Source organism: Pantoea sp. EKM103V, assembly GCF_011800365.1.
Lineage (GTDB): Bacteria > Pseudomonadota > Gammaproteobacteria > Enterobacterales > Enterobacteriaceae > Pantoea > Pantoea anthophila.
Map to the genome: position 1 here is coordinate 56,456 of NZ_JAALFQ010000004.1, position 57,671 is coordinate 114,126.

Annotated in this window: 51 protein-coding genes and 2 tRNA genes (2 of these 53 running past the window's edge); 20 read left to right on the forward strand and 33 right to left on the reverse strand. The window is 57.6% G+C overall.

Going from position 1 to position 57,671, the window contains the following annotated elements; translation table 11 throughout:
- The 3 genes in view from HFD97_RS11100 to HFD97_RS11110 are tightly spaced (at most 31 nt apart) and all read right to left on the reverse strand, a layout consistent with a single transcriptional unit that may run on beyond the window.
- On the reverse strand, window positions 1–46 hold the 5' end (the start) of the coding sequence (locus HFD97_RS11100) for a cytochrome c (RefSeq protein WP_167431964.1). 1,217 nt of this gene lie to the left of the window's left edge; only the first 46 of its 1,263 coding nucleotides appear in the window; its start codon is at window positions 44–46; the stop codon falls past the left edge of the window.
- Window positions 47–50: 4 nt separating this feature from the next.
- Window positions 51–1,820, reverse strand: a complete 1,770-nt coding sequence (locus tag HFD97_RS11105) for a GMC family oxidoreductase (RefSeq protein WP_167431963.1) — start codon at window positions 1,818–1,820, stop codon at window positions 51–53.
- Between the two features lie 31 nt (window positions 1,821–1,851).
- A complete protein-coding gene (locus HFD97_RS11110; protein ID WP_167431962.1) occupies window positions 1,852–2,580 on the reverse strand; it encodes a gluconate 2-dehydrogenase subunit 3 family protein in 729 nt (242 codons plus the stop codon).
- A gap of 692 nt (window positions 2,581–3,272) precedes the next feature.
- Here HFD97_RS11110 and HFD97_RS11115 point away from each other — a divergent pair.
- Entirely contained in the window at window positions 3,273–4,844 is a 1,572-nt protein-coding gene (locus HFD97_RS11115) for an ABC transporter substrate-binding protein (RefSeq protein ID WP_167431961.1), read from the forward strand.
- 159 nt (window positions 4,845–5,003) lie between these two features.
- Window positions 5,004–6,506: a helicase HerA-like C-terminal domain-containing protein gene (locus HFD97_RS11120; RefSeq protein ID WP_167431960.1), complete on the forward strand. Its 1,503-nt coding sequence runs from the start codon at window positions 5,004–5,006 to the stop codon at window positions 6,504–6,506.
- 32 nt (window positions 6,507–6,538) lie between these two features.
- Here HFD97_RS11120 and HFD97_RS11125 read toward each other — a convergent pair whose 3' ends face one another.
- Entirely contained in the window at window positions 6,539–7,033 is a 495-nt protein-coding gene (locus HFD97_RS11125; RefSeq protein WP_167431959.1) for a hypothetical protein, read from the reverse strand.
- Between the two features lie 248 nt (window positions 7,034–7,281).
- Between HFD97_RS11125 and HFD97_RS11130 the strand changes: the two genes are divergently transcribed.
- Window positions 7,282–8,580 (forward strand): DUF445 domain-containing protein, encoded by a 1,299-nt coding sequence (locus HFD97_RS11130; protein ID WP_167431958.1) that lies wholly within the window; start codon window positions 7,282–7,284, stop codon window positions 8,578–8,580.
- A gap of 94 nt (window positions 8,581–8,674) precedes the next feature.
- Here HFD97_RS11130 and lptG read toward each other — a convergent pair whose 3' ends face one another.
- Together lptG and lptF are read right to left on the reverse strand one after the other, a co-directional pair.
- Window positions 8,675–9,751: an LPS export ABC transporter permease LptG gene (lptG, locus tag HFD97_RS11135; protein ID WP_009092354.1), complete on the reverse strand. Its 1,077-nt coding sequence runs from the start codon at window positions 9,749–9,751 to the stop codon at window positions 8,675–8,677.
- A complete protein-coding gene (gene lptF / locus HFD97_RS11140; RefSeq protein ID WP_058957610.1) occupies window positions 9,751–10,851 on the reverse strand; it encodes an LPS export ABC transporter permease LptF in 1,101 nt (366 codons plus the stop codon). The genes lptG and lptF overlap by 1 nt, the downstream gene beginning before the upstream one ends.
- 268 nt (window positions 10,852–11,119) lie before the next feature.
- Between lptF and pepA the strand changes: the two genes are divergently transcribed.
- From pepA to HFD97_RS11155, 3 genes are all read left to right on the forward strand, one after another.
- Window positions 11,120–12,631: a leucyl aminopeptidase gene (gene pepA / locus HFD97_RS11145; RefSeq protein WP_167431957.1), complete on the forward strand. Its 1,512-nt coding sequence runs from the start codon at window positions 11,120–11,122 to the stop codon at window positions 12,629–12,631.
- Between the two features lie 65 nt (window positions 12,632–12,696).
- Window positions 12,697–13,155, forward strand: coding sequence for a DNA polymerase III subunit chi (locus tag HFD97_RS11150; RefSeq protein WP_009092358.1), 459 nt, complete (start codon window positions 12,697–12,699; stop codon window positions 13,153–13,155).
- 5 nt (window positions 13,156–13,160) lie between these two features.
- Entirely contained in the window at window positions 13,161–16,016 is a 2,856-nt protein-coding gene (locus HFD97_RS11155) for a valine--tRNA ligase (RefSeq protein WP_046101111.1), read from the forward strand.
- A 269-nt stretch (window positions 16,017–16,285) separates the two neighbouring features.
- Here HFD97_RS11155 and HFD97_RS22375 read toward each other — a convergent pair whose 3' ends face one another.
- A complete protein-coding gene (locus tag HFD97_RS22375) occupies window positions 16,286–16,789 on the reverse strand; it encodes a hypothetical protein (protein ID WP_244319800.1) in 504 nt (167 codons plus the stop codon).
- Window positions 16,790–17,113: 324 nt separating this feature from the next.
- Here HFD97_RS22375 and HFD97_RS11165 point away from each other — a divergent pair, with 324 nt between their 5' ends.
- The gene (locus HFD97_RS11165; protein ID WP_046101110.1) at window positions 17,114–17,614 is read left to right on the forward strand and encodes a GNAT family N-acetyltransferase; all 501 of its coding nucleotides are present in this window, start codon (window positions 17,114–17,116) and stop codon (window positions 17,612–17,614) included.
- On the opposite strand, the gene HFD97_RS11170 is transcribed toward HFD97_RS11165, so the two are convergent.
- From HFD97_RS11170 to rraB, 4 genes are all read right to left on the reverse strand, one after another.
- A complete protein-coding gene (locus tag HFD97_RS11170; RefSeq protein WP_167431956.1) occupies window positions 17,609–18,397 on the reverse strand; it encodes a histidine phosphatase family protein in 789 nt (262 codons plus the stop codon). The two genes, HFD97_RS11165 and HFD97_RS11170, sit on opposite strands and share 6 nt — an antisense overlap.
- A 13-nt stretch (window positions 18,398–18,410) precedes the next feature.
- Complete coding sequence (locus tag HFD97_RS11175; RefSeq protein ID WP_167431955.1) at window positions 18,411–19,730, reverse strand: hypothetical protein; 1,320 nt, start codon at window positions 19,728–19,730, stop codon at window positions 18,411–18,413.
- Between the two features lie 361 nt (window positions 19,731–20,091).
- The gene (locus HFD97_RS11180) at window positions 20,092–20,853 is read right to left on the reverse strand and encodes a tRNA-(ms[2]io[6]A)-hydroxylase (RefSeq protein WP_009092364.1); all 762 of its coding nucleotides are present in this window, start codon (window positions 20,851–20,853) and stop codon (window positions 20,092–20,094) included.
- 56 nt (window positions 20,854–20,909) lie between these two features.
- Entirely contained in the window at window positions 20,910–21,326 is a 417-nt protein-coding gene (rraB, locus tag HFD97_RS11185) for a ribonuclease E inhibitor RraB (RefSeq protein WP_009092365.1), read from the reverse strand.
- Between the two features lie 162 nt (window positions 21,327–21,488).
- On the opposite strand from rraB, the gene argF reads away from it, so the two are divergent.
- From argF to ridA, 4 genes are all read left to right on the forward strand, one after another.
- Entirely contained in the window at window positions 21,489–22,496 is a 1,008-nt protein-coding gene (gene argF, locus HFD97_RS11190) for an ornithine carbamoyltransferase (RefSeq protein ID WP_046101107.1), read from the forward strand.
- A 284-nt stretch (window positions 22,497–22,780) separates the two neighbouring features.
- Entirely contained in the window at window positions 22,781–23,716 is a 936-nt protein-coding gene (pyrB, locus tag HFD97_RS11195; protein WP_009092369.1) for an aspartate carbamoyltransferase, read from the forward strand.
- Window positions 23,717–23,728: 12 nt separating this feature from the next.
- Window positions 23,729–24,193, forward strand: coding sequence for an aspartate carbamoyltransferase regulatory subunit (gene pyrI / locus HFD97_RS11200; protein WP_009092371.1), 465 nt, complete (start codon window positions 23,729–23,731; stop codon window positions 24,191–24,193).
- Window positions 24,194–24,265: 72 nt separating this feature from the next.
- Window positions 24,266–24,652, forward strand: a complete 387-nt coding sequence (gene ridA, locus HFD97_RS11205; protein ID WP_058957616.1) for a 2-iminobutanoate/2-iminopropanoate deaminase — start codon at window positions 24,266–24,268, stop codon at window positions 24,650–24,652.
- Window positions 24,653–24,705: 53 nt separating this feature from the next.
- On the opposite strand, the gene lplT is transcribed toward ridA, so the two are convergent.
- The 4 genes from lplT to HFD97_RS11225 form a co-directional block, all read right to left on the reverse strand.
- Window positions 24,706–25,896, reverse strand: a complete 1,191-nt coding sequence (gene lplT, locus HFD97_RS11210) for a lysophospholipid transporter LplT (RefSeq protein ID WP_167431954.1) — start codon at window positions 25,894–25,896, stop codon at window positions 24,706–24,708.
- Complete coding sequence (aas, locus tag HFD97_RS11215) at window positions 25,893–28,043, reverse strand: bifunctional acyl-ACP--phospholipid O-acyltransferase/long-chain-fatty-acid--ACP ligase (protein WP_167431953.1); 2,151 nt, start codon at window positions 28,041–28,043, stop codon at window positions 25,893–25,895. The genes lplT and aas overlap by 4 nt, the downstream gene beginning before the upstream one ends.
- A 374-nt stretch (window positions 28,044–28,417) precedes the next feature.
- Complete coding sequence (locus HFD97_RS11220; protein WP_009092384.1) at window positions 28,418–30,157, reverse strand: penicillin-binding transpeptidase domain-containing protein; 1,740 nt, start codon at window positions 30,155–30,157, stop codon at window positions 28,418–28,420.
- 277 nt (window positions 30,158–30,434) lie between these two features.
- Complete coding sequence (locus HFD97_RS11225; RefSeq protein WP_167431952.1) at window positions 30,435–32,708, reverse strand: molybdopterin guanine dinucleotide-containing S/N-oxide reductase; 2,274 nt, start codon at window positions 32,706–32,708, stop codon at window positions 30,435–30,437.
- A gap of 190 nt (window positions 32,709–32,898) precedes the next feature.
- On the opposite strand from HFD97_RS11225, the gene galR reads away from it, so the two are divergent.
- From galR to nrdG, 3 genes are all read left to right on the forward strand, one after another.
- Window positions 32,899–33,900 carry an HTH-type transcriptional regulator GalR gene (gene galR / locus HFD97_RS11230; RefSeq protein WP_009092386.1) on the forward strand — a complete coding sequence of 334 codons (1,002 nt, stop codon included), beginning with the start codon at window positions 32,899–32,901 and terminating at the stop codon, window positions 33,898–33,900.
- A gap of 211 nt (window positions 33,901–34,111) precedes the next feature.
- Window positions 34,112–36,250, forward strand: a complete 2,139-nt coding sequence (gene nrdD / locus HFD97_RS11235; RefSeq protein ID WP_167431951.1) for an anaerobic ribonucleoside-triphosphate reductase — start codon at window positions 34,112–34,114, stop codon at window positions 36,248–36,250.
- Complete coding sequence (nrdG, locus tag HFD97_RS11240; RefSeq protein ID WP_167431950.1) at window positions 36,247–36,714, forward strand: anaerobic ribonucleoside-triphosphate reductase-activating protein; 468 nt, start codon at window positions 36,247–36,249, stop codon at window positions 36,712–36,714. Before nrdD ends, nrdG begins: the two co-directional genes overlap by 4 nt.
- Here nrdG and HFD97_RS11245 read toward each other — a convergent pair.
- Entirely contained in the window at window positions 36,706–37,341 is a 636-nt protein-coding gene (locus HFD97_RS11245) for an NAD(P)H-binding protein (protein ID WP_167431949.1), read from the reverse strand. The genes nrdG and HFD97_RS11245 overlap by 9 nt on opposite strands.
- A gap of 146 nt (window positions 37,342–37,487) precedes the next feature.
- On the opposite strand from HFD97_RS11245, the gene HFD97_RS11250 reads away from it, so the two are divergent.
- Window positions 37,488–38,009 (forward strand): type 1 glutamine amidotransferase domain-containing protein, encoded by a 522-nt coding sequence (locus tag HFD97_RS11250; protein WP_009092391.1) that lies wholly within the window; start codon window positions 37,488–37,490, stop codon window positions 38,007–38,009.
- A 33-nt stretch (window positions 38,010–38,042) separates the two neighbouring features.
- Here the strand turns inward: HFD97_RS11250 and HFD97_RS11255 are convergent, their stop codons facing one another.
- Window positions 38,043–38,471 (reverse strand): YhbP family protein, encoded by a 429-nt coding sequence (locus HFD97_RS11255; RefSeq protein ID WP_167431948.1) that lies wholly within the window; start codon window positions 38,469–38,471, stop codon window positions 38,043–38,045.
- A gap of 76 nt (window positions 38,472–38,547) precedes the next feature.
- Between HFD97_RS11255 and HFD97_RS11260 the strand changes: the two genes are divergently transcribed.
- Window positions 38,548–38,841 (forward strand): GIY-YIG nuclease family protein, encoded by a 294-nt coding sequence (locus HFD97_RS11260; protein WP_167431947.1) that lies wholly within the window; start codon window positions 38,548–38,550, stop codon window positions 38,839–38,841.
- Here HFD97_RS11260 and HFD97_RS11265 read toward each other — a convergent pair.
- The gene (locus HFD97_RS11265) at window positions 38,825–39,331 is read right to left on the reverse strand and encodes a GNAT family N-acetyltransferase (RefSeq protein ID WP_167431946.1); all 507 of its coding nucleotides are present in this window, start codon (window positions 39,329–39,331) and stop codon (window positions 38,825–38,827) included. The two genes, HFD97_RS11260 and HFD97_RS11265, sit on opposite strands and share 17 nt — an antisense overlap.
- Window positions 39,325–39,849 carry an SCP2 domain-containing protein gene (locus HFD97_RS11270; RefSeq protein WP_167431945.1) on the reverse strand — a complete coding sequence of 175 codons (525 nt, stop codon included), beginning with the start codon at window positions 39,847–39,849 and terminating at the stop codon, window positions 39,325–39,327. The genes HFD97_RS11265 and HFD97_RS11270 overlap by 7 nt, the downstream gene beginning before the upstream one ends.
- Before the next feature lie 206 nt (window positions 39,850–40,055).
- Here HFD97_RS11270 and HFD97_RS11275 point away from each other — a divergent pair, with 206 nt between their 5' ends.
- The 3 genes from HFD97_RS11275 (at window position 40,056) to HFD97_RS11285 (ending at window position 43,065) form a co-directional block, all read left to right on the forward strand.
- Window positions 40,056–41,051 (forward strand): peptidase U32 family protein, encoded by a 996-nt coding sequence (locus tag HFD97_RS11275; RefSeq protein ID WP_167431944.1) that lies wholly within the window; start codon window positions 40,056–40,058, stop codon window positions 41,049–41,051.
- A gap of 9 nt (window positions 41,052–41,060) precedes the next feature.
- A complete protein-coding gene (locus tag HFD97_RS11280) occupies window positions 41,061–41,939 on the forward strand; it encodes a U32 family peptidase (protein WP_167432002.1) in 879 nt (292 codons plus the stop codon).
- Window positions 41,940–42,054: 115 nt separating this feature from the next.
- Window positions 42,055–43,065, forward strand: coding sequence for a luciferase-like monooxygenase (locus tag HFD97_RS11285; RefSeq protein ID WP_046101092.1), 1,011 nt, complete (start codon window positions 42,055–42,057; stop codon window positions 43,063–43,065).
- Here HFD97_RS11285 and HFD97_RS11290 read toward each other — a convergent pair whose 3' ends face one another.
- Window positions 43,066–43,986, reverse strand: coding sequence for an AraC family transcriptional regulator (locus HFD97_RS11290; RefSeq protein WP_185155355.1), 921 nt, complete (start codon window positions 43,984–43,986; stop codon window positions 43,066–43,068).
- A 173-nt stretch (window positions 43,987–44,159) separates the two neighbouring features.
- On the opposite strand from HFD97_RS11290, the gene HFD97_RS11295 reads away from it, so the two are divergent.
- Window positions 44,160–44,906 carry an SDR family NAD(P)-dependent oxidoreductase gene (locus HFD97_RS11295; protein WP_111207625.1) on the forward strand — a complete coding sequence of 249 codons (747 nt, stop codon included), beginning with the start codon at window positions 44,160–44,162 and terminating at the stop codon, window positions 44,904–44,906.
- 55 nt (window positions 44,907–44,961) lie between these two features.
- Here HFD97_RS11295 and HFD97_RS11300 read toward each other — a convergent pair whose 3' ends face one another.
- From HFD97_RS11300 to secG, 13 genes are all read right to left on the reverse strand, one after another.
- On the reverse strand, window positions 44,962–46,854 hold the full coding sequence (locus HFD97_RS11300) for a DEAD/DEAH family ATP-dependent RNA helicase (protein WP_009092402.1): 1,893 nt from the start codon (window positions 46,852–46,854) through the stop codon (window positions 44,962–44,964).
- Window positions 46,855–46,870: 16 nt separating this feature from the next.
- Entirely contained in the window at window positions 46,871–46,927 is a 57-nt protein-coding gene (gene yrbN, locus HFD97_RS22485; protein ID WP_098053093.1) for a protein YrbN, read from the reverse strand.
- Window positions 46,928–47,032: 105 nt separating this feature from the next.
- Window positions 47,033–47,917, reverse strand: coding sequence for a lipoprotein NlpI (gene nlpI, locus HFD97_RS11310; protein WP_009092404.1), 885 nt, complete (start codon window positions 47,915–47,917; stop codon window positions 47,033–47,035).
- A gap of 129 nt (window positions 47,918–48,046) precedes the next feature.
- Window positions 48,047–50,182, reverse strand: a complete 2,136-nt coding sequence (gene pnp / locus HFD97_RS11315; protein ID WP_058957631.1) for a polyribonucleotide nucleotidyltransferase — start codon at window positions 50,180–50,182, stop codon at window positions 48,047–48,049.
- Between the two features lie 310 nt (window positions 50,183–50,492).
- Complete coding sequence (gene rpsO / locus HFD97_RS11320; RefSeq protein ID WP_003851063.1) at window positions 50,493–50,762, reverse strand: 30S ribosomal protein S15; 270 nt, start codon at window positions 50,760–50,762, stop codon at window positions 50,493–50,495.
- A gap of 132 nt (window positions 50,763–50,894) precedes the next feature.
- Window positions 50,895–51,839 carry a tRNA pseudouridine(55) synthase TruB gene (gene truB / locus HFD97_RS11325; RefSeq protein WP_167431943.1) on the reverse strand — a complete coding sequence of 315 codons (945 nt, stop codon included), beginning with the start codon at window positions 51,837–51,839 and terminating at the stop codon, window positions 50,895–50,897.
- Window positions 51,839–52,246: a 30S ribosome-binding factor RbfA gene (rbfA, locus tag HFD97_RS11330; RefSeq protein ID WP_167432001.1), complete on the reverse strand. Its 408-nt coding sequence runs from the start codon at window positions 52,244–52,246 to the stop codon at window positions 51,839–51,841. The genes truB and rbfA overlap by 1 nt, the downstream gene beginning before the upstream one ends.
- Before the next feature lie 65 nt (window positions 52,247–52,311).
- The gene (gene infB, locus HFD97_RS11335) at window positions 52,312–55,005 is read right to left on the reverse strand and encodes a translation initiation factor IF-2 (protein WP_009092409.1); all 2,694 of its coding nucleotides are present in this window, start codon (window positions 55,003–55,005) and stop codon (window positions 52,312–52,314) included.
- Between the two features lie 17 nt (window positions 55,006–55,022).
- Window positions 55,023–56,510, reverse strand: coding sequence for a transcription termination factor NusA (gene nusA, locus HFD97_RS11340; protein ID WP_009092410.1), 1,488 nt, complete (start codon window positions 56,508–56,510; stop codon window positions 55,023–55,025).
- A 24-nt stretch (window positions 56,511–56,534) separates the two neighbouring features.
- Window positions 56,535–56,987, reverse strand: coding sequence for a ribosome maturation factor RimP (gene rimP / locus HFD97_RS11345; protein WP_009092411.1), 453 nt, complete (start codon window positions 56,985–56,987; stop codon window positions 56,535–56,537).
- A gap of 211 nt (window positions 56,988–57,198) precedes the next feature.
- A tRNA-Met gene (locus tag HFD97_RS11350) sits at window positions 57,199–57,275 on the reverse strand.
- Window positions 57,276–57,334: 59 nt separating this feature from the next.
- Window positions 57,335–57,421 (reverse strand) — tRNA-Leu (locus HFD97_RS11355).
- 37 nt (window positions 57,422–57,458) lie between these two features.
- Window positions 57,459–57,671 carry the 3' portion of a preprotein translocase subunit SecG gene (gene secG / locus HFD97_RS11360; RefSeq protein WP_009092412.1) on the reverse strand. The gene runs 126 nt beyond the window's last position, so only the last 213 of its 339 coding nucleotides appear in the window; the start codon falls outside the window, past its right edge — the gene reads right to left on this strand; it ends in the stop codon at window positions 57,459–57,461.

Below are 57,671 nucleotides of genomic sequence, written 5' to 3' on the forward strand. Positions count from 1 at the left end.
GCAGCGCGCTGCTGGCGATAAAAGAGTTAAGTTTCAGCTTATTCATGCGCTTATGCCTGTACCAGTGGGCCGGGATTTTTCAGGTAGTGATCTTTGATCGCCTGTGCGGCCATCAGGGTAATCGCACCGATGGTGTCGGTCGGGTTCGCCTGGAAGTTCTGCGGGAAGGCGTTGCCGCCCGGCACAAAGACGTTATGCACATCCCAGCTCTGCAGGTATTTATTCAGCGCCGAGGTTTTCGGGTTATCGCCCATCACCGCCCCGCCCACGTTGTGGGTCGAGACATATTTGGTGATATCGAAATCCGCGCCCATCGGCAGGAAGCTCATGCTCATGCTGTCGGGGTTCAGCTCTTTAGCGATATTGCCGACGATCCCTTTCAGATGCTGCTGCAGCTTCAGCTCATTCTCTTTCCAGTTGAAGGTCATACGCAGCAGCGGCAGCCCGCGGTGATCGTTGTAGTTCGGATCGAGATCCAGATAGATATCGCGGTAGGACTGACAGGTGGTGGTAATGCTGATCTTCATCGAATGACCGTACCACTCCTCCAGGCCTTCCTTGTAGCCCATGCCCCAGGAGGGCGTGCCTTTTGGCAGCGCGGTGCTGATGGGCGTGCCGGTCGCCTGTGAACTGTGGATCTTCGCGCCGCCCAGGAAGCCCAGTCCGGGGCCATCGAAGTTGCCTGGCGAGATATCGTTAAACATCTGCCCGGTCGCGCCTGCGGTGGCGTAGGGGTTAAAGCTTTTATCTTTGAAGAAGAGGGTTGCGCCGCCGTTCGACAGGAAGGCGTAGTTACGGCCGACCACGCCCTCTTCGGTTATCGGATTGTACGGCTTGCCGATGCCGGAGAGCAGCATCAGCCGCACGTTGTAGAGCTGGAAGCTGCTCAGCACGACGATTTTCGCCGGCTGGAAGCACTCATTGCCCTGCGCATCGATGTAGATCACCCCTTTGGCGGTTTTCTTATCATCGTTCAGCACCACCTTAATCACTTCCGCGTTCACTTCATAAGAGAAGTTCGGCATGCGCTTCAGCGCGTCCATCACCGCCGTCTGCGGCGACGCTTTGGAGTAGTTCAGGCAGGGATATTTGCTGCAGTAGCCGCAGTAGTTGCAGGGGGCGATCTGGTTGCCGTAGGGATTTTTCCACGCCCGCGAGACACAGGCCGACGGGTTCGGGAACGGGTGATAACCGAGTTTTTGCGCCGCCTCTTTGAACATCACATTGTTCAGCGTGTCTTCCAGCGCGGGCAGCGGATAAGGTTCAGAACGTGGCCCTTCAAACGGATCGCCGCCCGGCAGGATTTTGCCACGCAGGTTGCCGGTGTTGCCCGACTGGCCGCAGATCAGCTCGAATTTGTAGTAGTAAGGCTCGATCTCTTCCCAGCTGAAGGGGAAGTCCATCACCCGCATATCTTCCTGCAGAATGCCGGGCTTGTACGCCTCGTCGACATAGGTTTTGAGTTTGATATCGGTCGGAGTGGGACGGATCAGTACCGCCGTCCAGTGCATGCCTGCGCCGCCGACGCCGGTGCCCGGTGCAAATGCACCCCATTTACGGGTAGGCAGTGCGGTCTGGCTGCTGTTGTAGCGCACGGTGACCGCCACTTCCGCCGGGGTGGCGAACACTTTGTTGCGCACCGCATAGGCATATTCATCTGCCGGTTTCGGATAGGCGAACTCGTCATAATCGCGATCGCCGCCGCGCTCCAGGGCGCGCACCTCCAGTCCTGCCAGCGCCAGCTCAATACTCATCAGTGAGCCTGCCCAGCCGAGGCCGCAGACCACGACGTCGACTTCTTTTTTAGTAACCTGTGCCATGATAATCCTGTTTACCTGATGTGGAAGCGCCTCAGGCGCGTTCACCTTTGATGCTGACCGGGCCGAGCGGATAAGGCACATTGTGCTGTTTGACCCACTCGGTGAAGCTGGCACGCGCGCCGGGGAAGCCGATGGCGATCCAGGCTTTCATCCCTTTATTGCCGCCATACATCGGGTCGGCCAGATAGCCATGTTTGGTATCGGAAAGCAGCTGGCTGAAGAAATGTGGCGGTCTGAGATCGGCTTCGCCCAGCGCGGCAAAGTCGATCTGGTTTTTATTCACCTGCGTCAGCACCGCATCCTTCTCTTCCAGCGTCAGCGCAGCAAACGCTTTCTGATGGGTGTTATGGCACCACTGATTGAGCAGCTTTATGCCGGTCTGGTAGATCTGCTGGGGACGGAACGGGATCTGATAGCCCAGCGTCGCGGGAGCCTGGGTATTGAAAGGCCCCTGCAGGTAGATCTCACTGCCGAAGGCTTCGCTGTGCAGCTGCTGATCGATAAAGATCGGCACATTGGTTTCCAGCGCGCCCGGCGCTTTGCCTTTGCCGCCTGCCGGGATCAGACGATCGGTGGCCGCCAGGATGAACTGCCACTCGTCGGCACTGAAAAAGATCGGCCTGTAATCGGCTAACTCGGGGGCCGCCATCTCTGCCGCCTGTGCCGCCGTGATGCCCTTTAACACCAGCTCACTTAATGGCAGCGCCAGCAGTGAACCGAGCAAAAATTTACGCCTGGTGGTGGGTTTTTCTAAAAGCATATCCGCACGACTCTCATCTGCTGAATACCCCTCTTAATCGCTGATGACGCTGAAAGGCGGTGTGCAGAGGGGTATTCCCCGCCGGTATTCACGCACACGGCACAGACGACGGCAGAACGGTTAAGGGCAGGTAGAATTATCTATCGGTGACAAAGAAAATATATCGGTTAAAGACCTGACAATCTTAGGGATATAAATGTGTCTGAATGTAAATTTAAAATTTACGCGCTGTCACAGCAGAAAACAGTTATCAGAGGGCACCCATTCAGCGGGCAGAAAAAAGCATAACCGAAAGGGGTAACGCCGGGAAAAAGCGATAAAAATCGGTTAATTAGCCATTACCCGGCAGCTATGCGGCGGGATATTTTCATATTGTCATTATCACGCTCATCGATCGTTAAAAAAGATTACGCTTCCCTGTTCGCTGTCTTTCCTGCACGCCACGCTTTAAACAGGCCGCTTTTTTCAGGTGGTCAGTTACAGATAACGGGCTTTTGCTTCGGTGAGCAGGAATAATATTTCCGGAGCGAAAAGAGTCTTAAAGAAATAATCACCATCCGCCATTATATTCGCCTTTCTGTCCGTCTGAACCTGACGCGAATATTTGTGCAAAGCTCAGAACAAACCGGCATTTTGAGATTATCGGGCGCCCGCTAGAGTAGAGCCATTACCGACTCAGGATAACCCTCTCTATGCGAAAAACGCTTTTGTCCCTGTTAACGGCTCTGACTCTGGTTCATTCCGCACACGCCGCCACCCCCGCCGATACCCTGGTGGTGGCCGTTCCGCTGGATGGCATCATCAGTTTTGACCCGGCGGAAAGTTTTGAAGCTATCAGTAACAGCAGCCTGCGTAATATTTACCAGCTTCTGCTGGAGCCGGATCATCACAATCCGCAGCAGCTTTCGCCGCTGGCCGCGACCCGCTGGCAGGCGGGCAAAACACCGCACAGTCTGGTGTTTGATCTTAATCCCCAGGCCCGCTTCGCTAGCGGTAATCCGCTGACCGCTCAGGATGTGGTGTTCTCCTTAACCCGCGCGGTGAAGCTGAATAAAGCACCCTCTTTTATTCTGGGCGAGTTTGGCTGGACGCCAGAGAATATTGACCAGCAGTTCACGGTGATCAGCGACCACCAGCTTGAGCTGCGCTGGCCGGCGGAGATTGGCCGCGACCTGGCGCTGCGCCTGCTGACCGCGCCGGTGGCCTCGATTGTCGACAGCAGGCTGGTCCGGCAGCACGCCAGTAACAATGACTACGGCAACGGCTGGCTGAAGGTGCACTCGGCAGGCAGCGCCGCCTATGCCATCAGGCAGTTTGTGCCGCTGCAGGCGCTGGTTCTGGAGGCCAATCCCTACAGCACCCAAAAACCGCATCTGAAGCGCGTTCTGCTGAAAGGGGTGGCCGATCCGGGCAGCCGCCGGCTGCTGATCCAGCAGGGAGATGTGGATGTTGCCTATCAGCTCGGCCCGGACCAGATCGCCGCGCTGAAGAACACGGCGGGGGTGCGCGTCGAGGCCTTCCCGTCGAGCCTGGTTTACTACCTCGGCTTTAACACCCAAAGTCCGCAGCAACCGGCGCTGGGCAATCCGGCGCTGTGGCAGGCGGCGCGCTGGCTGGTGGACTATGACAGCCTGGCGAACCAGCTGCTGAAGGGTCAGTACCGTATTCACCAGAGTTTCCTGCCGGACGGATTTGACGGCACCCTGAATACCACGCCGTTCCACTACGATCTGAAAAAGGCACAGGAAATTCTGCAGAAAGGCGGCATTAAACCGGGCACGCATATCGCGCTGACGGTGGTCAACCAGCCGCCTTATATCGACGTGGCGCAGGCGCTGCAGGCGAGCTTTGCCAAAGCCGAGGTGCAGCTCGATCTTCAGCCGGTGGCGGAATCGGAGCTGTGGAGCAAAATGCGCAGCCGTGACTTCCAGGCGATCTTCTCTTACTGGGGCGCGGACTACATCGATCCCAACACCAACGCCAGCGCCTTTGCTTATAACGTGCCCGGCGGCGGCAAAACCCTGGCCTGGCGCGTCGGCTGGACGATCCCTGAACTCAGCGCGCAGACCCGCGCCGCCGCCGGAGAGAGTGACGCAGCAAAACGTCGCAGCCTTTACACGGCCCTGCAGACCCGCGTCCAGCAGGATTCGCCGTTTGTTCTGCTGCTGCAGGGCGCAACCCAGGTCGCCGTGCGCAGCAACCTGAAGAGCCTGCAGCAGGGTATCGGCGTCAGCCTGCTCAATTTTGAAGAGGTGCAGAAGTAGAAAACCCGGCAGGGGTGCAGCCTGCCTGACATGACGCCAGTAAAAGCGAGGCCGTTGCATGACAGCGCAACGGCCCCGCTTTTGACGAATTGTTCTCCTCTTCCCTGCCCTTCGCTTGCTATCCTTCAGGCATAACCCGTTGCCCGAGAGAGGAAAATCATGACATCTCCGCTACTGATTGCCCGGACGCCTGGCGTCGAACTCCATCTGTTACCGCAAATGGCGAACCGCCACGGCTTAATCACCGGCGCAACCGGCACCGGTAAAACCGTCACGCTGCAGAAGCTGGCCGAATCCTTCTCCGCCAGCGGCGTGCCGGTCTTTATGGCCGACGTGAAAGGCGATTTAACTGGCGTGGCGATGGCCGGTCAGTCCGGCGAAAAGCTTCAGGAGAGACTGGCGAAGATCGGCGTCACCGACTGGCAGCCGCAGAGCAATCCGGTGGTACTGTGGGATATCTTCGGCGAGAAAGGCCATCCGGTGCGGGCAACCGTCTCCGATCTCGGCCCGCTGCTGCTGGCGCGCCTGCTGAACCTTAATGAGGTGCAGAGCGGCGTTCTGCAGATTATCTTCCGCATCGCCGATGATCAGGGCCTGCTGCTGCTGGACTTCAAAGATCTGCGCGCCATGACCCAGTACATCGGTGATAACGCGAAGAGCTTCCAGACCCAGTATGGCAATATCAACAGCGCCTCGATCGGCGCGATTCAGCGCGGTCTGCTGACGCTGGAGCAACAGGGTGCAGAGCACTTCTTTGGCGAACCGATGCTGGATATCGCCGACTGGATGCGCGTCGACAGCAACGGTAAAGGCGTCATCAACATCCTCTCCGCTGAAAAGCTCTACCAGATGCCGAAGCTCTATGCCACCAGCCTGCTGTGGCTGCTGTCAGAGCTGTATGAGCGTCTGCCGGAAGCGGGCGATCTGGATAAGCCTAAGCTGGTCTTCTTCTTTGATGAGGCGCACCTGCTGTTTACCGACGCGCCGTCAGTGCTGCTGGAGAAGATTGAACAGGTGATGCGCCTGATCCGCTCCAAAGGGGTCGGCGTCTGGTTTGTTACCCAGAACCCGGCGGATATCCCGGATCGGGTGCTGGGCCAGCTCGGCAACCGCGTACAGCACGCCCTGCGCGCTTTCACCCCCAAAGATCAGAAAGCGGTAAAAACCGCCGCAGAGACCCTGCGCGCCAATCCGGCTTTTGACAGCGCAGAGGCCATTCAGGCGCTCGGCACCGGCGAAGCACTCATCTCCTTCCTGGATGCCAAAGGCAGTCCGTCGGTCGTCGAGCGCGCCATGGTGATTGCGCCCGGTTCGCGTATGGGGCCGGTGACAGGCGATGAGCGCAACGGTCTGATCAACCATTCGCCGCTGTATGGCAAATATGACACGGAAATCGATCGGGAATCGGCTTATGAACGGCTGCAACAGGGCGTGCAGGCCGCCAGTGACAAGGCCAATGCGCCTGCAGCCAAAGGCAACGCGGTGGCGGTCGATGACGGGATTCTGGGGGGATTAAAAGAGATCCTGTTTGGCAGCACCGGTCCGCGCGGCGGCAAGCGGGATGGTGTGGTGCAGACCATGGCGAAGAGCGCCGGGCGTCAGATTACTCACCAGATCATTCGCGGCGTGCTGGGCAGCCTGTTTGGCGGTCGTCGCCGCTAAAGGTGGGTGGCAGCCGGGCTGCCACCTTAACGCTACTGATGTTTCCAGTGGGTGGAGACCGGGTTGATGACACTGTTCTTTTCCTGCGTGTAGGTGCCGTTCTGCTGGGCAATCGCTTCGCCGGTATCGACAATCGCGTTCTGGATAAACACATTCTGCTTATCGCCGCGCACAAAGGTCAGCTGATGGAAGGCGGTCTTGTTACCCCAGTCGCTGGAGGGCAGCGAGATAAAGCGCACCGTGAAGGTCTCATCATCGAAACTGCCCTGCATCACGTAGACGCCGTAATGGTTTTCACCCTGCGAGATGATTTTATAGGTGCCGTTGTCGTAGTAATAAATTTCGGCATCGGGAAAGGGTTTTTTGTCGTACATTTTACGGTAATGCAGGACCTGCTTAATGGTGGGCTTACCGAAGCTGACGGTCAGATTTTTTCCATCGGCAGAGGTGGTCAGCCCTTCTGCATGCGCGCCGATACCACTCATTAACATCAACAGACTGGCGGTTGCCGTTGCGATTGCTTTCACGTGAATTCTCCTGGTCTGGTTCCATGGATAGGGTGTGTCAACGTAAGGAGACTGCCTCCGGAATGTACACCGCCGTAACTGTTTATCAGAGTGGTAATTTTTAAGGTGATTAGTTTTTAGGAACAGTCTGGTCAGCGCCTCGCCCGTTCGGTTAAGACCGCATAAATCCGTGCCAGACTTAACTGCACTTTTCGACCGGGAGAGGAGAACGTTGACCTGTTAAGCAGGCAAACTGCTAAGATCAGGATATGGATAAACAACGCGAACTCAAACGGACCAAACGCCTGGCGCTCTCGCTGCTGCTGCTGGCCGCCCTCACCTTTGTCGTCACACTGTTTCTGCCGCCCAGCTTTTACGTCAGCGGCATCAAAGCCATAGCGGAAGCCGCGATGGTCGGCGCACTGGCCGACTGGTTTGCTGTGGTGGCGCTGTTTCGCCGCGTGCCGGTGCCGTTTATTGCCCGTCATACGGCCATTATCCCGCGCAACAAAGATCGCATCGGTGAGAATCTGGGGCGCTTTGTGCAGGAGAAGTTTCTGGATACCGATTCGCTGCTGAATCTGATCCGCCGCTACGATCCCTCCACCCTGCTGGCGCAGTGGCTCAATGCGCCAGGTAACGCCGGCCGCGTGGGCCGCCATCTGCTGCAGGTGATGCGCGGCTTCCTGGATCTGACCGATGACACCCGCATCCAGACCTTTATGCGCCGTGCGGTGCATCGCGCTATCGACAAAGTCGATCTCAGCCAGACCAGCGCCCTGTTGCTGGAGAGCCTGACGAAGAACAATCGTCACCAGGCGCTGCTGGACGCGGCAATCGACCAGCTGCTGAAGCTGTTGCACAAACCCACCACCCGGGAATTTATCGCTAACCAGCTGGTGCGCTGGCTGAAGCGTGAGCATCCCATCAAGGCGAAAATGCTGCCGACCGAGTGGCTGGGCGAGCACAGCGCAGAACTGGTGGCGAACGCGGTGGATTCGCTGCTGGATGATGTGGCGCTGGATCAGGGCCATGAACTGCGGCTGGGCTTTAACCGGGCGGTTGAGAAGCTCATCGTGAAGCTGCAGAGCGACCCGGAAATGGCAGCCCGCGCCGACGAGATCAAAGGCTGGCTGAAAGAGGATGCCTCCTTTAACCGCTACATCGGCGAGCTCTGGAATGATATGCGCAGCTGGCTCAAGGCAGATTTCAGCAGCGAAGATTCACGCGTGCAGGAGAAAATAGGCGATGCGGCACGCTGGCTGGGCGAAACCCTGGCCGCCGACCCGGCGCTGCGCGACTCGATGAATCAGCACCTGGAGCAGGCCGCCCGCAGCGTCGCGCCGGAGTTTGCCCGCTTCCTGACGCGCCATATCAGCGACACGGTGAAAAGCTGGGATGCGCGGGATATGTCGCAGCAGATAGAGCTGAACATCGGTAAGGATCTGCAGTTTATCCGCATCAACGGGACGCTGGTGGGCGGCACCATCGGGCTGATCCTCTACCTGCTGTCGCAGCTTCCCGCCGTGCTGCCGGTGGTGAAAGGCTGGCTGAATGGCGTGATGTAATGCCATTCAGCCACTGAGGCGATAATACGCAGACGGCACCTGAACCCTGAAAACAGAAAAGGCCGCTTGCGCGGCCTTTTTTCATTCACGGTGCTTAGCGCCGCTTAATCAGCATAAACATACTGATCGCAAAGAACGCAAAGCTTGGCAGGATCGCCCCCAGCACCGGCGGCAGTCCGTAAACCAGACTCAGCGGGCCGAAAATCTGATCCAGCACGTAGAACAGGAAACCGAAGCTGATACCGGTCACGACCCGTACCCCCATCGACACGCTGCGCAGCGGACCGAAAATAAACGATAGCGCCATCAGCATCATCACCGCCACCGACAGCGGCTGGAAAATCTTGCTCCACATATTCAGCCGGTAACGTCCTGACTCCTGGCCGCTCTGCTTCAGATACTTACTGTAGTTATACAGACCGCGAATCGATAACGCATCCGGGTCGAGCGCCACCACGCCCAGCTTGTCAGGCGTCAGATTGGTTTTCCACTCGCCGCTCAGACTCTGTGAGCCGGTAATCTGCTTCGGATCGGTCAGGTTCGACTCATCGACCTGCGACAGTATCCAGCGCTTTTTGTCTTTATCCCAGGTCGCCGTCGCCGCATAACGCACGCTCTGTAAACGGCGCTGATCGGTAAAGTTATAGATGCTGACGCCGTCAATCTCATTGTCGCCTTTAATGCGCTCAATAAAGATGAAGTTGTTGCCATCCTTCGCCCACAGACCATTCTGCGTCGACACCAGTGCGCCGCCGTAAAGCTGCTGCGCCCGGTAGTTACGCGCCATCTGCTCGCCTGACGGCGCCACAAATTCCCCGATCGCCATGGTCAGCAGCACCAGCGGAATCGCCGTTTTCATCACCGACAGCGCCACCTGCATGCGGGTAAAGCCCGCCGCCTGCATCACCACCAGCTCACTGCGCTGCGCCAGCGCGCCCAGTCCCAGCAGAGCACCCAGCAGGGCCGCCATCGGGAAGAAAATCTCAATATCTTTGGGCACGCTCAGCAGGGTGTAATAGCCGGCGCTCAGCGCGCTGTAGCTCCCCTGCCCGGTCTTACGCAGCTGATCGACGAACTTGATGATGCCGGAAAGCGACACCAGCATGAACAGCGTCAGCATTATCGTATTGAAAATCGTTTTACCGATATAGCGGTCAAGAACGCGAAACATCAGACTGACCCTCCGCGTGTAAAGCGGGCGCGAACCCGACGCATCGGCACCGTATCCCACAGGTTAAGCACTATCGCCAGCAGCAGATAGCTGATATTCACCACCCACATCCACACACCCGGATCGAGGCGGCCTTTTGCTCCGCTCGACTTCAGCGAACTCTGCAGCAGGAAGAAGATCAGATAGAGCAGCATCGCGGGCAGCATCGACAGCACGCGTCCCTGACGGGGGTTCACCACGCTGAGCGGCACCACCATCAGCGCCATCACCAGCACCGCGAACACCAGCGTCAGACGCCAGTGCAGCTCGGCCTTAAACTCAGGGGTGTTGTTGCTGAACAGGCCGGTAAAGCTCGACTGCTCTGCATCATTCGGATCGAGCGTCGCCGCCTTATAGCCCACAATCGCCTGATAGTTGGTGAAGTCGGTAATGCGGAAGTCACGCAGCAGGGCCGTGCCCTCAAAGCGGGTGCCCTTATCCAGCGTCACCACCTGCGAACCATCTTTACGCTGCTCCATGTGGCCACTGTCGGCCAGCACTACTGACGGACGCGCATTGCCTTTAGGCCGCAGCTGCGCCAGGAAAACGTTACCGAACTGGTTGCCCTTTACATCCTCGACAAACAGCACGGCGCTGCCGTCACTGGAGGTCTGGAACTGGCCAGCGGCCATCGCCGCGGCTCCCGGGTTCGCTTTGGCGTTCTGCGTTACTTCATCCTGATAACGGGATGACCAGGGGCCGAGCCAGATAACGTTCACCGCCGCCACCAGCGAGGTAAAGAGCATCAATACCATCGCTGCTTTAACCAGCACGGCCTTACTCAGGCCGCAGGCGTGCATCACGGTAATTTCACTTTCCGTGTAAAGCCGTCCCAGCGTCATCAGGATCGCCAGAAACAGACTTAAGGGCAGTATAAGTTGTGCCATTTCAGGCACGCCGAGTCCTAACAGTGTCAGAACCAGGTTTGTCGGCACTTCGCCATCCACCGCGGCTCCCAGGATCCTGACTAACTTCTGGCAAAAGAAGATGAGTAGCAGGATAAACAGGATAGCCAGCTGGCTTTTGAGCGTTTCCCGAACCAGATATCTAATGATGATCACGCTTAGTACGCCTGTGAAAACTTGTCTTTTTGCAGGAAAATCGCTAGTTTCAACGCTTATCAGCCATTTTTCTTCATCAATGGCCGTCGTCGTAGCTAAAATTGTATGAAAAACGCGTCCGGGTGGTGAAAAAACAACATCTTGTCACCCTGATTCATTATGACCTCCAGCGGCAGAATGTCATGCTGCGACAATGAATAAATGGGTCATGAGCGCGCTACATTCTAGCGGCAGCAGCGGCCGTTGTCTTTAAGATTCAGGAGAGTGCATGGAGTTCAGTGTAAAAAGCGGAAGCCCGGAAAAACAACGCAGTGCCTGCATTGTCGTTGGCGTTTTCGAACCGCGTCGTCTGTCACCGATTGCCGAACAGCTGGATAAAATCAGTGACGGTTACATCAGTGCCCTGCTGCGCCGCGGCGAGCTGGAAGGGAAAGTGGGCCAGACACTGCTGCTGCATCATGTGCCAAATATCCTGTCTGAGCGTATTCTGCTGATTGGCTGCGGGAAAGAGCGTGAACTGGACGAACGCCAGTACAAGCAGGTCATTCAGAAAACCATTAATACGCTGAACGACACCGGCTCCATGGAGGCGGTCTGCTTCCTGACCGAGCTGCATGTCAAAGGACGCAATACCTACTGGAAAGTGCGTCAGGCGGTGGAAACCTCAAAAGAGGCGCTCTACAACTTTGATCAGCTGAAGAGCAACAAAGCCGAGCCACGTCGCCCGCTGCGCAAGCTGGTGTTCAACGTGCCGACCCGTCGCGAGCTGACCAGCGGCGAGCGGGCGATCCAGCACGGGCTGGCGGTTGCCGCCGGTATGAAAGCGGCGAAAGATCTCGGCAACATGCCGCCTAACATCTGTAACGCCGCCTATCTGGCGTCACAGGCGCGCCAGCTGGCCGATGCCTTCAGCAAAAATGTGACCACCCGCGTGATCGGTGAACAGCAGATGAAAGAGCTGGGCATGAACGCCTATCTCGCCGTCGGCGCCGGCTCGCAGAATGAGTCGCTGATGTCGGTCATTGAATACAAAGGCAATCCGGACGCCGAAGCGCGCCCGATTGTGCTGGTGGGTAAAGGGCTGACCTTTGACTCCGGCGGCATCTCCATCAAGCCTGCCGACAGCATGGATGAGATGAAGTATGACATGTGCGCCGCCGCCGCGGTCTATGGCGTCATGCGTATGGTGGCCGAGCTGAACCTGCCGCTGAACGTGGTCGGCGTGCTGGCGGGCTGTGAAAACATGCCGGATGGCCGTTCGATGCGTCCGGGTGACGTGCTGACCACCATGTCAGGCCAGACGGTCGAAGTACTGAACACCGACGCCGAAGGCCGTCTGGTACTCTGTGATGCGCTGACTTACGTCGAGCGTTTTGACCCGGAAGTGGTGATCGACGTCGCGACGCTGACCGGTGCCTGCGTGATTGCGCTGGGCCATCACATCAGCGGCCTGCTGTCGAACCACAATCCGCTGGCGCATGAGCTGATCAGCGCGTCCGAGCAGTCCGGCGATCGCGCCTGGCGTCTGCCGATGGCGGATGAGTTCCAGGAGCAGCTGGAGTCCAACTTTGCCGATATGGGCAACATTGGAGGCCGTCCGGGCGGCGCGATCACCGCCGCCTGCTTCCTGGCGCGTTTCGCCCGCAAATATAACTGGGCGCACCTGGATATCGCCGGAACCGCCTGGCGCTCCGGCAAGGCCAAAGGCGCCACCGGTCGTCCGGTGCCGATGCTGTCACAGTTTCTGTTGAATCGGGCAGGATTGAACGGCGACGATTAAGCGCCCTCTTTTCTGACAGCAAGGGCGGATCTGATTCCGCCCTTGATCTTCTGATGAGCAAACCGATGAAAAACGCAACCTTCTACGTGCTGGAAACCGATGCCACTCAGGATGGCCTGAGCGCTGTTGAAGCGCTGGTGTGCAATCTGGCGGAAACACGCTGGCGGGCCGGAAAGCGGGTGCTGATTGCCTGCGAAGATGAACAGCAAGCCATTCGTCTCGACGAAGCGCTGTGGCAACGACCGGCCAATGCCTTCGTGCCGCACAACCTGGCGGGTGAAGGCCCCCGCTACGGTGCGCCGGTTGAGCTGGCCTGGCCACAGCGTCGCGGCAGTTCACCGCGCGACCTGCTGATAAGCCTGCTGCCCCACTTCGCAGATTTTGCTACTGCTTTCCATGAAGTGATAGACTTCGTTCCTTACGAAGACGCTCTCAAACAACTCGCGCGCGACCGCTACAAAGCGTATCGCAGCGTGGGTTTCCAATTGAATACGGCAGCGCCACCACAGCCGCAAACGACATAGCAGAAATGGAAAAGACATATAACCCGCAAGATATCGAGCAGCCGCTTTACGAGCACTGGGAAAAGCAGGGCTACTTCAAACCGAATGGCGACACCAGCCAGGAAAGCTTTTGCATCATGATCCCGCCGCCGAACGTCACCGGTAGCTTGCACATGGGTCACGCCTTCCAGCAAACCATCATGGACACCATGATCCGTTATCAGCGCATGCAGGGCAAAAACACCCTGTGGCAGGCGGGAACAGACCACGCGGGCATCGCCACGCAGATGGTGGTTGAGCGCAAGATTGCGGCTGAAGAGGGCAAAACGCGCCAGGATTATGGCCGCGATGCGTTCATCGAAAAAATCTGGGAGTGGAAAGCGGAATCCGGCGGCACCATTACCCGCCAGATGCGTCGCCTCGGTAACTCCGTTGACTGGGAGCGCGAGCGCTTCACGATGGACGAAGGCCTCTCCAACGCCGTTAAAGAGGTGTTTGTTCGCCTCTACAAAGAGAACCTGATCTATCGTGGCAAACGCCTGGTGAACTGGGACCCGAAACTGCGCACCGCAATCTCCGATCTGGAAGTGGAAAATCGCGAGAGCAAAGGCTCGATGTGGCATATCCGTTATCCGCTGGCGGATGGCGCTAAAACCGCTGACGGCAAAGATTATCTGGTCGTCGCCACCACCCGTCCGGAAACCCTGCTGGGCGACACCGGCGTGGCCGTGAACCCGGAAGATCCGCGCTATAAAGATCTGATCGGCAAATTCGTGATGCTGCCGCTGGTTGGCCGCCTGATCCCGATCGTCGGCGACGAACACGCGGACATGGAAAAAGGCACCGGCTGCGTCAAAATCACCCCGGCTCATGACTTCAACGACTACGAAGTCGGCCGTCGTCATCGCTTACCGATGATCAACATCCTGACCTTTGACGGCGATATCCGCGACCGCGCTCAGGTGTATGACACCAACGGCGAAGCCAGCGATGTCTGCTCCGACGACATCCCGGCCGCCTTCCAGGGCATGGAACGCTTTGCCGCGCGTAAAGCAATTGTCGCCGCGGTGGATGAACTGGGCCTGCTGGATGAGATCAAACCCCACGACCTGACCGTTCCTTACGGTGACCGTGGCGGCGTGGTGATTGAACCGATGCTGACCGACCAGTGGTATGTGCGTACCGCCCCGCTGGCGAAAGTAGCGGTTGAAGCCGTTGAGAACGGTGATATCCAGTTCGTGCCGAAGCAGTATGAAAACATGTACTTCTCCTGGATGCGCGATATTCAGGACTGGTGTATCTCCCGTCAGCTGTGGTGGGGTCACCGCATTCCGGCGTGGTATGACAACGACGGCAACGTCTACGTCGGCCGCACCGAAGACGAAGTGCGCGCGGAAAACAACCTGGCCGCCGATGTGGCGCTGCGTCAGGATGATGACGTGCTGGACACCTGGTTCTCCTCAGGCCTGTGGACCTTCTCTACCCTGGGCTGGCCGGAGAACACCGAAGCGCTGCGTACCTTCCATCCGACCAGCGTGCTGGTCAGCGGCTTCGACATCATCTTCTTCTGGATTGCCCGCATGATCATGCTGACCATGCACTTCATCAAAGATGAAAATGGCAAACCGCAGGTGCCGTTTAAAACCGTCTACATGACCGGTCTGATCCGTGATGAAGAGGGTCAGAAGATGTCAAAATCCAAGGGCAACGTGATTGACCCGCTGGATATGGTTGACGGCATCTCGCTGGAAGCGCTGCTGGAAAAACGTACCGGCAACATGATGCAGCCGCAGCTGGCCGAGAAGATCCGCAAACGTACCGAGAAGCAGTTCCCGAACGGCATCGAGCCATCAGGCACCGATGCGCTGCGCTTTACGCTGGCGGCACTGGCCTCAACCGGTCGCGACATCAACTGGGACATGAAGCGCCTGGAAGGGTATCGCAACTTCTGTAACAAGCTGTGGAACGCCAGCCGCTTTGTGCTGATGAACACCGAAGAGCAGGATTGCGGACAGAATGGCGGCGAGATGACGCTGTCGCTGGCGGATCGCTGGATCCTGACCGAGTTCAACCACACGGTGAAAGCCTACCGTGAAGCGCTGGATACCTATCGCTTCGATATCGCGGCGAACATCCTGTATGACTTCACCTGGAACCAGTTCTGTGACTGGTATCTGGAGCTGACCAAGCCGGTCATGAACAGTGGCAGTGAAGCGGAGCTGCGTGGCACCCGTCACACGCTGGTTCACGTACTGGAAGCACTGCTGCGCCTGGCGCACCCGATCATTCCGTTTATCACGGAAACCATCTGGCAGCGCGTGAAAGGCCTGAAAAACATCAGCGATGACACCATCATGCTGCAGCCGTTCCCGCAGTTTGATGCCGCGAAGGAAGATGCGGAAGCGAAAGCCGATATCGAGTGGATGAAGCAGGCGATCGTTGCCGTGCGTAATATCCGTGCGGAGATGAACATTGCGCCGAGCAAGCCGCTGGATGTGCTGCTGCGTGACTGTTCACCGGCTGCCCAGCGCCGCGTTGAAGAGAACCGTAATTTCCTGTCACGCCTGGCGCGTCTGGAAAGCCTGACCATTCTGCCGGCAGGCGAGAAAGGTCCGGTCTCGGTCACTAAAATTGTGGAAGGCGCAGAGCTGCTGATCCCGATGGCGGATCTGGTCGACAAAACCGCTGAACTGGAGCGTCTGGCGAAAGAGCTGGTTAAGCTGGATGTGGAAATCGAGAAGATCGAGACCAAGCTGGCGAACGAAGGCTTTGTTTCACGCGCGCCGGAAGCCGTGGTGGCGAAAGAGCGCGAGCGCGTGGCAGACCTGCAACAATCAAAAGCAAAACTGATTGAACAGCAGGCGGTCATTGCGGCACTCTGATTAACAGTTTGCCCTGAAAAAACCCCGCGCAAGAGCGCGGGGTTTTTTATAGGTGAATGAGCCAGAAATAGGGTTATCCCGATTCAGGCTAAAAAATAGCGCCAGTTTCCCTGCGCCATCTGCACTGCCTGTTTGCGAATTAACGTCATGATAGCAATATTCAGATCAGTAAATTCAGAGTTTTGATTTCGGCAAAAGGCGTTACGTTTTAGTTAAATAAGAAAGAAAAAGATCGGGCTCAATCTGTCAATAACCCGCCGCCATCGATTTTATTCAGGCTGCATCGTATTATTCAGATGCGTAACAGCCGCGTTTAAAACCGTCATACATCTCTCTTTCCAGTACCCCCCGGAGTTTGATTTACTGAGCGCAGCCGTGCTTTTCGCTACATAAAGCAATACTTCATCCGGCGCTGGCTCAATAAATGGCACACCACAAATGGCATTAACATTTTCTTCATTGAGAAACATCAATACCTTTGCAGGGTTTGCAGGCAGGGCATAGGCCATAGCGATGTTTAAACCTTCCTGAAAAGAGGTTTGCCCTAAGAAAGGCGAACGAGTAAGAACCGGGTAGAGTCCTATCCAGTAAGCGCGTCCTTCTGAAAGATAGGCCGTTATCTGTTCATAATCTTTTTCAGAAAGTTGAGTACTGTCGTTACTGCCCGATGCCGTCAGGACTTTGTCTGCTAAAATTTTCTCTGAGGATTTAATCTCCGCTGACGAGCACATCAAAGAGAATAGAGCAATTGCCACAACAAATGGCCATTTCATTTCACAGCTTCCTTTTTTTCAGAATATTATTTTTATCGCTTTTGAAGCGTTCAACTTACCGAAGCAAAGCCAGATAGCGTTGATTTACATCAACGAATAAAGACAGATCTCAATACAAAGACAGCCTTATTTTCACAAGTGCGAGAAGAAAGCACTTTTATTCATAAGGCGGGTAATCATTAAAAGTAAAAAGAATTCCTGCATCGTAGTCAGAAATGTAAATGGCATTAAAAGCGTCTGAGGATTATCAGTAATATTGCTTTTAGATGACGATAATGTTACTTCTGGTAAATGTCTAACCGATTCGCATAACCCAACCCCAACATGATTTCTGACTCTCAACACCTCCAGGTGCGGCCGATTACTGCCGCCGATAATCCGCATATTGCTCATGTCATCCGCGTTGTTTCGGCGGAATTTGGCCTGACGGCTGACAAGGGCTATACCGTCTCCGATCCCCAGCTCGACCAGCTGTTTGAGCTCTACAGTGCCGATCAGAGCGCCTACTGGATTGTTGAGTATCAGGGCAAGGTGGTGGGCGGCGGAGGCGTGGCGCCTCTCGCCTGCAGTGCGCCAGACATCTGCGAACTGCAGAAAATGTACTTCCTGCCCGTGGTGCGCGGCCAGGGCCTGGCGCGCGAGCTGGCACTGCGGGCGATGGATCATGCACGCAGCCACGGCTTCCGTCGCTGCTACCTTGAAACCACCGCCAGCCTGACCCGCGCCATCAGACTCTATGAGTCGCTGGGCTTTGCGCACATCGAGGGCGCGATGGGCTGCACCGGCCATGTGGATTGCGAAGTGCGCATGCTGAAGACCTTATAAGCCGCGCTCCACGTAACGCATATCGTTGATGGACTCGATTTTGAACTGCCCGTTATCGGTGTAGCGCAGCAGCGTCACGCTGGCATTCTTAAGCTGCTCGCGTAACGAAGTATCGCCCAGCGCCTGCAGCAGCGTGGTGATAGCCATACCGTGACTGACCACCAGCACATTGCCTCCGCCCTGCTGCTGCGCCTGCTTCGCGATTGCCGTGATACTCTCCATCATGCGCTTAGCTACCTGCTGATAGGTTTCGGCCTGGCCGGAGGATTTAATCCCTGGCAGCGATGGCGTGCCTGCGGCTTCCGCCTCATGAATCGCATCGATCATCCTGTCCATCTGAATTTTACCGGCGCTGAATGCCTCCAGCAGCGCCGTGTCGGAGGGATAACCCGCCTGAAGGGCGGCAGCGGTAATCAGATTTTTATCCAGATCGCCTTCATAAAGGCCAAATCCCACCTCGCGCAGCCCTTTCATCTCCTTCAGCACAGGCGAATTTTTCCAGTTCTTCATCACCAGCTGCGCGGTTTCTCTCGCCCGACCCGAATCGCTGGACCAGGCCGCGACGAAGGACAACGGCTGTAAACCCCGCCCCAGTTGCTCTGCAACTGCAGCCCCGGAAGCGGTCAGCGGCGTATCGGCCCATCCCTGAGCGCGATGCACCGTGTTAAACATGGTCTTGCCATGCCGGGTCACATAGAGCATCACATCCGCGGCCCAGGCGGAGCCGGCAGTGCTGACGGAGATGAGGGCAATTAACATCAGGGTTTTCAGTTTCGTTTTCATTTTACTCTCCGGGTTAAAAAAGATTGAATTTATATTGAATGACCACTTCGGCGGATAAACTGCGGGAGCGCTGAACTTTTCCCTGACTATTCAGGCGCGGAGTCTCTTTACTGTTTTTATATGACCAGCCATAACCGGTCAGCGTAAATAGTGTCAGATGTTTAAAGGTGGGATGCTGATTACTGAACTGATTAATTAATGAAACCTCGCCAGTTCGTACAAGATTATTACGATAATGGAACTGACCATAATTAAGCTGTATTCCACTGCTGATCCCCTTTGTGATTTCATACTGACTCAGAGAGACCAGCGCCAGCTCTCTGTCACGCATATAATCTTTGCCCGCGGAGGTCAGTGAAGTGAAACGTCCCCGGGTATTTTTAGTCAGGGGTCGGGCATAATATCCCACCGCCTGCTTTTTAGGGGCGGAGGTCCAGCCAGCAGCCAGCCTCTGCGTCCAGGCGCCCTGCTTCCAGATGGCCTCCCCGATATAGTGCCATGCCTGGTGATCAAAGGTTCTTTTGCTGGCGGGCATACTTTTATACTTTTCCAGCGCCTGGCTGCCATAGATCTGCGAAGCCAGTGACCAATGTGGCGAGAGGGAATAGCCTGCCTCAATGACATGGCGGCGCTGATAGCGTTCGGCCTCGCCAAACGCATAGGCCAGCGCGTGACCGCTATCTTTGTAGCTCAGCGCCGCGGTGTAAATGGCGTCGATTTTTTGCCGGGTCTGGGTTTGCAGCGCCAGCGTTTTACCCGAGTCGTGCCGTATGGCTTTGTTAACCATGGCAAGATCCAGCCGGGCATTCTGCCACGTCACGGCACCGCTGTAGCCGGCATAGCTGTTGCGCGACAGGCGATCCGTGGTCGTCAGCACACCGATATTTTTCAGTTCCTGCCAGCCCGCCTTCCCCTCGAACCGCAGCGCGCGGTTGCCGAGCTTCAGCTTAAGATAGCGCTGACTGAACTTGCTGAAGCCGTGCGCATCCCGCTTTTCCATGTTCCCGCCGCTGTCATAGAGCAGACCACGCGTGGAGAAGTAGTCGCTGGCGCCCAGGCGTACGGCGCGGGTATAGGTCGCATCAAACCCGAGCAGGTCCCACTGATAACCGGAACGAAAATCGAACGTCGCGGCCTGGCCCCAGGCGTTGTGAACCGCAGTGGGCTGCGCTTCGTTCTCCTTGAGATACTTCCAGTGATTGCGCAGTCTGAGATCGAGCGCAGCGTCACGCCATAATCCGGAGGAGGTCTGAATGCCGGACGCATTAACATTTCCCCAGCAAAGGGTCAAAAATAGCGAAACAAATAACAGAGAATAACGTTTTCCTTTCATTATGAAGTCCTTCACCTGGCGATATTAAAAATCCGTCACCCCATGACAATAAGGGTGACCTGGTGCCGTTAACCCATAAAAAAACCCGACCCACTGCCCTCTGTTAAAAAGGGCAGCGAGTCGGGTTTTGCTTAAAAAAATAACAATCCCGCACTGACTCCGGGACTATATTTATTTAAGGGCGGAAAGTCAGCGTAAAAAAGCCGTTATGTGATAGGTGGCACAAAATATCTTTGTCTGCCAGCGTGATTTAAAATAAAGCGTTACACAGCGCGTTATTTAAAACAGCGCCACGCAGGAAACATAAACGCGGTCACCCAATCAGAAAAAGAGACACCCCGATCAGGGTGCCCTCAGGGATTCACCAGGCGGGTACGCCGCTGTGAAAACGCAGCTCCGTGTCCGGCTCGCTAATCAGCTTCGCCTCGACCCGGCCAATCGCCTGCACCCGTGGCGCGATATCTTTTGCCGCGATCTGCGCAGCCAGCGTCAGGTAATCCTGATAGTGGCGCGCCTCGGAGCGGAGGAGCGACAGATAGAACTTCGCCAGCTCGTCATCCAGCCAGGGAGCCAGACTGGCAAAACGTTCGCAGGAGCGCGCCTCAATGTAAGCGCCGCAAATCAGCTTATCCACCAGCGTTTCCGGCTCATGGGTGATCACCTCACGCAGCAGAGATTTTGCATAGCGGCTGGAGGTGATCTTCTGATAGACCAGTCCGCGCGACTGCATAATCTCCCACACCTGATAGAAGTGATGCAGCTCCTCTTTAATCAGCAGCACCATCTTTTCCACCAGCTCATCGGCCCAGGGCAGCGCATTGCGCACGATGATGCGTTTGGTCAGATTTTTATGGGCATTGATAAAGTCGCTGTCGCCATCTTCGCGGAAGATGAAGTCTTCATAGGGTTTCAGCCAGGCGAGAATTGCCTCGCCGCTCGGCTTGTCGGCAACATACTTACGGATTAACCACACCGCGGTCTGCGCGGCTTTCAGTTCGCACACCAGATGGTCGGTCAGCAGCAGGGTCAGGTTTTCCGGCTTGCGCGCCTCATCAATCCAGGCTTGCGGCGTGCGGCAGTGCAGAAACTGACAGATCGGTTCGAGTAGCGGTGCGTAATTCATGATGTCAGAACAGAGCAGGAGAAGGTAAGAGGCGGAGAGGGCTCCGCCCGGGCGACTTAGTGGCGAACACCATCATCATCTTCATCGTCGATAGCGTCGTCATCTTCCTCTTCGGCATCGGGATCTTCGAAATAGGTGCCCCAGCCGTCATAATCGACGTTGTATTTACCGACCAGGTTAACCAGCTGCTCAACCTGCACATCGATCAGTTCCGCTTTCAGCGCCGATTCGCTGAGGATGTCAACGCACATGACGGTCGTGCCATCTTCCAGCTCCAGCTCTTCCGGCTCGGTCACTTCATAACCCAGCTTAAAGGCGTCAACGGCCGCTTTTTCCAGCGAATCAAAATTATTGCATGAGAGATGGTGCTCGATGGTATAGAGCGCATCGGGATCGCTGCCATCCTCCAGCAGTTCTTCGATAATCTGCCGCGTCTCTTCACGCTGCTCTTCCAGCAATGCTTCATATGCCATAACGATGTTCCTCTCTGAGTTCGGCAATAAACCGCTATTTTCCCACACTGCCTGTCGCGCCACTACACAAAACGACAAGTTTATTGGCACCCGCTCTTGAAAATGCATATTCATACGGTTAGATTGAATTTTAATTCATTTTAATGATTACCGGAGTGTTGTATGAGTCAGCTGTATCAGCGCCATTTCCTCAGGCTTCTGGATTTTACCCCCGCCGAAATGGATCACCTGCTTACCCTTTCCGCTGAATTAAAGCAGGCGAAAAAAAGCGCCAGCGAAGTGCAGTACCTGAAAGGCAAAAACATCGCGCTCATCTTCGAAAAAGACTCGACCCGTACCCGATGCTCTTTCGAAGTTGCCGCTTACGATCAGGGTGCTAACGTCACTTATCTCGGCCCGAGTGGCAGCCAGATCGGCCATAAAGAGTCGATGCGCGACACGGCGCGGGTGCTGGGCCGGATGTACGATGGCATCCAGTATCGCGGTTACGGTCAGGCGCTGGTTGAAACGCTGGCGGAACATGCCGGTGTGCCGGTCTGGAACGGCCTGACAGACGAATTTCACCCGACCCAGCTGCTGGCCGACCTGCTGACCATGCAGGAGCACCTGCCGGGCAAAAAACTCAGCGACATGACGCTGGTCTATGTCGGTGACGCACGCAACAACATGGGTAACACCATGCTGGAAGCGGCGGCGCTGACCGGACTGGATCTGCGCCTGGTGGCCCCGGAAAGCTGCTGGCCCGAGGCGCAACTGGTGGCTGAGTGCCGTGAGGTCGCCCGTCAGACCGGCGGTACCATCACCCTCACCGACAATATTGCCGACGGCGTCAAAGGCGCAGACTTCATCTACACCGATGTCTGGGTGTCGATGGGCGAAGCCAAAGAGGTCTGGGCAGAGCGTATCGCCCTGCTGCGTGACTATCAGGTTAACCGGGCGATGCTCGATCTGACCGGCAACCCGCAGGTGAAATTCCTGCACTGTCTGCCCGCTTTCCATGACGATCAGACCACGCTGGGTCAGCAGATGGCGGAACAGTACGATCTGCCTAACGGCATGGAGGTGAGCAACGAGGTGTTTGAGTCGGCGCACAGCATTGTCTTTGACCAGGCCGAGAACCGGATGCACACCATCAAAGCGGTGATGGTGGCCACGCTGGGCCAGCGCTGATCGTCCGGCGGCAGGCGGGCTGACCCCACAGGTTGTCACTCGTCTGCCGCCCTGGCCCACTCCGCAGCGCAAACGTTTTCCCTTGCTGCGCCACCGCGAACGGGTATAATGCGCCCCAATTTGCCGGAGGAAATATGCGACAGCACAGCGGACAATTTGACGCGCCATCACGCCTGACCGCAGGCGGTGCTGCTGTTTCTTTCGGTCATCGACCCGATCATAAAAAAGCCCCTTAAACAGGGGCTTTTTTTTGTCCGCAATCCGGCCGCGCAGAGGAGAGAGTTATGGCTAACCCGCTATACCGCAAGCACATCATTTCAATTAACGACCTCAGTCGTGAAGAGCTGGAGCTGGCGCTGCACACCGCCGCTCAGCTTAAAGCCCATCCGCAGCCGGAACTGCTGAAGCACAAGGTGATTGCCAGCTGCTTCTTTGAGGCCTCGACCCGCACCCGCCTGTCGTTTGAAACCGCCATTCACCGTCTGGGTGCCTCAGCGGTGGGCTTTGCTGACGGCAGCAACACGTCACTGGGCAAAAAAGGCGAAACCCTGGCCGACACTATTTCCGTCATCGGCACCTATGTGGATGCGATTGTGATGCGTCATCCGCAGGAGGGCGCGGCGCGGCTGGCGACGGAGTTTTCCGGCGGCATTCCGATTCTGAACGCCGGTGACGGGGCCAATCAGCATCCGACCCAGACCCTGCTCGACCTCTTCACCATCCAGGAGACCCAGAGCCGCCTGAATAACCTGAACGTGGCGATGGTGGGGGATCTGAAATATGGCCGCACCGTGCACTCCCTGACCCAGGCGCTGGCGAAGTTTGATGGCAACCGCTTCTTCTTTATCGCGCCCGATGCGCTGGCGATGCCCGCCTATATCACCGACATGCTGGACGAGAAGAGTATCCCCTGGTCACGTCACGACAGCTTTGAAGAGGTCATGCCGCAGCTCGATATTCTTTACATGACGCGGGTGCAGAAAGAGCGGCTCGATCCGTCTGAATATGCCAACGTCAAAGCGCAGTTCATCCTCCGCGCCGCCGATCTCGCCACGGCGCGTGACAACATGAAAGTGCTGCACCCGCTGCCGCGCATCGACGAAATCACCACCGATGTCGACAGCACCCCTTACGCCTGGTATTTCCAGCAGGCGGGTAACGGCATCTATGCACGCCAGGCTCTGCTGGCACTGGTTTTAAACAGCGAACTCGCCCTGTAAGGAGATCTCATCATGACGCAGGACAACAAATTGCAGGTCGAAGCGATCAAACGCGGCACGGTCATCGACCACATTCCGGCACAGATCGGCTTTAAGCTGCTCTCTCTGTTCCGGCTGACCGAAACCGACCAGCGCATCACCATCGGCCTGAATCTGCCGTCGGGCGAGATGGGTCGCAAAGATCTGATCAAGATTGAAAACACCTTTCTTACCGACGATCAGATCAATCAGCTGGCGGTCTATGCGCCCGATGCCACGGTTAACCGCATCGACGACTATGAGGTGGTGGCCAAGATCGCCCCGACGCTGCCGGATCGCATCGAGCGGGTGCTGACCTGTCCCAACAGCAACTGCATCAGCCGCAGCGAGCCGGTCTTCTCCAGTTTTGCCGTGAAGCAGCGCGCCGACGATGTGCATCTCAAATGCAAATATTGCGAAAAAGAGTTCGCCCGCCACGTGGTGCTGGGTCACTGGTAATCGCCCTGCCCGACCTTATAATGGGCAACACCGGCGGCACCGCCGCCTGACGACATAATTAAAGGAGCCATGATGTCCCGTGAAATCAGTACTGAGAAAGCCCCTGCCGCGATCGGTCCCTATGTTCAGGGTGTCGATCTGGGCAGCATGATCATCACCTCAGGTCAGATCCCGGTTGATCCGGTGACCGGCCAGGTGGCGGATGACATTGCCGCACAGGCGCGTCAGTCGCTGGAGAATGTGAAGGCGATTGTGGAAGCGGCGGGCCTGAAGGTGGGCGATATCGTGAAGACCACGGTGTTCGTGAAGGACCTGAATGATTTTGCCACGGTCAACGCCACCTATGAGGCGTTTTTCACCGAGCATGACGCACACTTCCCGGCGCGTTCCTGTGTCGAAGTGGCGCGTCTGCCAAAAGATGTGAAGATTGAAATCGAAGCGATCGCGGTCCGTCGCTGATTCGTCCATCCGCCTCTCTCCGCCGCGCAGGCCGGAGAGAGGCGGTGACGCGCTTAACGCTTAGCCGGTTGCCACAGCCACAGTACGGCTATCGCCAGCGCAAACAGTACGCCAAACCCGACGCCCGTTGCGACAGCAGGCGCACCCGCCTTTATCGCCAGCGTATAGAGCCCCAGCATCACCAGCATCGCGCTGTTCTCACCGAGATTCTGCACCGCAATCGCGTTGCCGGAACCGACGCTCTCTTTGCCCCGCGCCTGCAGCAGCGCGTTCAGTGGCACCACAAAGAAACCGCCCAGCGCGCCAATCAGCATCAGCAGGAGATAGGCGCTGACCAGCGAATGCTGCAGCGAGAAGACGACGACCATCACGCCAATCAGAACGCCCGCGGGCATGCAGCGGCGCACCGTCTCCAGCGTCACCAGCTTCGCCGCCGCCGCCGCTCCCAGCACAATCCCGATTGCCACCATCGCATTCAGGGTGGTGGGGGTGGTGTTGTCGCTGATGCCCAGCGCCACCGGCACCCACAGCACCAGCAGGAAACGCAATGTCACGCCAGCGCCCCAGAAGAGGCTGGTGCCGAGCAGCGAGAAGCGCGTCTCTGCGTCGCGCCACAGCAGCCCAACGGCATCGAAAAAGCGGCGCACCATGACGCCCGGCCGCCAGCTCTGGCCTGGCCGCGCCGCCTGCAGTTTCGGGATAAAGAGGTTCGCGGCGACCGCAATGCCGTAGGTGAGCGCACAGATCCCCAGCGCCGCCAGCAGATGCCAGTCCGCCAGCATTCCGCCCGCCACCGAGCCGAGCAGAATGGCGGCGATGGTCGAGCCCTCCATCAGCCCGTTGGCTTTCACCAGCTTCTCGCCGTGGGTAATCTCACCCAGGATGCCATATTTGGCCGGGGAATAGGCGGCCGCCCCCGCGCCGACCAGGGTATAGCCGATGAACGGATTGAAGCCGAAGCAGATGGTCAGCGCCCCCAGCAGCTTCAGGCTGTTGGCGAGCATCATCACCCGCCCTTTTGCCATGCTGTCCGCCACCTGACCAACAAAAGGCGCCAGCAGAATGTAGGCCGCGACAAAGAGCATCTGCAGGATCGGCTGGCTCCAGTCGGGATAGAACTGGCTTTTCAGCAGCGCCAGCGTGGCAAACAGCAGCGCGTTATCGCCGAAGGCGGAAAAGAACTGGGCGACAATCACGGCGATCATGCCGCGTGACATCAGCGGTGCAGTGCGATCAGGGCTCATGTCTGCTCCTCTTCCGCCATCTTTTTCAGCGTCACATAGTCAGGTTTCCCGCTGCCGAGCTGCGGCAGCTGTTTCACCACCCGGATGTCGCGCGGCAGCGCCAGATCCGGCGCGCCCAGCTCGCGTGCCGCTTTCTGCAGCGTGTCGCGCGCCAGTTCAGCGTCGGTGGTGAAGAGCACCAGCGCTTCGCCGCGCTGCCCATCGGGACGCAGTGAGGCGGCGTGCTGTTTGTCCGGCGACGCTTTCAGGGCGATCTGCTCAACGATCTCCAGCGACACCATCTCACCGGCAATCTTGGCAAAGCGTTTGGCACGGCCCTGAATCTGGCAGAAACCGCCTTCATCAAAGCTGACGATATCGCCGGTGTCATACCAGCCCGCCTCCCTATTGCCTTCACCATCGTCGGCGACCGGCGCTTCGAGTACGCCAGGGTTTTTGACGCGCAGATAGCCCTTCATCACGTTTGGCCCGCGCAGCTGCAGCCGTCCGCCGTTCTCGATGCCCGGCACCGACATCAGCCGTGAATCCATGCCCGGCAGAATCCGTCCGACGGTGTGCGCCTTCGTCGCCATCGGCACGTTGATGGCGACCACCGGCGCACACTCGGTGACGCCATAGCCTTCAAGGATGCGGATGCCGTACTTCTCCATATAGAGCTGGCGGGTGTTCTCCTGCAGCTTCTCGGCCCCCGCCACCACATAGCGCAGGCGGGCAAAATCGTACGGCGCGGCAAAGCGCGCATAGTTGCCCAGGAAGGTGGAGGTGCCAAACAGCACGGTGCAGTTGCGGTCATAGACCAGCTCCGGCACGATGCGATAGTGCAGCGGGCTGGGATAGAGAAAGACCTGCGCGCCGGTCATCAGCGGCGTAAACAGGCCGACGGTCAGGCCAAAGGCATGAAACAGCGGCAGCGCCGACATAAAGCGATCGCGCGGCGTGAAGTCCGCCACGGTGCGGATCTGTTCGACGTTCGCCAGCAGGCTTTTATGCGAATGCACCACCCCTTTGGGATTGCCCTCCGAGCCGGAGGTAAACAGCACCATCGCGGCATCTTCCGGCTGCTGCGGCAGCTGGGCGCGGCGTGGCATCAGCAGATGGGCGAGGATCCACAGCTTGTCCTTGCTGGTGACGGTATCTTTGAGATCTTCCAGGTAAATCCACTGCACATCGTCCAGCCCCTGCGGCAGATGCCACAGGTTGCCTTTCTCCAGGAACTGCCGTGAGGTGAAGACCGTTTTAATCTGCGCGGCGGTCAGCGCCGCCCGCATGCCGTTCACGCCTGCGGTGTAGTTAAGCATCGCCGGAACGCGACCACGCAGTGAGGCACCGAAAATCGCCGCGGCCGTCACGGTGGTATTGGGCAGCAGCAGCCCCACCACTTCACGCGGCTGACTGTAGCGCTCCAGAATCCGGCCCACGCCCAGCGACTTTTTCAGCAGTCCGTTGTAGCTGTCAGGTTTGAAACTGACATCTTCGATGCAGCGCTTAAACACGCCGTAGCGGGTCCGGGCGGAGAGCAGCGCCTCAAACAGGGTTTCACGCGGACGCACCGCCATGCGCGCTTCCATCATGATATGGTGCAGATGCTCCCCGGCCAGCATACGCCGGTCGCGCGCCCGTTTCGCCTCCGGCATCGGAATGCGGGTGGCGGGCAGCACAGAGAGGGTGATGCGCGGGAACAGGCGGCGTTTGAACACGCCCGCCAGGCGACCAAACGGCGTGAACTCTGCGCCTTCAATCCGCATCGGCACCACGTTCGCACCCGAGCGGGCCGCGACAAAGCCCGCCCCGCTGTAGATCTTCATCAGCGAGCCGGTGACGGTAATCCGCCCTTCCGGGAAGATCACCACCGGACGGCCACTGTCGATCAGCCGCACCAGCTGCTTCAGCGCCATCGGCCGGGTCGGGTCCAGCGGCACAAAGTCGATAAACGGTCTGACCAGGCGCATAAACCAGCTTTCGCCGATGGTCGAGTAGATGGCGAAGACCGGTCTGATCGGCAAAAATAGCGCCAGCAATATGCCGTCGAGAAACGACATATGGTTCGGCGTGATCAATACCTTCTGTTTATGCAGTTCGGCGACGTCGCCACGCAGTTCGACCCGCCATAACAGGCGGAAGATGAGGCGCAAGAGTGTGAAAACCATGCCGGCTCCTTAGCATCGGGGAAAAATAGGCCCTCACGATGCAGGATTTGAGGCAGTTCGACAACAGAATTATCGCCATACCGACACCGCATCAGGGTGCCTGCCAGCCACCGCCGGGGGCGGCCCACTGCGTGTCTGACCACATCCGTCAGAGGCACACCGGACAGGCAAAAAAAACCCACGCTTCTGCGTGGGTTGGTGTAATAACAGGGTCTCACCGCCGAAGCGGTGTTGTTTTCACACCCATCAATACCTCTGGGATCGCTATCGTCGCACTGATTTGCCCTGCGGTGACAGCGTGAAAACGCAACCGAATTCGGGGAAATGCAACGAGGTGTGAAAATTAGCCACCCCGCGCTTACACTCTGATTTGTCTAGGATTTATCTGAAGCGCCGGTGACCGGCTTGCTGTAGATCGCGTCCGGCGCGATGTTCATGTGCTTCAGCACCGGCCCCATGATGTTGCCGAACACCGGTGCGGCCACTGAGCCACCGAAGTGATCGCCCGCCGTCGGATGGTTAATCATCACTACCAGCGCCACTTCAGGATGACTGGCGGGCGCGAGACCGGCGGTATAGTTGACGTAGCCGCCATCATATTTGCCGCTGGTGCCCATCTTTTCCGCCGTACCGGTTTTGGTTGCCAGCCGGTAGCCCGGCACCGCCGCCTTCACCCCGGTGCCGCCCGGCAGCACGTCGCTCTCCAGCATATGCACCACCTCTTTGACCGTTTCCGGATTCGCGACCTGCTTGCCCAGAACCGGCGGCGTCACGCGGGTGATCGACAGCGGACGGTAGACGCCATAGGAGCCGAGCGTGGCATATTCACGGGCAATCTGCAGCGGCGTGACGCGCAGACCATACCCGAACGAGAAGGTGGCGCGTTCGATATCGGCCCAGCGGGCGCGATGCAGCGGGAAGTAACCCACGCTTTCGCCGGTCAGGCCTAAGCCGGTCGGTTTACCCAGTCCGAACGCATGGTAGGTGTTGACCAGCGCTTCGGCGGGCATCGCCAGTGCCATATGCGAGACGCCGATGTCACTCGACTTCTGCAGGATGCCGGTCATGGTCAGGCGCGGCCAGTGGCCGACGTCGCGGATCAGGTGCCCGTTAACCCGATAAGGCGTGGTGTCGATCACCGAGTCGGGCCGCACCAGATGGCGCTCCAGCGCCTCCATGACCACTAACGGCTTGACGGTCGACCCCGGTTCGTAGCTGTCGTTGATAGCCGAGTTACGCATCTGCGCCGGCGTGGCCCCTTCATAGTTGTTGGGGTTGAACGACGGATAGGAGGCCATCGCCAGAATCTCGCCGGTGTCGATCTTCACCAGCACGGCGGCACCAGAATCCGCCTTGTTGAGCAGCACGCCGTCGCGCAGTTTGCTGTAGAGGGTGTACTGATCGTATTTGTCGATGCTGAGCTGCACCGTTGGCGGCTGCGTTGGCGGCTGATAGTTAATCATCGAGATAATGTTGCCCGCCGCATCCTGCCGATAGACCTCTTTGCCCGGCTCGCCCTGCAGCACCTTATCAAAGCCTTTTTCCAGCCCGTTCAGACCGACGTTATCGGCCCCGACGATGCCGATCAGCGGCGCAGAGGCTTCGCTCATTGGATAGAAGCGGCTGTCATCATAGACTTCGCTGATCCCCTTCAGCTTCAGCTCTTTAATATCTTTGGCGATCCCCAGTTCGATTTTGCGCCCCAGGTAGAGAAAGCGGCGTTTCGGGTTGGCGGTGATCTGCGCGGCCAGCACTTCGGGACGGGTATTCAGCGCCGCGGCAAGATAGGCCCATTTGGCACTGGTAAAATCGGGGTTGCTCTCCAGCACGCGCTGCGGATCGGCGATCACATCGCGCGACGGCACGCTGAGCGCCAGGGCTTCGCCGTTACGATCCAGCAGGGTGCCGCGACTGGTGGGCAGCGTGACGGTTCGCAGCGATCGCTGATCCGCTTCGTGCTCCAGCATCGGCTGATTCAGGAACTGCAGGTCCGCGACGCGCGCCAGCAGCACCACCAGACAGGTCATCACACCCAGGCAGATCAGCCGGAATCGGAAAGGGTTAAAGGGGGCTTTTATCTGGTCTTTTCCCAGTAGTTTTTTAATCCGGGGCATGGCGTTCCGCTGCGCAAAATAAAGAAAAGGGGCTAAGCCAGCAGTTATAAAGAAAGCGCGGTCCGGATAACAGGAAAACTGTGTATCAGTTCGTTATCGGACACCGGTTGGCGGCAAAAAAAAACCTGCGCATCTGCGCAGGTTGGTGTAATCAAGAAAATCTATTGATGTTCACCCATCAATACCTCTGGGACCCTGACTGTAGCAAGGGCGATTGATCGGCTGCCATCACTCAAACGCAACAGTTACCGGCAAAATGTAACCAGCCATGAGATCTTTACGCTATTCTGCAATCCTGATGTTTTTTGATTTCCACCAGGCAACTCATGGCGTTTGGCCCCTGGGTCAGCGACGAGGTACCGATGTCGAGCGTAAGGACGTTAGGGTTCCCTGCGCGATCGTAAGGCTGCCACGCCTGGCCGAAGCCGGGATCAAACCAGGCCCCGGTGGCGATGATCACCACGCCCGGCGTAACCCCGTCGGTGATCCGCACACCCGCCAGCATCACCCCGCGAGCGTTGCTCACCTCGATCTCATCGCCCTCTGCCAGCCCGCGTGCCGCCGCATCCTGCGGATGCATGTAAAGCGTTTCGTGGCCGGCGGTTTTATTCCCCTGCACCGTATCGGTGGCGTCCAGCTGACTGTGCAGCCGGTCGGCAGGCTGAATGGAGATCATGTGCAGCGGATAGTCGCGGCTGACCGGCGATCCCAGCCACTCCTGCGGCTCACGCCACTCCGGATGCCCGGCGAAATCGTCCAGCTCATAATCCGCAATGGTCTGGCTGAACAGCTCGATTTTGCCGCTGGCCGTTTTAATCGGATTCGCCTGCGGATCGGCCCGGAAATCCTCCATAAACTGATAAGGCTTGCCGCCTTCGGGAATTTCCACAAATCCGCGCTGCCAGAACTCATCAAATTCCGGAAAATCGATCCCTTTACGCTGGTATGCCGTGGCGCACTGCTGATAGAGATGTGCAATCCACTGCATCTCGTTGCGCCCTTCGGTGAAGGTGTCGCGGTAGCCCAGGCGCTCCGCCAGGTCAGCAAAGATATCGAAGTCGTTGCGCGCCTGATGCTGCGGTTTAATCGCCTGATGCATTGCCAGCACAAAGCGGTCGCGTGACGAGCCGCCGATGTCGTTGCGCTCCAGCGTGGTGGTCGCGGGCAGGACGATATCCGCCATCCGGGCGGCAGGCGTCCAGACGATATCCTGCACCACCACCGTATCGGGCCGCTGCCAGCCCGCCACCAGCCGGTTCAGCTGCTGATGATGATGGAAAGGATTGCCGCCCGCCCAGTGCACCATGTGAATGTCGGGATAGTGCAGCGTCTCGCCCTGAAAACGGTAAGGCTGACCGGGATTGAGCAGCATATCGCTGATCCGGGCCACCGGAATCGACAGCCCGGCGGGGTTAGGACCGGTGCTCATCATCGGGGCAGGCCCCTCCTGACGCGGGTTACCAACGCTGTTCATTGAGCCGTGACCAAATGAGAAACCGGCCCCCGGCAGACCCGGCTGACCGAGCATCGACGACAGCGCAATCATCATCCAGTAAGGCTGCTCGCCGCGATGGGCGCGCTGAACCGAATAGGAGCAGGTAATAAAGCTGCGCTTGCCGATCAGCTGCTGCGCCAGCTGCACAATACGATCGGCCGGAATGCCGGTAATGCGGCTGGCCCAGCCGGCGGTTTTCGCCACGCCATCCGTTTCGCCCAGCAGATAGGCACGCAGCTGCGGCCAGCCGGTGCAGTGACTGGCGAGAAACGCCTCATCCACTGCGCCACGCTGGTTGATCTCATAACCCAGCGCCAGCATCAGTGCTACGTCGGTATTAGGGCGAATCGGAATCCACTCGGCGTTCACAAATTCCGGGCAGTCATCGCGCATCGGACTGATGTTAATCACCGGCGTGCCTCTGGCCGCCAGCTGCTGCAGCGCCGGTTTCAGGCTGTGCTGCCCCGCCCCGCCGGAGGCGACCTGAGCGTTTTTCAGCGCCAGTCCCCCGAACGCGACAAAAATCTCAGCATGTTCGACCACCTGCGGCCATTCGGTCACGCGGCCGGTCAGTGGCATATAGGTGCCAATCACATAGGGCAGGAAGAACTGCGCGGCTCCCCAGCTATAGTTGCCCTGCTGATCGACGCCGCCGCCGCCCTGAAAATAGAAGCGGCGCACCAGGGTGCGGGCGTGGTTAACGCGACCGGCCGATGACCAGCCGTAGGAACCGTTGAAAATGCCTGAGGCACCGTAGCGCTCACGGACGCGGCGATTCTCTTCCGCCACCAGGTTCAGCGCGGTCTCCCAGTCAACGGCAACAAAGTCTTCACGGCCACGCAGCGTGCGGTCGCTGTTTTCGCGTGACTTCAGCCACGAGCGCCGCACCATCGGCTGACGGATGCGTTTGTCGGAATAGACCAGTTCTGGAATGGTGTGGATCATCGGTGACGGATCGGCATCGGCGAAGAAAGGTTCGCAGCCCGTCAGGCGATCGTTTTCAGTGATGGCGGTAAAGGCGCCCCAGTGCGCCAGGTGTGGCACTTTGGTTTTCATCGTTGTTTTTCACGGTAGCCAGGGGGGAGAGGGAGCATAACATGGGGCGGCCTCTCAGCAGAAGATGTGCCTGCGGGTCCGATTTTGCCCCTTTTTGCGACGACGCTGGCATTCTGTCGGGTTGATGTGTCTGCCCTTTTCCGTAACACTGATGCGATGTGTAAACGTTTTCCCCCGGACAGGTCAACGCATGGCTACCATAAAGGATGTTGCGCGACTGGCTGGCGTTTCTGTCGCCACAGTCTCCCGTGTAATCAATAATTCTCCCAAAGCCAGCGACAGCTCCCGACAGGCCGTAGGCCAGGCGATGGAGCAGCTTCAGTATCACCCGAATGCCAACGCACGCGCGCTGGCGCAGCAATCGACTGAAACGCTGGGTCTGATTGTGGGCGACGTCTCCGACCCCTTTTTTGGTGCCATGGTGAAAGCCGTGGATGAGGTCGCAGGCGACACCGGTAACTTTTTGCTGATTGGTAACGGTTACCATAATGAGCAAAAAGAGCGGCAGGCAATTGAACAGCTGATGCGCCACCGCTGTGCGGCGCTGGTGGTTCACGCCAAGAAAATTCCCGATGCGGAGCTGGAAGTGCTGATGAAGCAGGTGCCCGGTATGGTGCTGCTGAACCGGCTGATAAAAGGCTTTGAAAAGCGCTGTATTGCGCTCGACGACCGCTACGGTGCCTGGCTGGCGACCCGCCATCTCATCCAGCTTGGCCACCAGAATATCGCTTTTATCTGTTCGACCCACACCATTTCTGATGCCGAAGATCGCCTGCAGGGCTACTACGATGCGCTGAAGGAGCATGGCCTGCCCTGCAGCGATCGGCTGGTCACCTGGGGCGAACCGGATGAGGTGGGCGGTGAGCAGGCGATGACGGAACTGTTAGGGCGCGGCAGGAACTTTACCGCCGTCGCCTGCTACAACGACTCCATGGCGGCAGGCGCGCTGGCGGTGCTGAGCGACAACGGCGTGCGCGTGCCGGAAGAGATGTCGCTGATTGGCTTCGATGATGTGCTGGTGTCGCGCTATGTGCGTCCGCGCCTCACTACCGTGCGCTATCCGATTGTCACCATGGCGCAGCAGGCGGCTCAGCTGGCGCTGGCGCTGGCCAACGACCAGCCGCTGCCGGAAGTCACCCATATGTTCAGCCCGACGCTGGTGCGCCGCCATTCGGTAAGCGGCCCCGCCTGACGTCACGGCGGCGGGTCTGGCGCATCCGCGCTCCCCGCCGCTCCCCCGCACCAGACGGTAACCTGCCCTCTCTTTTTATACCCGCCAGCACGATCCACTATGTAGAGCCTTCTTTGTTTCAGGTCAAAACCGCGCGCATTAATTTCCGGAAATCACTACATGTAGGGAATAGAATTCCCGGAACCCCAATATGTGGTTCATGGAGAGAGAAATGGCGACGGTGGTAATCAAACGTGATGGGTGCCGGACAGGCTTCGATGCGCAGCGTATTGAGCATGCGGTATTGGCGGCGGCACGGGCCGTAAAGGTCGATGACAGCGCCTGGTGCGCGCAGGTCGCTGAGCGCGTCGCGGCGCAGCTGGCCAATCGTCCGGAAGTGGATATCGGTGAGATTCAGTGCGCAGTCGAAGAGACGCTGATGGCGGGCCCCTGGCCGCAACTGGCTCGCGCCTATATTGAATACCGTCACGATCGCGATGTGGCCCGCGATCGGCAGAGCCAGTTGCATCACGCCATTCGCGGGCTGGTCGATCAGACCAACGCCGCGCTGCTGAATGAGAATGCTAACAAAGACAGCAAAGTGATCCCGACGCAGCGCGACCTGCTGGCCGGGATCGTGGCGAAGCACTATGCGCAGCAGCAGATCCTGCCACGCGATGTGGTGCTGGCGCACGAGCGCGGCGAGATCCACTATCACGATCTCGACTACTCCCCCTTCTTTCCGATGTTCAACTGCATGCTGATCGATCTTAAAGGCATGCTGACCAACGGGTTCAAAATGGGCAATGCCGAGATCGAGCCGCCCAAATCGATCGCCACCGCCACCGCCGTGACGGCCCAGATTATCGCGCAGGTCGCCAGCCATATATACGGCGGCACCACCATCAATCGCATCGATGAGGTGCTGGCGCCGTTTGTTAAGCAGAGCTATGCCCGGCATCTGGCGATCGCGGAACAGTGGCAGATCCCGCAGGCAGAAGCGTATGCGCGCCAGCGCACCGACAAAGAGTGCTATGACGCCTTTCAGTCGCTGGAGTATGAGGTGAATACCCTGCACACCGCCAACGGACAGACTCCGTTTGTCACCTTTGGTTTTGGCCTGGGAACGGACTGGGCAGCCCGCCTGATCCAGCAGTCGATTCTGCGCAACCGCCTGGCCGGACTCGGTAAAAACCGTAAAACCGCCGTCTTTCCCAAACTGGTGTTCACCATTCGCGAAGGCGTTAACCGGCGTGCAGGCGACGTTAACTATGACATCAAACAGCTGGCGCTGGAGTGTGCCAGCAAACGGATGTATCCCGACATCCTCAACTACGATCAGGTGGTGAAAGTCACCGGCTCGTTTAAAACCCCGATGGGCTGCCGCAGTTTTCTTGGCGTCTACGAAGAGAACGGCGAACAGATCCATGAGGGCCGCAACAACATCGGGGTGATCAGCGTCAATCTGCCGCGCATCGCGCTGGAAGCGGGCGGCGATGAAGCGCGCTTCTGGCAACTGCTGGATGCGCGTCTGCTGCTGGCGAAGCGGGCGCTGATGACGCGGGTGGCGCGACTGGAGAAAACCAAAGCGCGCGTGGCCCCCATCCTCTACATGGAAGGGGCCTGCGGTGTCCGGCTCAACGCCGATGATGAGGTGGGGCCGATTTTCCGCAATGGCCGCGCCTCCCTGTCGCTGGGCTATATCGGCCTGCATGAAACCCTGAATGCCCTCAGCGGCGGCCAGAAGCACCCCTATGATGACGCGGCGCTGCGCGCCAAAGGGGTGGAGATCATCGCCTATCTGCGCGCTGCCACCGATCGCTGGAAAGCCGAAACCCATTACGGCTTCAGCCTCTACAGCACACCGAGCGAGAATCTCTGTGACCGCTTCTGCCGTCTGGACGCGGCGCAGTTTGGTCTGGTGGCGGGCGTGACGGACAAGGGCTACTACACCAACAGCTTCCATCTCGACGTTGAGAAGAAGGTGAATCCCTACGATAAAATCGACTTTGAAGCGCCCTATCCACCGCTGGCCAATGGCGGATTCATCTGTTACGGCGAATACCCGAACGTGCAGCACAACCTCAGGGCGCTGGAGGATGTCTGGGACTACAGCTACGACCGCGTGCCCTACTATGGCACCAACACCCCGATTGATGAGTGCTATGACTGCGGCTTCAACGGTGAGTTTACCTGTACCAGCCGCGGCTTTACCTGTCCGCAGTGCGGCAATCACGATCCGGCGCGCGTCTCCGTCACCCGGCGGGTCTGCGGCTATCTCGGCAGCCCGGATGCGCGGCCCTTTAACGCCGGAAAACAGCAGGAAGTGCAGCGCCGGGTGAAACATCTGGCAGAAGGACCGCTGGGATGATGCATATCCATCGCTACTACGATGTGGATATCGTGAATGGCCCCGGCACACGCTGCACGCTGTTTGTCGCCGGTTGTGAACATCAGTGTCGCGGCTGCTACAACCAGAGTACCTGGCGAACCGACTCCGGCGTGCCTTTCACGCTGGCGATGGAGGAGCAGCTGCTGGCGGATTTGCAGGACACGCGCATTCCGCGTCAGGGATTGTCGCTGAGCGGCGGCGATCCGCTGCATCCGCACAACGTGCCGCACATTCGCCGTCTGGTGAAGCGGGTGCGCCAGAGCTGTCCCGGTAAAGATATCTGGCTCTGGACCGGTTACCGGATGCAGGAGCTGAATGCCGCGCAGCGCGCCGTGCTGATCTATCTCGACGTGCTGATAGATGGTCGTTTTATCGAAGAGGAGAAGGATGCCTCGCTGCCCTGGCGCGGCAGCCGCAATCAGATCCTCTGGCAGTTACGCTGAGTGACGCGGGATGTCGCCCGACTCAATGACAGTGACGCTTTCGCCCGCTGGCGTGAACGCCTGCTGATGCAGACAGCGGGCCACGTCACGTGCGCTCACCGCCCGCCAGTGACCCGGCAGCAGAGAAAAGAGCGGTGCCATCAGGCGTTCCCCCGGACGCGTCTGCGCCCGATCGCCCAGCAGTAACGAAGGCCGTACCAGCGTCAGGTGCGGCCAGCCCTGATGGCGCAATGCGTTTTCCATTTCGCCTTTCACGCGACTGTACAGGAAAGGTGAGTGACGGCTGGCACCGTGGGCGCTCACCACCAGCATCTGTTTTGCCCCCAGCCGCAGTCCGCTCAATCCGCTGTCCACCACCAGGGTGTAATCGACGTGAATAAACGCCGCTTTGCTGCCCGCCTGCCGGCGCGTGGTGCCCAGACAGCAGAACACCGTATCCAGCGAAGAGTGCAACGGCCCGAGCACATCAGTCAGATCGGCCTCCACCGGGTTGACGACCTTACGCAGGACAGGCAGCGGACGGCGGGTTGGCGCGATGATCTCATCGACGCGCGGATCCTCAATCAGTAAGCGCAGCAGATGCGACCCGACTAAGCCGGTGGCTCCGGTCAGTAATACGCGATTCATCTCAGATTCATCCTTATTTCACTGCTGACAGCTTAAAAGATAGCTGATCTTAACGGTCTGGCTTGCGTTCTCGCCCATAGCGACCAGGCTTAAACCCTGATCCGGAAAGCGCGCCTCGCGCTCCACTGCTTTAAGGAGGAAACAAAATGAGCAAGAAAGTTGCGGTTTTGATTACCGATGAATTTGAAGACTCAGAATTTACGTCACCTGCTGAGGTCTACAAACGCGCCGGGTTTGAGGTAGTGACCATTGAGAACCAGGCCGGAAATGTCGTAAAAGGCAAAAAAGGCGAAGCCGAAGTGACCATCGATCGCAGCATTGACGACGTCAGCCCGGCTGAGTTTGATGCGCTGCTGCTGCCAGGCGGTCACTCGCCGGATTCGCTGCGTGGCGATGACCGCTTTGTCGCCTTCACCAAAGAGTTTGTTGCCAGCGGCAAGCCTATCTTTGCTATCTGTCACGGACCCCAGCTGCTGATCAGCGCCAACGGCGTGCGTGGTCGCAAGATGACCACCGTAAAAGCCGTTGCCATCGACCTGATTAACGCCGGTGCCGACTTCCATGATAAGGAAGTGGTGGTTGACGGCGATAAGCTGGTGACCAGCCGCACCCCGGCCGATTTACCTGCCTTCAATCGCGAATCTCTGCGTATCCTCGAAGCGCTGTAAATCCGTTGCGCCCTTTTCGCTGAAAAGGGCGTTTCAGCTTTCCCGCCGCCAGCTGATCTTCTTACCAAATCCCAGCGCATTGTCGGTCATCTTCACCTCATCAAGCTGAATCTCCCACAGCGGTGCTGAGACTTTGCGCGACACCGGAAACCGTTTCTGATAGGCGTCTCTGGCGACCTTCTCCGTTTCCTCCTCCAGCCGCACAATCCGGCCACGATACTGCACCCCTTTTATCAGCAACACGCTTCTGGGCTGGCCATTGACGGTGCCCGCGACCTGCGGATTCTTCAGCATCAACGCCCCGTGACGGGTGTCGGGCTCGGTCATAATCCAGAACACCATGCGCGCTTCATCGAAGACGTAGTAGCAGTTGGCGCACCAGAGTTGATCGTCGGCGGCAGAGCAGAGAGAAAGCACATGTTGCTTTCGAAGATAGCGAACCAGATGGGCGTGATCGGACAAGATAAACTCCTGGCGATGCACCGGAGTGTAAAGCGCGCTACACTGCCCGGCACCTTTTTTTTGGGAAATGATTGCGATGAGTCAGCAGTGGCAACTCTACATCGTCCGTACGGCGAAAGGGAGCCTGTACACCGGCATCACCACGGATGTGATGCGCCGGTTTGATCAGCACCAGACCGGACGCGGCGCCCGCGCGTTGCGCGGCAAAGGTCCGCTGGCGCTGGTGTTTCACTGTGATGTAGGTGACCGTGCCAGCGCCTCCAGACTGGAGTATCAGGTCAAGCAGCTGACCCGTCAGCAGAAACTCCAGTTAGTGGCGGGTCAGCCGGTCAGCCTGGAGAGCTGGCTGGGTATTACAGCAGGCGATTAAAGGGCTCGGCGAAGTCGATCTCTCCGTCTGCGCCCTCAAACGCCGTCTCTGCCAGGCGATAGACCTGGAACGTCGCCTCGCTGTCCGGCCAGCGGCTGTGCAGGCCGACGCGGGCTGCCGGTTCAAAGCCAAAGCGGCTGAAGAATGCCGGATCGCCCAGCACGACCACCGCGCTGTAACCGAACTCGTTGAGGGTATCCAGTCCTTCATAAATCAGTTTGCTGGCAATGCCCTGCCCGCGTAGCGTCTCATCCACCGCCAGCGGGGCCAGCGCCACCCAGCCAAGATCTTCACCTTTAACGCTGACCGGACTGAATGCAGCATAACCCAGCACCTGTCCCTCATCGTCAGTGGCGACCACGCCTAAGGTTAACAGGCCATCTTCGCGCAGCGACTGCGTCAGTTCCGCCTCGGCGGGCGACGTGAAACAGCGTCTGAGCAGCGTGTCGATGCCTGCGGCATCCACGCCAATTTCGCTACGGATCAGCATAGGGCACCTGCGCGTGCCTGTCCGGCCTTCGCGTCCTGTTTCATCCCGGCGTCGACAAAGGCCGCCATCTGCTGAATTGCCGTGCGTAACGCGGTGGGCATAGCCTCGGGTTCAATAGCATCCATTACGTTCTTCACCTCAAGTCCCAGTTCAGTGTCCCCTTCAATCACCAGACGGCGTTGAAAGAAGAGCATGTCGGGATCTGCTTTATGTGCTGCCACCAGCAACAAATCATTGGCATTGCCCCGAAACCAGACATCCGCTTCGGACTGTTGCAATACCACCAGCCGGCCGTCCTGCAGCGTGGTAATCCATTGCAGATTGAGATCGGCAATCCCGATACCCAGCAGGCGACCTTCCAGAAAGTCTAACTCACCTTCAGCTAAAGCATGACGAAATTGCCAGTTTAAGAGTTGTTGCAGAAGCCGCTTTTTGACCGGGAATGGGGTAAGCGCTGCGGGTAAGCCTAAGATTTCCGGAGCCTTTTTCACAAAATGGGCATGAATCCGCTTTAACACTTTTGTCCCTCCCTTCAGAAAATTTTACGTATATTGCCATATCCGTTTCGACACACCTCATCCGGGATCAATAAAAATCGCGCTCCCGGCAGGAAAAAAAAGCCGCACCGGTGGGGAGGAACGGAAAATTCACTGCCCCAAATCAATACGCCTCCCGGCGCAGATGCCTAGACTCGACGCCCATCTGCATGTTGAGAGGAACACCTATGGAACTGCTCTGCCCGGCAGGCAACCTGCCCGCAGTGCGCACCGCCGTCGAGAATGGCGCGGATGCGGTCTATGTGGGGCTGAAAGATGACACCAACGCCCGCCACTTCGCGGGCCTGAACTTCACCGACAAAAAGCTGGCCGAAGCGGCTCGCTATCTGCATCAGCATCGCCGCAAACTGCATGTGGCAATCAATACCTTCGCCCATCCGGACGGCATGGGACGCTGGCAGCGGGCCATTGATGTGGCGGCGCAGAACGGGGCCGACGCGCTGATCCTCGCCGATATCGCTACCCTGGAGTATGCGGCGACGCACTATCCCCAGGTGGAGCGCCATCTCTCCGTGCAGGCGTCAGCCACCAATCTGGAGGCGATTCGCTTTTATCATCGCCACTTTAACGTGCAGCGTGTGGTGCTGCCGCGGGTGCTCTCTCTGCATCAGGTAAAGCAGCTGGCGCGCAGCACGCCGGTGCCGCTGGAGGTGTTCGCGTTTGGCAGCCTGTGCATTATGGCGGAAGGCCGCTGCTACCTCTCCTCGTGGCTGACCGGTGAGTCGCCTAACAGCGCCGGTGCCTGTTCTCCGGCGAAATTTGTGCGCTGGCAGCAGACGCCGCAGGGTATGGAATCCCGCCTGAACGAAGTGCTGATCGATCGCTACGCGGCGGATGAAAGCGCGGGTTACCCGACACTGTGCAAAGGACGGTATGAGGTCAGCGGCCAGCGTTATCACGTGCTGGAAGAGCCCACCAGCCTGAACACGCTGGAGCTGCTGCCGGAACTGCTGCGGGCCGGGGTCGCCTCGGTCAAGATCGAGGGTCGCCAGCGCAGTCCCGCCTATGTTGCTGATGTCGCGCGCGTCTGGCGTCAGGCGATCGACCGCTGTCAGGCCCGGCCGGAACAATTTGAGGTGGCGCCCCGGTGGATGCAGACGCTGGGCGATCTCTCTGAAGGCACACAAACCACGCTGGGTGCTTATCACCGTGAATGGCAATAAGGAGTCATGATGCAATATGCCGTCGGGCCGGTGCTCTGGTACTGGCCAACCCCCACGCTGGAGGAGTTTTACCAGCAGGCTGCCCGCAGTAGCGCGGAGATTATTTACCTCGGCGAAGTGGTGTGCAGTAAACGCCGCGCGACGCCTTATGGCCGCTGGATGGAGATGGCCCGTGACGTCGCGGCCAGCGGCAAACAGGTGGTGCTGAGCACCCTGGCGCTGCTGCAGTCCCCCTCTGAACTGAAAGAGCTGCAGCGTTATGTCGAAAACGGCGAGTTCCTGATTGAAGCGAATGATATCGGCACGGTTAACATGGCCGCTGAGCGCCGCCTGCCCTTTGTGGCAGGCCCGACGCTGAACGTCTACAACGCTGACACCCTGCAACTGCTGGTCAGGGAGGGAATGACGCGCTGGTGTATGCCGGTTGAGATGTCACGCGACTGGCTGCTGCAGCTGCTGGAACAGTGCGAAACGCGCGGTATCCGGCAGCAGTTTGAGGTGGAGGTGATGGGCTACGGTCATCTGCCGCTGGCGCTCTCGGCGCGCTGCTTTACCGCCCGCTCGGAAAACCGCGCGAAGGACGATTGCGAAACCTGCTGTATCAACTATCCGACAGGCCGCCGCGTCAGCTCGCAGGAGGGGCAGCCGGTGTTCGTGCTCAACGGCATTCAGACCATGAGCGGCTACTGTTACAACCTGGGGAACGATCTGGCGGGGATGCGGGAGTGGGTCGACTGCGTCCGGCTCTCTCCGCAGGACAGCACCACGCTGGCAGAGATAGATCGTTTCCGGGCCAATGAGAATGGTCAGGCTCCGTTAATGGTCGCGAAAGGCTGCGATTGCAATGGTTACTGGCGCAAACTGGCGGGTATGACGCTGGCATCCTGAGTAAAAGCACATACCGGCTATATTCCTGCTGAGGTTAGCAGTTTTAATATAAGGAATGATGCGTAATACTAAATGATGCAGACTTTAATGCCTGCGCCATACAACGGGAGTAGTCATGTCTGATAAAAAACCTCTTCGCCTGTCCGTGCTGGATCTCGCGCCGATCCCTCAGGGTGCGACCGCGCGGGATGCGTTCCACAATTCGCTGGCGCTGGCGCGCCAGGCTGAAAAACTGGGCTACCAACGCTACTGGCTGGCTGAACATCACAACATGACGGGGATTGCCAGTGCTGCGACGTCGGTGCTGATCGGCTATCTGGCGGCCAATACCGAGACGCTGCAGCTGGGATCGGGCGGCATCATGCTGCCTAACCATGCGCCGCTGGTGATTGCCGAGCAGTTTGGCACACTGGCTTCTCTCTATCCCGGCCGTATCGATCTCGGCCTGGGTCGTGCGCCCGGCTCTGACCAGCGTACGATGATGGCGCTGCGTCGTCATCAGGCCAGCATGCACGCCGACACCTTTCCTGAAGATGTGGCTGAACTGATTAACTGGTTTGATGCGGAAGCGGATGCACAGCCGCCGGTACAACCGGTCCCGGGCCTCGGCCTGAAGATCCCGGTCTGGCTGCTCGGCTCCAGCCTCTACAGTGCACAACTGTCAGCCCGGATGGGTCTGCCATTTGCCTTCGCCTCACATTTTGCGCCGGATCAGCTGTTCCAGGCGCTGCACGTCTACCGCGAAAACTTCCAGCCCTCGGCGCGACTCGACAAGCCGTATGCCATGGTCTGCATCAACGTGGTCGCCGCTGACAGCGAGCGTGAGGCACGCTTCCTGTTTACCTCGCAGCAGCAGCAGTTTATTAACCTGCGCCGCGGCAAACCGGGCCCATTACCGGCGCCGGTTGAGAACATGGATAACCTCTGGTCACCGTCAGAGCAGTATGGGGTTCAGCAGGCGCTCAGCATGTCGCTGGTCGGCGATGGGGATAAGGTGCGTCACGGGCTGGCGTCACTGATGCGTGAAACCCAGGCGGATGAGATCATGGTCAACGGCCAGATTTTTGACTCCGCGGCGCGCCTGCGCTCCTTCGCCATTGCGATGGAAGCCGCCAGCAGCCTGTAGTCAGTTTTGCGGTGGGGGCGCAGTTTCCGCGCTCACCGCCAGCTGACGACTGTCCCTGGCCGGGGATTGCCCGTAGAGGCGACGATACTCCCGGCTGAACTGTGACGCACTCTGATACCCTACCCGATAGCCTGCCGTCCCGGCATCCAGCTTTTCCACCATCATCAGCCGTCGCGCCTCATTCAGCCGCAGCTGTTTCTGATACTGCATCGGCGTCATTGCCGTGACCGCTTTGAAGTGATGATGCAGCGAAGAGATGCTCATGCCGACACTGCTGGCGAGCTGGTCAATCTTCAGCGGCTGATGAAAATTCTCCCGCAGCCAGCGGGCCGCCTGCGCCACCCGGTTACCCGGCCGCTCAGCCAGCGCCATATTCAGAATGCGCGATCCTTCCGGTCCGGTCAGCAGCCGGTAGAAAATCTCCTGCTCAATCAGCGGGGCGAGCGCCGGGATATCCTCAGGATGGTCAAGCAGCCGCACCAGCCGCGTTACCGCCTCCACCAGCCACGGCGACATCTTATGCACGGTAATGCCGCGTTCGTTGCGGGCCGTGGCGGGTGACAGCGTCGGGGGAAACTGGTCGAGGTAGCGCATCAGCCGGGATTCATTGATGGCGATGCCAATCCCCAGGTTAGGTTTTTCCGGCGTGGCGACCGTGACGCAGGCGCGCACCGGCATATCCAGCGTCACCAGCAGCAGATCGCCCGGGCCATAATGCAGCACCTCATCACCGATGTGCAGCGCCTTGCTGCCCTGTGCGACCAGCGCGAAACTGGCCCATTGGGCAAAGTGCACGGGCTTCGTTGGTGCGGAGCTGCGACCAAAGAACAGGTAGTCAATGGCACTCGCGTGCCGTCCATCCTCCGGCGCATGCCGCGCAATCAACCGGGCCAGCGCCTGCCACGTATCATTCTCTGTCACCAGGTCATCTCCCTTCATCATCTCAGCCGATATTACCTGAGCCGGTGCGCCATGCCTGTGTCGCAGCGACACTTTTGCAGGATCGGGCAAAAAGCTTGCAGGATTGCGCTACCCGGATGGGTCAGCGGCGCGCATAGTCTGTCAACGCAATCATTACTGCGGAGATCAGGATAATGAAGGCACTACAGAATAAAATCGCGCTGGTAACGGGAGCATCAAAAGGCATTGGTGCTGCTATCGCCATCGCCTTTGCGACGGCGGGCGCACGGGTAATCGTCAATTATCAACAGGACGAGGTGGGTGCGGCTGACGTGGTCAGCGACATTCTTGCCCTGGGCAGTGACGCGGTGGCGGTGCAGGCGGATATCTCTGTGCAGCAGGACGTGGAGCGGCTGTTTGCAACCACCGTCGCCTGTTTCGGCGCGCCAGACATCGTGGTGAATAACGCGGGCCGCTTTCATCACGGCGCTTTTGAGGCGCTGACCCAGGAGGAGATGCAGCAGCAGATCAACGTTAACCTGCTTGGCACGCTGCTAGTCTGTCAGCAGGCGATTCATCACTTTCCTGCCCACGGCGGTACCCTTATCAACCTCAGCGCCCTGAGCAGCCAGAACAGCACGCCGGGTTCCGTGCTCTGGGCGGCGACCAAGGGCGCGGTGGATACCCTGACACAGGGGCTGGCGCGCGAACTGGGTGCCAGAAACATTCGGGTTAACGCCCTGGCACCGGGAATGATTCTGACAGAGGGATTGCTGGCGGCGAAGAGGATGAGCCCGCAGCTTAAAGCGCAACTGCTGGCCGCCACGCCGCTGGGGCGTTTTGGTCTGCCGGAAGATGTGGCACAGGTGGCGCTGTTTCTGGCCTCGGAGGAGTCCGCCTGGGTCAGCGGCGAGCGCGTCATCATCAGCGGCGGAGCCTGATCGGCATAAAAAAAGGGAAGCCAGTGGCTTCCCTTTTTGTTACGACATGAAGTCGTTATGCGTCACGACGACGTGGTGCGGCTGCGCCATCTTCACGACGTGGACCACGGCCGCCTTCACGGTTAAAGCTGCGACCGCCTTCACGACCACCGTCACGGCGCTCAGAAGAGAAGCGACGACCACCTTCACGGTTGCCAGCGCCTGGGCCATTGCGACGATCGCCACCGGCCGGACGACGGTCACCACGACCTTCGTTTGGCTGAGCATCACCCAGTAACTGCATATTCATCGGCTTGTTCAGAATACGTGTACGGGTGAAGTGCTGCAGCACATCGCCTGGCATGCCTTTCGGCAGCTCGATAGTCGAGTGGTTACCGAACAGCTTGATGTTACCGATGTAACGGCTACTGATGTCGCCTTCGTTAGCGATCGCGCCAACGATGTGACGAACTTCAACACCATCATCGCGACCCACTTCGATGCGGTAGAGCTGCATCTCGCCAACGTCACGACGTTCGCGACGTGGACGGTCGCCATCGCGGCTGTCACGTGGACCACGCGCTTCGCGGCTGTCACGACGGCCATCACGATCGTCACGATCGCGGTATTCACGACGTGGCGGACGTGGCGCTTCCGGTGGCAGAATCAGAGGACGTTCGCCCTGTGCCATCTTCAGCAGTGCCGCGGCCAGCGTTTCCAGATCCAGTTCGTCTTCTGGCTGCATTTTAGTCAGCAGAGCACGGTACTGATCCAGATCGCTGCTTTCCAGCTGCTGCTGAACTTTCGCGGCAAACTTCGCCAGACGACGCTGACCCAGCAGCTCTGCGTTTGGCAGTTCAACTTCCGGAATAGTCAGCTTCATCGTACGTTCGATGTTGCGCAGCAGACGACGCTCGCGGTTCTCAACGAACAGCAGCGCGCGGCCAGCACGACCGGCACGACCGGTACGGCCGATACGGTGAACGTAAGATTCTGCATCCATCGGGATGTCGTAGTTAACAACCAGGCTGATACGCTCAACGTCCAGGCCACGGGCCGCAACGTCAGTCGCAATCAGGATGTCGAGACGACCATCTTTCAGGCGCTCCAGCGTCTGCTCACGCAGTGCCTGGTTCATATCACCGTTCAGCGCGGCGCTGTTGTAGCCACTGCGCTCCAGCGCTTCTGCAACTTCCAGGGTCGCGTTTTTGGTACGTACGAAGATAATCGCCGCATCAAAATCTTCCGCTTCCAGGAAGCGAACCAGTGCGTCAGTTTTACGACCGTAAGCGGTCCAGTAGCTCTGGCTGATGTCAGGACGCGTGGTCAGGCTTGACTGAATACGCACTTCCTGTGGATCTTTCATGAAGCGTTTCGTGATGCGACGAATCGCTTCTGGCATGGTGGCAGAGAACAGAGCGGTCTGATGACCTTCCGGGATCTGCGCCATGATGGTTTCAACGTCTTCGATGAAGCCCATACGCAGCATTTCGTCCGCTTCGTCCAGCACCAGGCCGCGCAGGTTAGAAAGGTCTAACGTGCCGCGTTTCAGGTGGTCCAGCAGACGGCCAGGCGTACCCACAACAACCTGTGGTCCCTGACGCAGTGCACGCAGCTGCACGTCATAACGCTGGCCGCCGTACAGGGCAACCACGTTCAGGCCACGCATGTGTTTAGAGAATTCGGTGACAGCTTCAGCAACCTGAACCGCCAGTTCGCGGGTCGGCGCCAGCACCAGGATCTGAGGTGCTTTTACAGAAGGGTCAATGTTGTTTAACAGCGGCAGAGAGAACGCCGCAGTTTTACCACTCCCGGTCTGCGCCATACCTAACACGTCACGGCCCGCCAGCAGGTGAGGAATACACTCAGCCTGGATTGGGGAAGGCTTTACGTAGCCCATGCCATTCAGTGATTCAAGGATGTCGGCGTTCAGGCCAAGGTCAGCAAAAGTGGTTTGAATATCAGTCATGTAGTACACGTGCCTCTTAGATTGCGGCGGCCAGTCTACATAACTCGTCGTGAAAACTTTCAGTCATTTTCATCAAAAAGTGTGAACCGGCTCAAATTAGAAGTTTTGACGAACAGAAAAGCCCTCATCCCTGAAGATGATGACTTTACAGGTGTTACGGGCAAATTTAGTTCGTCAGCTATTGCTGGTCAGATTCTGATAAATCGTCTTGTGCCTGGCCGAGTTGCGCCAGTTCCAACAATGCGTATCGGTGTTCAACAAAGTTATTGACGTTGTTGGCCACCGCCAGTTTGAACAACGCTTTCGCGTCGTCCTTCTCCCCCAGACTTAGGTAGTACTTACCTAAATAGAAGTTGGTTTCACTGAGATGTTCAGCGAGCGAGGTGTTATCCGTTGCGTCCGCCTTGAGACTTTCCATCAACGTTTTCTCGTTGATATCTCCAAGGTAGAACTCGACAATATTCCATCCCCATTGGTCTCTGACCGCTTTGTCATGACGCTGTTGAAGCGCGACTTTTGCCTTGTCGGCATCCATCTCACGTTCAGCCAGATAGAGCCACAGACTGCGGAAAGGATCGTTAGGATCGTCTTGATAAAACGCCAGCAGATCATCTTGCGCTAACTTGTATCGACCGCCGTAATAGAGGGCGATACCACGGTTTAAATGCGCATAGTTGTAAGTTGGATCAAGCTCAAGTACAGAATCGAACGCTTCATAGGCGGCATCAAAGTTGCCCGCCTGCGTTAAATATATGCCTAAGTAGTTAAACACTTCGGGCATATCTGGTCTTATAGACAGCGCTTGCGAAAAATCGTTCCGCGCTAATGCCCGCAGACCTAAACTATCATACAACACTCCGCGCTCATATAACAGCTGTGCGCGTTCATCATCGGTGAGAGCGCGACTGGCAAGTATTTGTTCCATGCGCGCCAGTATCACTTCCTGCTGCAGTGTGGGCTGTAACGGCACTGCAAGAACTTCGTTCTTACGCCAATTGGAGTTGCTGCATCCTGCCAGCGTTAAAGCTGTCGCAACAAAACACCAGCGCAGAAAAGGCTTCATTTCCCACTCCCGAATACAAACATTGGGATAACCATCCTGTCATCCGCCTGCTGTGCACAAGGATTCCCGCCCTCGCGATGACACAAACGCCCCTCTCTGCCAGGCAAAGAGGGGCAAATCAGCAACGACTTATTCAGCGGCAGGTGTGGTCACCGCTGCAGCTTCTTCAGCCTGCGGCTTAGATTCTGTCGCTTCTTTGATGCTCAGACGTACGCGGCCCTGGCGATCGACTTCCATCACCTTCACCGGCACTTCCTGACCCATCTGCAGATAGTCAGTCACTTTCTCAACGCGCTTATCGGCGATTTGCGAAATGTGAACCAGACCTTCTTTACCACCGCCGATGGCGACGAAGGCACCGAAGTCAACGATACGGGTCACTTTACCGCTGTAAATGCGGCCCACTTCGATCTCTGCGGTAATCTCTTCGATACGACGGATCGCTTCTTTCGCTTTCAGACCATCGGTCGCAGCGATTTTCACGGTGCCGTCATCTTCGATTTCGATCGTTGTGCCGGTCTCTTCGGTCAGTGCACGGATCACTGAGCCGCCTTTACCAATCACATCTTTGATCTTGTCAGAGCTGATCTTGATGGTGTAAATGCGCGGTGCGAATTCAGAAATCTCAGTACGTGGCGTGCTGATAGCCTGTTCCATAACGCCCAGGATGTGCAGACGCGCACCCTTAGCCTGGTTCAGCGCTTCCTGCATGATTTCACGCGTGATGCCTTCGATTTTGATGTCCATCTGCAGCGCGGTGATACCTTCACGGCTACCGGCTACTTTGAAGTCCATGTCGCCCAGGTGGTCTTCGTCGCCCAGGATGTCAGACAGAACAACAAACTTCTCATCTTCTTTCACCAGACCCATTGCAATACCTGCAACAGCGGCTTTGATTGGCACACCCGCGTCCATCAGCGCCAGTGAGGCACCGCAGACAGAGGCCATTGAAGAGGAGCCGTTAGATTCGGTGATTTCAGACACCACACGCACGGTGTAAGGAAAATCTTCCGCTTTCGGCATAACCGCTAACACACCGCGTTTCGCCAGACGACCGTGACCAATTTCACGACGCTTCGGCGAACCGACCATGCCGGTTTCACCGACAGAGTACGGAGGGAAGTTGTAGTGGAACAGGAAGCTGTCAGTGCGCTCGCCCATCAGCTCATCCAGGTTCTGCGCATCGCGCGTGGTACCCAGCGTTGCTGTTACCAGCGCCTGCGTTTCACCACGGGTGAACAGGGATGAACCGTGAGTACGTGGCAGCACGCCAGTACGCACGTCCAGACCACGGATCATATCCTTTTCGCGGCCATCGATACGCGGCTCGCCGTTCAGGATACGGGTACGAACAACGTTCTTTTCCAGGCTATGGACGATGTCGCTGATTTCAGCGCTATCCAGCGTCTCATCTTCAGCCAGCAGCGCAGCAATGGTTTCGTCTTTGATGACGCCAACCTGCGTGTAACGCTCCTGCTTGTCGGTGATGCGGTAAGCATCGCTGATGCGCGCTTCTGCCAGTGCAGCAACGCGTGAAATCAGTGGGGTGTTGGCGGCTTCTGGCTGCCAGTCCCAGCGTGGTTTGCCCGCTTCAGCAACCAGCGCATTGATGTTTTCAATAACCACCTGCTGCTGATCGTGGCCAAAGACCACGGCGCCCAGCATCTGCTCTTCTGACAGGATCTCAGCTTCAGATTCCACCATCAGAACGGCATTCTGCGTACCGGCAACCACCAGGTCCAGACGAGACTGTTTCAGCTCATCTGCTGTCGGGTTCAGAACGTATTGATCGTTGATGTAACCAACACGCGCAGAACCGATTGGTCCATTGAACGGCAGACCCGAGAGTGACAGCGCGGCAGAAGCACCGATCATGGCAACGATGTCAGGATGAACCTGTGGGTTTACAGAAACCACGGTCGCAATGACCTGAACTTCGTTAACGAAACCTTCCGGGAACAGCGGACGAATCGGGCGGTCAATCAGACGCGCAATCAGCGTTTCGCCTTCGCTTGGGCGGCCTTCACGACGGAAGAAGCTGCCTGGGATACGACCAGCAGCGTAGGTACGCTCCTGATAGTTCACGGTCAGTGGGAAGAAGTCCTGACCGGGTTTAGTTTTTTTCTGGCCGACGACAGTGACGAACACCGCAGTATCGTCCATGCTCACCATAACAGCAGCAGTCGCCTGGCGCGCCATCATGCCGGTTTCCAGCGTGACGGTATGTTGACCATATTGGAATTTGCGTACGATCGGATTCAGCAAAATCAAAGTCCTTAACTTCGGGGCAAGGCTATCTGTAGCCCGCCATTGATTACCAATCTCCAGCTGCATCCTCGCGACTAATGACAACCCTCGACCGCCCCTGCGGTAAAGCCTCTCATTAGCCGCGCGAAATTCTGCAAACTAAAGATCACACTAAGCAACAATACATCAGTTTGGCCCGGATTGCTGCCGATTGCTCAAAAAAAGGGGCCATAAAGGCCCCCTTTTCATGAAACTCGCACAAATCTGATCGTCTGCTGCACGCCGCGTTAATCGCTGCATGACGCCCTGACGACCCGATTTTTCAGACTTAGCGACGCAGACCGAGGCTTTCGATCAGGCTGCTGTAGCGCGCAACGTCTTTACGCTTCAGGTAGTCCAGCAGCTTACGACGCTGAGATACCATGCGCAGCAGACCGCGACGGCTGTGGTGGTCTTTTTTGTGCTCAGAGAAGTGACCCTGCAGATGGGTGATCTGCGCGGTCAGCAGGGCAACCTGAACTTCAGTTGAACCGCTGTCGTTAGCACCACGGCCATATTTAGCAACGATCTCTGCTTTAGCTTCTACGCTTAGAGACATAATAAACTCCGGTATAAAATGAATGTATGGGTGCCGATCTCTAATTCAGCATCCCGCTTTTAAAGCCGCGCTATTCTACTCTGCGCCCGATAGCAACGCAAATGCCCCATCAGCGAAAAGTGAAGGCACGACTTAATCCTGATACTCTACCACTAAGCGACGGGGTGCCAGACGGCCATCGTCGGCAATTTCAGCCATCCCAATGAACTTACGCGCCTCACCTTCGGACACCCTGACCAGCCCCTGCGCGGGCGCCTGACTGGCCTGAACCGGCTGACCCTGGCGGAAAAACGCAGCCACGGCAGGCGGGATGTTCACTTCCGGGAAATCGGACGCAGGACTGTCCATTGGCAACAGCAGCGGATAGAGCTGCGTTTCCAGAGGAATGCCGGCTTCTGTCGCTTCCGCGAGCAGGGTGTTGAGCTGTTCCAGCGTCACCATCCTTTCATACGGATAACGGGCAACCTGAACGCGACGCAGCATGATGACATGCGCTCCGCAACCCAGCTTCTCACCGAGATCGTCGATGATGCTGCGGATATAGGTGCCTTTCGAGCAGTGAATTTCCAGCTCCAGCTCGTTATCCTGCCAGCGAATAAACTGCAGTTCGTAGACCGTGATTGGACGCGGTTCACGCGCAATCTCAATGCCCTGACGCGCATATTCATACAGGGGACGTCCCTGATGCTTCAACGCCGAAAACATTGAGGGCACCTGCAGAGTCTCACCGCGGAAGCTCTCCAGCGCGCTGTCGAGGTCGGCCTGACTGAAGGTGACCGGACGTGTCTGAACGAGGTTGCCATCGGCATCTGACGTGTCGGTCCGCTCACCCAGCCGCGCAATCACGCGGTAGCGCTTGTCGGAATCCAGCAGATACTGTGAAAACTTGGTCGCTTCACCCAGGCAGATCGGCAGCATGCCGGTTGCCAGCGGGTCAAGCGCGCCGGTATGGCCTGCACGGTTAGCGTTAAAGATCCGCTTCACCTTCTGCAGCACATCATTCGACGAGACGCCTTGAGGCTTATCCAGCAGCAACACGCCATGGACGTCGCGGCCGCGACGACGCGGACGACTCATTACGCCTCCTCGTCATCGCCGGTGGCGTCAGAGCCACGGCGCTCGGCATCGTTTTTCACGACGCTTGTGACGAGATTGGACATGCGCATCCCTTCAACCAGGGAGTTGTCGTATAAGAACGTCAGCTCCGGCACGATACGCAGACGCATCGCTTTACCCAGCAGAATGCGGATGTAGCCTGACGCTTCTTTCAGCGCTTTCAGACCCTGTTTTACCGCGTCCTCATCCTGGTCATTCAGGAAAGTGACGAACACTTTTGCGTAGGCGAGATCGCGTGACACTTCAACGCCTGATACGGTGACCATCATGCCCAGACGCGGATCTTTGATCTCACGCTGCAGGATCATCGCAATCTCTTTTTGCAGCTCTTGTGATACGCGCTGCGGGCGACCAAATTCTTTCGCCATCATTATTTCTCCCAAATAATTCGGGAGGCCAGAGGCCTCCCAAATTGCAACACATCAGCAGTCGATTACTCGATGGTGCGTTTAATTTCGATGATTTCAAACACTTCGATCATATCGCCAACGCGAACGTCGTTGTAGTTCTTCACGCCGATACCGCACTCCATGCCGTTACGCACTTCGTTAACGTCATCTTTAAAGCGACGCAGGGATTCCAGCTCGCCTTCGTAAATCACCACGTTATCACGCAGGACACGGATTGGGTTGTGACGCTTGATGTTACCTTCCGTCACCATACAACCGGCAATCGCGCCAAACTTCGGTGATTTGAACACGTCGCGGACCGCAGCCAGACCGATAATCTGCTGTTTGTACTCTGGTGCCAGCATACCGCTCATCGCCGCTTTTACTTCGTCAATCAGGTTATAGATGACGGAGTAGTAGCGCAGATCCAGGCTTTCTGCGTCAATGACGCGACGCGCAGAGGCATCGGCACGCACGTTGAAGCCCAGGATGATGGCGTTAGAAGCAGCCGCCAGGGTCGCATCGGTCTCGGTGATCCCGCCCACGCCTGAACCAACAATCTTCACCTTCACTTCGTCGGTAGAGAGTTTCTGCAGGGAGTCGGAAATCGCTTCCACAGAACCCTGAACGTCCGCTTTCAGTACGATGTTCAGTTCAGACACTTCGCCTTCGGTCATGTTGGCAAACATGTTCTCAAGCTTAGATTTCTGCTGGCGAGCCAGTTTAACTTCACGGAATTTGCCCTGACGATAGAGCGCCACTTCACGTGCTTTCTTCTCGTCACGTACCACAGTTGCTTCATCACCCGCAGCCGGCACGCCGGAGAGGCCCAGAATCTCAACCGGGATAGACGGACCCGCTTCCATGACTTCACGACCCAGTTCATCGCGCATTGCACGAACACGGCCATATTCGAAGCCACACAGGACGATGTCGCCTTTGTTCAGCGTACCTTCACGAACCAGCACGGTTGCAACCGGACCACGACCTTTGTCGAGGAACGACTCGATAACCACGCCGCTCGCCATGCCGGCACGGATAGCCGTCAGCTCCAGGACTTCCGCCTGCAGCAGGATAGCGTTAAGCAGGTCATCAATGCCGGTACCCGCTTTCGCAGAGACATTAACGAACATGTTTTCGCCGCCCCACTCTTCCGGAATGATTCCGTACTGGGTCAGTTCGTTTTTAACGCGATCCGGATCCGCTTCTGGCTTATCGCACTTGTTCACCGCAACCACAACCGGCACTTTGGCCGCTTTGGCGTGCTGGATAGCTTCGATGGTCTGAGGCATCACGCCATCGTCTGCGGCAACGACCAGGATAACGATATCGGTCGCCTGCGCACCACGTGCACGCATCGCGGTAAACGCGGCGTGGCCCGGGGTGTCCAGGAAGGTGATCATACCGTTGTCAGTTTCAACGTGGTAAGCACCGATGTGCTGAGTAATGCCGCCCGCTTCGCCAGAGGCGATTTTGGTCGAGCGGATATAGTCCAGCAGTGAGGTTTTACCGTGGTCAACGTGACCCATGATGGTAACTACCGGCGCGCGAGCTTCCTGCGCGGCATCGGTGTCACGATCGTCCATTACCGCCTCTTCCAGCTCGTTTTCACGACGCAGGGTCACTTTGTGGCCCATCTCTTCTGCGACGAGCTGTGCGGTTTCCTGGTCGATGACCTGGTTAATGGTCGCCATCGCGCCCATCTTCATCATCGCTTTAATGACCAGAGAACCTTTCACCGCCATTTTGTTCGCCAGTTCGGCTACGGTGATGGTTTCGCCAATCACAACATCGCGGTTCACGGCCTGAGCGGGTTTGTTGAAGCCCTGCTGCAGTGCGCTTGGTTTACGATGTTTGCCACCTTTACCGCCACGAACCTGTGCACGCGCTTCTTCGCGGTCAGTTTTCGCTTCGGAATGTTTGTTGCCTTTTTTCGCCGGACGCGTTGCTTTCGCCGTGGTACGCGCACGCGCACGGCCAGCTTCTACCTGACGGTCGTTTTCGTCTTCCGCCTGACGGGCATGGGTTGAAGTGGTGACGTGATAGTCGCCTTTATCCTCTTCTTCCGGCTTTTCCCACTCGGCTGATTTCTCTTCAGCCAGACGGCGGGCTTCTTCGGCTACGAGGCGGGCCGCCTCTTCGAGCTTACGGCGAGCTTCTTCTTCCGCTTTACGCTTCAGTTCAGCTGCTTCAGCTTCGCGACGGGCTTTGTCAGACTGCGCAGCCCTGGTCACTTCGTCGGTAGGTTGATTTGTCACTTTGTCATTTTCCGCTGCTGCACGTTTGGCCTTCTCAGCGGCTTCGCGCCTGGCTTTATCTTCGGCTTCACGTTGCGCTTTCTGTTCAGCTTCGCGACGGGCTTTCTCTTCAGCCTCGCGTTGCGCCTGCTCTTCCGCTTCACGCTGCGCCTCGGCTTCAGCTTCTGCCTGAGCTTGCTCAGCCTCTGCATCACCCTTCACATAGGTACGCTTTTTGCGGACTTCAATTTGCACCGATTTACTTTTACCCCCGGTGCCTGGAATATTCAAGGTGCTGCGCGTTTTACGCTGCAGCGTCAGCTTAGCTGAACCGACCTGACCGTGTTCACGGTTCAGATGAGATAGTAAGGTTTCTTTCTCTTGCTGGGTCACGGCGTCATTTTCAGACTTAGGGATCCCCGCATCAGCAAATTGCTGTACCAGGCGATCGACCGGAGTCTGAATTTCTGCGGCCAGCGATTTTACGGTTACATCTGTCATGCTGTTCCTTCCTGTTATTACGCGTCATCGCCGAACCAGCAGATATTACGTGCGGCCATAATCAGCGCGCCGGCTTGTTCATCAGACAGGCCTTCAATATCCGTCAGATCGTCAACACCTTGCTCAGCGAGATCTTCCAGCGTGCAAACGCCTTTCGACGCCAGGCGGAACGCCAGCGCACGATCGAGACCTTCAAGGTTCAGCAGGTCCTCAGCAGGATCCTGATTACCAAGGCTCTCTTCTTTCGCCAGTGCCAGGGTGGTTAACGCATTTTTTGCTCGTTCACGCAGGGCTTCAATGGTCTCTTCGTCGAGGCCGTCGACTTCCAGCAGCTCGTTGATAGGCACATAGGCCAGCTCTTCCAGCGAGGAGAAGCCCTCTTCCACCAGTACGGTGGCGAACTCTTCGTCGATGTCGAGATGTTTCGTGAACATATCGATCGCTGCATGCGCTTCAGCCTGATGCTTAGCCTGCAGATCATCGACGGTCATCACGTTCAGCTCCCAGCCACTCAGCTGTGATGCCAGACGCACGTTTTGGCCGTTACGGCCGATCGCCTGAGCCAGATTGCCAGCTTCGACGGCGATATCCATGGTGTGGTTATCTTCATCAACCACGATTGACGCCACATCGGCCGGGGCCATGGCGTTGATAACAAACTGCGCCGGGTTATCGTCCCAGAGCACGATATCGATACGCTCGCCGCCCAGTTCGCTGGAAACAGCCTGAACACGCGCGCCGCGCATGCCCACACAGGCACCCACCGGATCGATACGTTTGTCGTTGGTTTTGACTGCAATTTTCGCACGCGAACCCGGATCGCGGGCAGCGGCTTTAATTTCAATCAGTTCTTCGCCAATTTCTGGCACCTCAATGCGGAACAGTTCGATCAGCATTTCCGGTTTGGAACGCGTTACGAACAGCTGCGCGCCACGCGCTTCCGGGCGAACGGAGTAGAGCACGCCACGGATACGGTCGCCTGGACGGAAGTTTTCACGCGGCAGCATGTCTTCGCGCAGAATGACCGCTTCAGCATTGTTACCTAAGTCGAGGGAGATGTTGTCGCGGTTAACTTTCTTCACCACGCCCGTGATAATTTCGCCTTCCTGCTCACGGAACTGATCAACCACCATTGCGCGCTCAGCTTCGCGCACTTTCTGCACGATGACCTGCTTAGCGGTCTGGGTGGTGATACGGTCAAAGGTGACCGATTCAATCTGATCTTCGACATAATCGCCCAGATTGAATGCTTCATCTTCGAAGCGGGCCGCATCCAGCGTGATCTCGCGCGTCGGCTGAGTCACCTCTTCTACGATTTCCCAGCGGCGGAAAGTATCGAAGTCGCCACTGCGGCGATCAATGCTGACGCGTACCTCAATTTCCTGCTCGTACTTTTTCTTGGTCGCAGTCGCCAGCGCGCTCTCCAGCGCTTCGAAGATTTTCTCACGCGGCAGGGCTTTTTCGTTAGAAACGGCTTCTACAACAGCTAAGATCTCTTTGTTCATCCTGGTTAGCCTCAATCCGGACTTTTAAAAGTGGGGGACCAGGTTCGCTTTCTGAATATTACTCAGCGCGAACACTACATCGTTACCCTCAACATGCACCGTGATCATCTCGCCATCAACTGACTTGATGATTCCCTGCCATTTACGGCGGTTCTGAACGGCCATACGCAGCACCAGAGTCACTTCCTCACCCATAAAGCGGGTGTAGTGTTCTGCGGTAAACAGAGGACGATCGAGTCCCGGTGAAGAGACTTCAAGGTTGTAAGGCACGGTAATGGGATCTTCTACATCCATTACGGCGCTTACCTGGTGGCTGACATCGGCGCAATCATCGACATTGATGCCATCTTCACTATCAATATAGATGCGCAGAATAGATGTGCGACTACGAACGAATTCAATACCAACCAGTTCGTAACCCAGCGCTTCTACCGGAGCCGATACCAACTCTGTCAATTTTTGCTCTAATGTGGACAAGCCCACCCCCAAGACATAAAAAAAGGGCCTATAGCCCAGTATTACGATTCGCTAATAACAAAAAACCCCGAATATTCGGGGCTTTTAGTCACTGGACCCTGTCTGCCGCAATGCGGCCCGGACTCCATCCAAAGAATTTTCTTTCAAAAATCAGCCGTGAATGCGTCCGTCGATGCACACAGTATATTTGAAAAATAACTCAAAGGGAAAGTGGTTGCGGGGGCCGGATTTGAACCGACGACCTTCGGGTTATGAGCCCGACGAGCTACCAGGCTGCTCCACCCCGCGTCCGAAAACGTGGCGAATATTACGCCAGACCTGCATAAAATGCAAGTGATACTACGATTTGGTACCGAGGACGGGACTTGAACCCGTAAGCCCAATCGGGCACTACCACCTCAAGGTAGCGTGTCTACCAATTCCACCACCACGGCACTACACTGACCACAACGATGCGTTGTGTTGACGACCTTACTTAGGAATATCGCTGCCCGGTGTAACCGGTTGAGCTGGCTTTTCAGTCTGTTGAGAAGACTGCGCCGGCGCAGAAAGATTTTCCCACTCGCTTCCTTTCGAGGCTTTATTGCTGTTCAGATTACCCAGAACCAGGCTGATGATGAAGAACAGAGCCGCTAAGATGCCAGTTGTGCGCGTCAGGAAGTTACCTGAACCCGAAGAACCAAA

Bases quoted from the DNA above. Each gene is read 5' to 3' on its own strand.
- nrdG (WP_167431950.1), top strand. From the start codon at position 36,247: ATGATGCATATCCATCGCTACTACGATGTGGATATCGTGAATGGCCCC.
- rraB (WP_009092365.1), bottom strand. From the start codon at position 21,326: ATGGCATATGAAGCATTGCTGGAAGAGCAGCGTGAAGAGACGCGGCAG.
- nrdD (WP_167431951.1), top strand. From the start codon at position 34,112: ATGGCGACGGTGGTAATCAAACGTGATGGGTGCCGGACAGGCTTCGAT.
- HFD97_RS11300 (WP_009092402.1), bottom strand. From the start codon at position 46,854: ATGACTGATATTCAAACCACTTTTGCTGACCTTGGCCTGAACGCCGAC.
- HFD97_RS11180 (WP_009092364.1), bottom strand. From the start codon at position 20,853: ATGAATTACGCACCGCTACTCGAACCGATCTGTCAGTTTCTGCACTGC.
- galR (WP_009092386.1), top strand. From the start codon at position 32,899: ATGGCTACCATAAAGGATGTTGCGCGACTGGCTGGCGTTTCTGTCGCC.
- HFD97_RS11265 (WP_167431946.1), bottom strand. From the start codon at position 39,331: ATGCTGATCCGTAGCGAAATTGGCGTGGATGCCGCAGGCATCGACACG.
- HFD97_RS22375 (WP_244319800.1), bottom strand. From the start codon at position 16,789: ATGAAATGGCCATTTGTTGTGGCAATTGCTCTATTCTCTTTGATGTGC.
- argF (WP_046101107.1), top strand. From the start codon at position 21,489: ATGAGTCAGCTGTATCAGCGCCATTTCCTCAGGCTTCTGGATTTTACC.
- aas (WP_167431953.1), bottom strand. From the start codon at position 28,043: ATGGTTTTCACACTCTTGCGCCTCATCTTCCGCCTGTTATGGCGGGTC.
- truB (WP_167431943.1), bottom strand. From the start codon at position 51,839: ATGAGTCGTCCGCGTCGTCGCGGCCGCGACGTCCATGGCGTGTTGCTG.
- lplT (WP_167431954.1), bottom strand. From the start codon at position 25,896: ATGAGCCCTGATCGCACTGCACCGCTGATGTCACGCGGCATGATCGCC.
- ridA (WP_058957616.1), top strand. From the start codon at position 24,266: ATGTCCCGTGAAATCAGTACTGAGAAAGCCCCTGCCGCGATCGGTCCC.
- HFD97_RS11170 (WP_167431956.1), bottom strand. From the start codon at position 18,397: ATGAAAACGAAACTGAAAACCCTGATGTTAATTGCCCTCATCTCCGTC.
- rpsO (WP_003851063.1), bottom strand. From the start codon at position 50,762: ATGTCTCTAAGCGTAGAAGCTAAAGCAGAGATCGTTGCTAAATATGGC.
- HFD97_RS11225 (WP_167431952.1), bottom strand. From the start codon at position 32,708: ATGAAAACCAAAGTGCCACACCTGGCGCACTGGGGCGCCTTTACCGCC.
- HFD97_RS11280 (WP_167432002.1), top strand. From the start codon at position 41,061: ATGCAATATGCCGTCGGGCCGGTGCTCTGGTACTGGCCAACCCCCACG.
- HFD97_RS11295 (WP_111207625.1), top strand. From the start codon at position 44,160: ATGAAGGCACTACAGAATAAAATCGCGCTGGTAACGGGAGCATCAAAA.
- infB (WP_009092409.1), bottom strand. From the start codon at position 55,005: ATGACAGATGTAACCGTAAAATCGCTGGCCGCAGAAATTCAGACTCCG.
- lptG (WP_009092354.1), bottom strand. From the start codon at position 9,751: ATGTTTCGCGTTCTTGACCGCTATATCGGTAAAACGATTTTCAATACG.
- HFD97_RS11120 (WP_167431960.1), top strand. From the start codon at position 5,004: ATGACATCTCCGCTACTGATTGCCCGGACGCCTGGCGTCGAACTCCAT.
- HFD97_RS11150 (WP_009092358.1), top strand. From the start codon at position 12,697: ATGAAAAACGCAACCTTCTACGTGCTGGAAACCGATGCCACTCAGGAT.
- pepA (WP_167431957.1), top strand. From the start codon at position 11,120: ATGGAGTTCAGTGTAAAAAGCGGAAGCCCGGAAAAACAACGCAGTGCC.
- HFD97_RS11275 (WP_167431944.1), top strand. From the start codon at position 40,056: ATGGAACTGCTCTGCCCGGCAGGCAACCTGCCCGCAGTGCGCACCGCC.
- HFD97_RS11175 (WP_167431955.1), bottom strand. From the start codon at position 19,730: ATGAAAGGAAAACGTTATTCTCTGTTATTTGTTTCGCTATTTTTGACC.
- HFD97_RS11285 (WP_046101092.1), top strand. From the start codon at position 42,055: ATGTCTGATAAAAAACCTCTTCGCCTGTCCGTGCTGGATCTCGCGCCG.
- HFD97_RS11105 (WP_167431963.1), bottom strand. From the start codon at position 1,820: ATGGCACAGGTTACTAAAAAAGAAGTCGACGTCGTGGTCTGCGGCCTC.
- rbfA (WP_167432001.1), bottom strand. From the start codon at position 52,246: ATGGCGAAAGAATTTGGTCGCCCGCAGCGCGTATCACAAGAGCTGCAA.
- HFD97_RS11130 (WP_167431958.1), top strand. From the start codon at position 7,282: ATGGATAAACAACGCGAACTCAAACGGACCAAACGCCTGGCGCTCTCG.
- HFD97_RS11245 (WP_167431949.1), bottom strand. From the start codon at position 37,341: ATGAATCGCGTATTACTGACCGGAGCCACCGGCTTAGTCGGGTCGCAT.
- HFD97_RS11165 (WP_046101110.1), top strand. From the start codon at position 17,114: ATGATTTCTGACTCTCAACACCTCCAGGTGCGGCCGATTACTGCCGCC.
- pyrB (WP_009092369.1), top strand. From the start codon at position 22,781: ATGGCTAACCCGCTATACCGCAAGCACATCATTTCAATTAACGACCTC.
- pyrI (WP_009092371.1), top strand. From the start codon at position 23,729: ATGACGCAGGACAACAAATTGCAGGTCGAAGCGATCAAACGCGGCACG.
- HFD97_RS11260 (WP_167431947.1), top strand. From the start codon at position 38,548: ATGAGTCAGCAGTGGCAACTCTACATCGTCCGTACGGCGAAAGGGAGC.
- nlpI (WP_009092404.1), bottom strand. From the start codon at position 47,917: ATGAAGCCTTTTCTGCGCTGGTGTTTTGTTGCGACAGCTTTAACGCTG.
- HFD97_RS11250 (WP_009092391.1), top strand. From the start codon at position 37,488: ATGAGCAAGAAAGTTGCGGTTTTGATTACCGATGAATTTGAAGACTCA.
- HFD97_RS11220 (WP_009092384.1), bottom strand. From the start codon at position 30,157: ATGCCCCGGATTAAAAAACTACTGGGAAAAGACCAGATAAAAGCCCCC.
- HFD97_RS11155 (WP_046101111.1), top strand. From the start codon at position 13,161: ATGGAAAAGACATATAACCCGCAAGATATCGAGCAGCCGCTTTACGAG.
- HFD97_RS11115 (WP_167431961.1), top strand. From the start codon at position 3,273: ATGCGAAAAACGCTTTTGTCCCTGTTAACGGCTCTGACTCTGGTTCAT.
- HFD97_RS11110 (WP_167431962.1), bottom strand. From the start codon at position 2,580: ATGCTTTTAGAAAAACCCACCACCAGGCGTAAATTTTTGCTCGGTTCA.
- nusA (WP_009092410.1), bottom strand. From the start codon at position 56,510: ATGAACAAAGAGATCTTAGCTGTTGTAGAAGCCGTTTCTAACGAAAAA.